A 57,671-nucleotide genomic window follows, 5' to 3' on the forward strand; every position below is an offset into this window, starting at 1 on the left:
CCCCTTGCCGCTGTCGATCCCCGCCCATATCCGGCTCATCGTGCTCCTGACGTGCGTGTTCGTTCAGTTCGTACCACGGACGACTTCGCCGGCATTGCTCTACTCAGCGACTTGTTCGCACTTCCTAATCGGCGGCCGAGTCGTCGTGGGGCACCGGGCGGCGAAGCGACGTAAGCCACAAAGCGGCAGCAGCCTGATAGCCACACCCGATACCCCTGGGCGTCCCCACCCTACGAATGGGAGGACCAACCCGTCCAAAAAGGTAGAGCAGCCGGAGTCGGCGGCCACCTCGACGGTGAGCGTCACCGTCCTGGTGGCGCCCGGCGCGATCGGGACGGCGTAGCCGACATTGAGGCTGGTGGTGCCGGTCCCCGTGCACGTCACCCCCTCCGACACGCAGGAGGCGAACGCGTACTTCAGGTCCTCGCGCCGGCTCGTCGGCCAGGTCGGCTGCACCGACTGGTAGACGAACCGGACGTCCGACTCCTGGTTGTTCGTGAACGTCATCGTCAGCTCGACGGTGGAACCCGGGGTCACGGACTGCCGGTCGGCGGTGAAGGCCAGGTCCGCCGCGGCGGGCTCCGCCGCACCGGCCGGCCCGCTCATGCCCAGGACGACGGCGAGGGCGAGCACCGCGGTCGGGATCACTCTTCTGAGGTGTGTGATGCGCATGGCGGGTGAGGCTAGGTCACGCCCGGCGCGGCCGTCTGCCCCTCCCGCGCGGCGCGCGTCCGACCCGGCCAGAACGCCACCCGCGCCGCGGGGGACCGCCGGGGCCCGACGCGGCGACCCGACCGATGACGTCCGGCCCCGGTGGGGGCCGTCCGGGCGCCGGGCGGCCGGTGTTGACCGTACGAGAACAAGCGGTTGCCCGGTGTGGCGAAGGAATGGCGCATTCCGCCACGACGCACCCCCGCGGCGGCCTACTCGCGGAAGGCCGGGACGCGGGGCCCGGTCGCATCGGAGCCGTACCAGTCCAGGCACAGCACGGTGGCGTCGTCCGGCATGCGGTCCCGGCAGGCCGTGCGCACCGAGCCCACCAGAGCGGTGACCGTCTCGCGCGGGTGCAGGCGCCGGGTGTCGCGGATGAGGGCGGGCAGGTCCACCCCGGCCGCCGCGCGGTCCTGCATGCCGTCGGTCAGCATGATCAGCCGGTCACCGGGCCGCAGGTCCAGCTCCTGCACCCGGTACGGTCTCGGGGAGGGCACCCCGAAGGGCAGATTGGCCGCCAGCGCGAGCTCCTCCACCCGTCCGTCCCGCAGGCGGAACGGACGGGGATGGCCGGCGTTCACCAACCGGACGGTGCCGTCGTCGAGGCCGACGCGGAGCAACTGCCCGGTGGCGATGCCGCAGTCGTGGTCCACCAGCGCCTGGTGCGCCCGGCGGGCCTGCTCCGCGACGTCGCAGCCGGCGCGCCGGGCCCCCCTCAGCGCCCCGACCAGAAGGGTGGCGAGCAGGGCCGACCTGGTGTCGTGGCCCATGGCGTCGGTGATGGCCAGGTGCAGCGTCTCGCGGTCCAGCGCGTAGTCGTAGGTGTCCCCGCCGATGTCGTCGGCCGGCACCAGTCCGCCGGCCACGGAGAACTGCGCCGCCTCGCAACACGACGCGGACGGCAGCAGGTTGTGCTGGATCTCCGCGGCCAGGCTGGTGGGCGTCGTCCGGCGCCCGCAGTGGTAAAGGTCGGTGAACCGCCGGTCGGTGACGATGATGTACGCCAGCGCCCGCGCCGCCTCGCGCACCTGCCGCAGCACGGTCTCGTCCGTGTCGGGCAGCGTCATCTCCAACACGCCGATGCAGTCACCCCTGTTGGTCACGGGAGCGATGACCCGCCGGGCGCCCTCGTCGCCGGGCTCCACGTGCAGGCGCTGGGTCAGCAGGACCTTCTCGTACACGCTGCCCCGCAGACCGATGGTGGTGACGCCCTCCTCCTCGGCCTCCACACCGTCGGCGATGGCCAGCCGCACCAGCGTCTCCCCGATCAGGTCCGCGAACAGGAAGGAGACGCACACCGCGTGGAAGCGCTTCTGCAGGTGACGGGCGACCACGTCGACGGAGTCCACCGGCGAGGCGCTCGCCGCCTCGGCCAGCACGTCCCCGAGTCTCAGAGTTTCACCGTCCACAGCAGCCTCCTTCGCTGCCGCTACTTCTTCCCTGCGGTGTCCCGTTCTCACCTGCGAGCCGACGGCCGCGACGGGCACTCGGCCATGGGGCCGAGGGGCGTCACCACCCCGTACGCCGCGGGCCGGGGCCGCCGCGGCCGGCACCCGCCCCACGGCCGGACGTGCTTCCCTCAGGCCTCCGGCAGGCGTACGCACTCGATCAGATAGTCACCGGTCCCGGGGTCGACCGTGACCCCGTGGGCCTCGCTGTGGAAGCCGGGGAAGGCCCGGTCGAACGCCTCCAGCGCGCCCAGGTAACGCAGCAGCGGCCCCTCCGGCGCCCCGGTGGACTCCCCGGGCATCAGGACCGGGATGCCCGGCGGGGTGACCGTGACCATCGCGGCGGCGACCCGCCCGGACGCCTCGCTCAGCCGCAGCCGTTCCGTACCGCCCCGGATCAGCTGCTGGTAGCAGCGCTGGGGCGGCGCGACCGGCTCGGGCAGCTGCTGGAAGGCGGTGTCCAGCGCGGTGATCAGCTGGGCGCCGGTGAGGTGTTCGTGCATGTCCTGGCACAGGGCGCGCAGCGTGGTGCCGGCGTACCGGCGGGGATGCTGCTCGACCAGACCGGGCAGCACCCGGTCCAGCGGGGCGTCCGTGTCGTAGAGGGCCTTGAAGTCCATCAGGGCGTCCATCAGGGTGCCCCACTTGCCCTTGGTGATGCCCATGGAGAACAGCACGAGCGTGGTGTAGCTGTCCGTCTTCTCCACGACGATGCCCCGGGTGGCCAGGTACGCCGTCAGGACGCGTGCCGGGATGCCCCACGGCGAGGTCTCACCGGTCGCGGTCACGCCGGGACAGGTCAGCGTCACCTTGATCGGGTCGAGCATGCAGTAGCCGTCGTCGAGGTCGCGGAAGCCGTGCCACGGCGCACCGGGCTCCAGGTGCCAGCAGCGCGGTTCGTCGCGCAGCAGCGCCGCTGGGGCGTCGGCGAAGGGGACGCGCTCGCCGGTGGCCGGATCGGTCACCGTCTCGGGCTGCCAGACTCCGAAGAACCACCCGGGCCGGTCCCCGGCGCCGGCGATGCGCCGCGCCGTGCGCACGACCGCCTGCCGGAAGCGGATGGCCTCGGTCACCGCCTCGTCGACCAGCCACTGTCCCTGCGGGCCGTCCATCATGGCGGTCGCCACGTCGAGCGAGGCGATCGCCGGGTAGAGGGGGGAGGTCGTGCCGTGCATCATGAACGTCTCGTTGAACCGCTCGTGCGCGACGGGGGCCCGGGGCGACGACTTGACGTGCACCATCGCCGTCTGCGAGAGCGCGGCCAGCAGCTTGTGGGTGGACTGGGTGGAGAAGACGGTGGGCCGCTCGGGCCCGGAGAAGGTGTCCGGGCCGACGGCCATCCCGTAGCGCCCCGCGTACAGGGGGTGGAAGCGGGCGTACGCGAACCACGCCTCGTCGAAGTGCAGGCGGGGCGTGCTCGGGGCGAGGGCGCGGGCGGTGGCGACGGTGTCGTAACACAGCCCGTCGTACGTCGAGTTGGTCAGCACCGCGTACTGCGCCTCGCGGGAGACCGCCCCGGCGGCCAGGGGGTTGGCGTCGATCCGGGCGGCGACCGCCCCGGCGTCGGTCTCCGTCGGCGGCAGCGGACCGGCCAGGCCGTAGCCGTTGCGGGTGGGCACCAGGTACACCGGACGCGCCCCGGAGATCACCAGGCCGTGCAGGACGGACTTGTGGCAGTTGCGGTCCACCAGGGCGATCTCGTCGGCGGTGACGCTGTAGTGTCCCACCATCCGGTCGGCGGTGGAGTCGCCGTGCAGGACGAAATAGGTGCGGTCGGCGCCGAAGACACGGGCCGCGTTGCGTTCGGCCTCGCCGATCGGACCGTTGTGTTCGAAGAGCGAACCCAGTTCCCCCACCGAGATCGACAGGTCGCTGCGGAACAGCCGCTCGCCGAAGTAGTCGAAGAAGGCCCGCCCCGTGGCCGACTTCAGGAACGCGACGCCACCCGAGTGCGCGGGAGTGTGCCACGAGTACTGGTGCGCGTCGTCGAAGCGGCGCAGCGCCTTGAAGAACGGCGGCAGGATGTCCTCGTGGTAGGCGCGGGCCGCGGTGACGACCCGGCCGGCGATGAAGCCGGCGGTGTCCTCCAGGGGCCAGATGTACCCGACCACCGCCTCGGACACCCACAGCGGCAGCCGCTCCAGGTCCTGGTCGGAATCGTCCGCCATCAGCAGGAAGACCGGCAGGTTCTTGAACCGCCGCCCGATCCGGTGCAGGACCTCCGCCCCGCCGCCCTCCTGCCCGGCGGAGCCGTCACCGGACGGCAGGTCCCAGGCGACGACGGCCGCCGCGAGTCCCGACTCGGTACGGAGGGTCGCACAGGCCTCCCGCGCGCTCGCGGCCCACCGGAGGTCCAGCCCCCGGTTCTCCAGCTCCTTGCCGATGCGGCGGAGCTGCTCGGTGCCCACACCACCCCCCAGGGGGTTCTCCCGCAGTGCCAGCAGCACTGTGTCGTTCGCCATGTTCCGTCCGCCTTCCGCGCCGGAGGCCCAGCGGCCCCGCGGGACAGTCTCGTGGCCAGGGACACGGGAACGCGGATCTTCGCCGGGAGCTTCACCCGTTGGAGGCATCACACCCCGGCCCGGCCGCCCGGGGATCGGCCGGGCCTTCAGCCCCCGGAGCCGGCCGCGGGCGGGAAGCGGACCACCAGCAGGGCCCGGTCGTCGGGCATGTCCGAGTCGGGCTGCTGGTGCAGCAGCACGTCGCACGTGCCACGGGCGTCCAGGCCGACGGTCCCGGCGGCCGTCCCGGCGAGGCGCTCAAGCCCGACGTCGAGACTCTCGCCCCGGCGTTCGATGAGGCCGTCGGTGTAGAAGACGAGCGTGGAGCCGGCCGGGACGGTCATCTCCTCCAGCGGGTAGCGGGTGAACGGCACCGGGCCGAGCGGGGGAGCGAGCGCCGCATCGAGGTACTCGGTGGTGCCGTCGCCGCGCACCAGCAGGGGCGGCGGGTGACCCGCCCGGGTGTAGCGCAGGGTCCGGGTGCTCCGGTGGAAGGTGGCGTAGCAGGCGGTGGCCATCAGCCCTTCGTGGTACGTCCCGAGAAAGTCGTTGAGCTCCGCCATCACCGTCGGCAGGTGGTCGCTGTGCCGACGGGAGATGCTGCGGAGCACGGTGTTGATCTGCGCCATGGCGGTGGCCTGGGCGACGCCGTGGCCGGCGACGTCACCGATGGTGAAGCCGACGGTGTCCTCGTCCAGCGGATGGACGTCGTACCAGTCGCCGCCCACGTCCACCATGTGCGTGCCGGGGGCGTAGCCGCCGACGATGTCCAGGCCGGACACCTCCGGCAGGCGCGGCAGCAGGCTCCGCTGGAGCCGTACGGCCAGGCCGTGCTCGTGCTCGAACAGACCGGCGCGGCGCACGGCCTGGGCGATCTGCTGGGCGATGGCGGTGGTGTGGTCCGGGTCCGGCTCGGTACCGGGCGCGTAGCGCACCACCAGGCTGCCCAGGACGACGCCCTCCGCCTCCAGCGGCACACGGCGGGCGGTCTCCGGCAGCGGGTCGGCGGGGGAGGCGCCGTGCGACTGGTCCAGATCGGTCCAGGACGCGGTGGTGACGGGGAGCGTGTCGGTGGGGGAGAGCGACGGCACGATGCGGCGCGGGTGCAGTTCCAGGGTCACGCCCACCGCGTCGAGGGCCTGCGGCGCGCACCTGTGCACCGCCTCGCACACGTCGGTGAGGTCGGCGCTCGCCGCGAGCGCCGCCGTCAGCCGGTACAGGCGCTGCATCCTGGCGCGGGCCTCGGTCTCGGCACGCAGCAGCTTGTCCCGCTGCTCGGCGATCGCCCGGCGGTAGGCCATCTGCTGGTGCATGAGGCTGACCCGCTGGCTGAGCGCCACGAAGCGGTCGCTCACGTCCAGACGGCTCAGGTGGAGCTGGACGGCCGGTTCGGGCCCCCGCCACCACGAGGCCCGTGCACCGTGGCACCGCAGGCGCACCGGCCGGCCCTCCCCGTCACGTACGGTCATCACGCCGGGGAGCGGCGATCCGCTGCGCAGCCACTGCTTCAGCCGCCCCGCCACCTCGTCGGCGTCGACCACCAGGTCGAGCAGGTCCGCACCCGGGACGAGGGTGTCCACCGTACGGCGCGTCGCCGGGTTGATGGCCAGGAGCCGGCCGGACGCGGTGCACACCACGACCGCGTGGGGCAGGAGCTTCGCCATGGCGCGGAACGCCGCCAGGTCCATCTCAGTCCCCGGCCGGGTTCGCCGGGGCACTGCCGGTACCGGTGTCGGCGGTGTCGCCCGGGGTGTGCTCGTCCCCGAAGTACTCGCGGCCCGGTTCGTCCTCCACGTCGAGGTCGGGGGTGAGGTGCACCACGACCCGGCAGCCGGAGCTGCCGCGGGCGATGGTCTCCTCCAGCTCGACGCGGGCGTAGCCGAGGTTCTGGGCGGCGATGGTGCCGAAGACGTTCGACGTCATCATGCACATCGAGTCGCGGCCCAGGACCTTCTCGGCGAACGGGCAGCTCCGGCTGCCCAGGACGATCCTCTCGTCGTCCTGGGAGATCAGGTAGAAGTCGCCGTTGATGCGCTGCTTCAGGTCGACCAGGACGTCCGCGACCTGCTCCCGGGTGAGGCGCGGCAGCCCGAGGGCCGCCGTGTACGACTCGTTGAGCTGAGAGCCCACCGACTGGCCGACCAGGCTGATGTAGCCGGACGCCTCCTCCAGTCCGACCACGGACTCCAGGGAGGTCGCCAGTTCCCGGATGAGGCCACGCATGAACACGTCGCGGTCCAGGCCCACGGCCGCTTCTCTCGCCGGCTTCACGGCCGCTCCCTTCCACGTGGTGGAGCACCGTGCGGTCTGCCGGCGCCTGCGGCGAAGCGCGACGCCCCACCGGTCCTCCCCGAGGATACGGCTCTCCATACCGGCTGCTGAACCCTTGATTCAGCAGCCCTCGCACGGGGAAGGGTCGAGCGTTACGGCCACCGTCCGGCCGCGCGTCAGCCGCGTGCGCCGAACACCTGGGTCCACCACGGTCCGCCGGACCCCTCGTGGGCCCCGACACCGATCTCCTTGAACGAGCAGTTGAGGATGTTGGCGCGGTGGCCCGGGCTGTTCATCCAGGAATCCATCACCGCGGCGGCGCTCCGCTGACCCCGGGCTATGTTCTCGCCGTACGTCGACCACTGGTACCCGGCGGCGGTGATCCGGTCGCCCGGGCCCTTGCCGTCGGGGCTGGTGTGGTCGAAGTAGTCCCGGGCGGCCATGTCCTCGGAGTGACGCAGCGCCGCAGTGTCCAGCGTGCCGTTCCGGCTCACCGGACCGCACCCGTTGCGCGCCCGTTCGTCGTTGACCAGCGCGGTCACCTGCTGGGCGAACGAGCCGGAGGGCGCCTCGGGCCGCTCGGGACTGGGGGCGGAACGTTCCTGCGTGGGGGACGGCTCGGGCGGCGGCTTCGGCTTCGTGCGGCTGGGCGCCGGCGCGGGGGACGCCTTCTTCGTCGCCGGCGCCGACGCCGAGGGCGTGGGGCTCGCGGAAGCGGACGGTGAGGCGGAGGCGGACGGGGTCGCCGTCGGCCGGGCGTGGGTGGCGGAGGGTGCGAGCGGTGCGCGGGAGGGTTCGGCGGCGGTGTCGGTACGCACCGTCCCGCCGCCCTCGTCCGGCTTCAGCAGCTGGAGGGTGGCCACCCCGCCGCCGGCCACCAGCAGCGCCGCCGCGACGGCCGCCCCCCGGCGGTGCCTGCGGCGCCGGGCGTGCCGGTCCCGCCGCCGGCCACCCGCCGCGCGCCCACCGGGTGCGGACCCGGCCGCCCCGGACCGCCCCGCCGCGTGCCCACCCGCCGTCGACCCGTCCGTCGCCGGCCCGTCCGTGCTCGCGGCTCCGGCGAGGACGAACGCGTCCCCGGCGGCGGGCGCCGCCCCGGCACCCGCGCCGAGGAGCGCGGCTCCCACCGGCACCAGACCCAGGCCCACCAGGAGTCCCTCGGCCGGAACCAGCCCGGCACCGTGACCCGAGCAGACCGTGCACTCGCGCGCGTGCCGGGCGATCCGCTTGCGCCACAACGCCGACGGCAGTCCGTCCCAGCCGGCCAGCACATCGTCCAGCAGCACACAGCGGGGGACCGCCGACAGCGCCCGGACGACGATCCGCGCGGTCTCCAGCTGCGCCTTCACCCGCTGCACGCGCACGGCGGTGTGCTGGGGCGTGAGCTGGAGGGCCTCGGCCACCTCCGCCCGGCTGAGTTCGCCGGCGGCCTCCAGCCACCACAGGGACAACAGGTCCCGGTCGCCGTCGTCCAGCCACCGGGTGGCCTCGGCGACCTCGCGCCGCTGCCCGGAGAGGCTCAGCCGCAGGATCGTGAGGTCCACGAAGTCGGCCCCCGGATCGGCCAGGTCGGCCCCTTCGGACGGGGCGCCCGCGAGCGCCGGGTCGAACCGGTGGTCGCGTATCCGGTTCATGGTGATCGCCACGAGCCACGACCGGAACCGCTGCGGGTCCCGCAGCGAACCGAGGCCGGCGAGGGCCCGGATCATCGTCTCCTGGACGACGTCGTCCACGTCCGCGTGCCCGCTCAGGGCGCGCCCGGCGATGTTGTAGACCAGCGGCAGGTAGGCGGAGACGAGCTCGTCCTGCGCCCGCTGGTCACCGGCCCGCGCCGCCTCGACCAGCCGTACCTCGTCTGTCTGGCTCACCTGTCGGCTCCTTTCTCCCCCGGGCGGCGATCCGCCCGACACCTGGGAGACCGGCCGGCGGGCCGGCGATAACGAAAACATCGAACATCGAACCTCGAACAACGAGAACATCGAAGAACGGGGAGAACTCCGGCACCCGGTGCCCCGCCGGCCCCGCCGCGGGCCGCCCCCTTGTTTCCCGCACTCCTCCCGGGGCAACGGGGGGAGGGGAGGTGCCGAGGTGAGCGTACGCGGCAAGGCAGAGAGCAAGAACGGCAGAACGGTGGTCGAGGTCGCGGGCCGGTGGGGATTCGCCGCGCGGGGTGTGATCTTCCTGCTGGTGGGTTTCCTCGCCCTGCGGATCGCCTTCGGTGGCAAGGGCGAGCAGGCGGACAAGGGCGGAGCCCTCACAGAGGTCGCCGCGCGGCCGATGGGCTCGGTGCTGCTGTGGCTGCTGGGCATCGGGCTCGTGGGAATGGCGCTGTGGCAGCTCACCGAGGCCCTGTGGGGGGACAAGACGACGAAGCGGCTGCTGTCGGCCGGCCGGACCGTCTTCTACGCCTTCATGGCCTGGTCGGTGCTGGTCTTCGCCGCCGGTGACCACAGTGGCGGCGGCGGGGAGAGCGACCGGCAGTCGCACGACATGACGGCACGGGCGTTGGAACTGCCCGCCGGGCAGTGGCTGGTGGCGGCGGCAGGCGTCGCCATAGCGGTCACGGGCGTCGTCGGTGCCGTGCAGGCGGTCCGCCGCAGCTACCGCAAGCATCTGCGGCTGGGCGAGATGCGCCCCCGGGTCCGCACCGCCGTGGACGTGGCGGGCGTGGCCGGGGGAGTGGCCCGTGGGCTGGTCTTCATGGTCGCGGGCGGGTTCGCGCTGCGTGCGGCGATCACCTACCGGCCGAGTGAGGCGAAGGGCCTCGACGACACGATTCGCTCCTTCGCCGACACCCCGGCCGGTCCGTGGCTGCTCGTCGTGGTTGCGCTGGGGCTCGCCCTGTACGGGCTGTTCTCCTTCGCCATGGCGGTGTGGCGCCGGGTGTGAGCCCGGGGCCGGAACGCCGCCGGCCGTCGCGCGTCCCACCCCTGGAGGGACGCGCGACGGCCTGGCTGCGGGCCGGTGGTATCCGGGTCGTGTCCGCGGAGTCCCCGCCCGGCCCGCGGCGTATCGCGCGCGGACGCCGCTCCTGTCCGGACACTTCCTAGAAGGTCAGGTTCCAGGCGTTGATCCGGCCGGTGTCCTGGGTCGCGATGTCACGGACCCGGAGCTTCCAGGTCCCGTTGGCGAGCTCGGCGGAGGCGTCGACCGTATAGGTCTTGCCGACGTTGTCCGTACCGTCGTTGTCGGCGAAGTCCTCCAGCGGGTACACCGTGCCGTCGGGTGCGACCAGGGAGACCACCAGGTCACCGCGGTAGGTGTGCACGATGTCGACGCCCACCTTCAGCGTCGCCGGCGCGTTGCCGGTGACGCCCGAGACGGTGAGGGCGCTCTCGACGGTCGCGTTGTCCGCGATCGCGACATCCGTGGTGTTCTCGAAGTACGAGCCCGGGGGAGGCGTCGTGGCGCCGACGGCCTTGAGGGCGTCGGTCTGGCCCTCACCGAAGAAGCCGTTGTTGGTGCTGGTACCCGTGCAGCGGCTGTCCGATGGGCAGGCCACGTCCACGGCCTGGACGCCGAGCCGGGAGCGGAGGTCGGCCGGGGTGGCGGCCGGGTCGGCGCTCGCCAGCAGCGCGGCGACACCGGCGACGTGCGGCGACGCCATCGACGTGCCGTTCATGTTGCCGTACTTGCCGCCCGGCAGGGTGGAGTAGACACCGGACGTGCCGTCACCGCCCGGCGCGGCGATGTCGATGACGCCGTTGCCGTAGTTGGAGTACGACGCCTTGACGTTGCCCTTGCCCATCGCGGCGACGGTCACCACGCCGGGCAGCTCGGTCGGGATGTCCAGGCACGCGTTGGTGATGGTGCGCCGGACGGGCGTGGAGTCGTTGGGGCTCTCGGTGTCGACCGTCTTGTTCGCGAGGTCGAGGTTGGAGTTGCCGGCCGCGGCTATCTGGAGCGAGCCCCGCTTCTCGGCGTACTCCTGGGCCCGCCGGACGCCCTCGATGATGGCGGCCTGGTCGGCGTTGTCCGGGCAGTTGAACTGCCAGGGGTCCGTGTAGTAGCTGTTGTTGGTGACCTTGAAGCCGTGGTCACCGGCCCACATGAACCCGCAGACGGTGTTCTCCGCGAAGAACAGGCTGGTGCCCGGTTCGGCGATGCGGACCGAGGAGATCTTGACCCCGGGCGCCACGCCGACGACACCCTTGCCGTTCTTGGCGGCGGCGATCGTGCCCGCGACGTGCGTGCCGTGCGTGCCGACGTCGCGCCACGCGCCGGCGCGGGTGTCCGCCTTGCCGTAGGCACAGGAGACGGAGTCCGCCGCGTTGAAGTTCGGGGCGATGTCCTGGTGCTTGTCGTCCACGCCGGTGTCGAGGACGCCGACCTTGACCGCCGCCGAGCCGGTGTTCACGGCCCATGCCTGGTCGGCCTTGATCTGGGTCATGTCCCAGCGCGTCAGGCTCTCCGCCGGTGTGGTCGTCGACTGGGCCGGGTTCGCCGGGAGCGCCGGGTTGTACGCGTCGGCCGGGACGTCCGAGGTCCGCGTCGCCCCCACCTGCTGGACGCCGGGGACCCCCCGCATGGCGGTGGCGAAGCCCGCCGAGGCGGAGTGGGCGACGATCACACCGATGGCGTCGTAGGACGCGAACACCGAGCCGCCGTTGTTCGCCACGGCGGTCCGTACGGCGGAGGTGTCACCGGGTGTGGTGATCACCAGGTGGGCGCGGGTGCCGGCGGTCCACGCGGCGGCGGACGCGGGGGCGGCGGCGGGCGCTGCGACCGGGGCGGCGGCGGGGACCGCGGCCGGGGTCCGCGGCGCCGGGCCGACGGCGGTGGCCGGGGCTCCGAGGGCGAGCGTGGTACCGATGACGGCCGCGGCGACCGTGATCGACTTCGCCGGGAGCCGGCTGGCTATGTGACGTATCAAGGCGTCCTCCGAGTCCCGGCACGCTGGTCGGGGCGCCGGGCCGAATGAGTAGGGGGTGAACGCAAGATGTCAGACGCCCGAAACGCTGAGAAGGAGGGGAAACCCTTGCTGCCCCCGCCACCGGGTACGAGGGTTCGCGCGACGAGCCGCAAGGGTCCGGATCACCCCGGTTCGCCCCGCTCGCGGGCCGGTCTCCCCATCGTCGGCGGGACGGCATCGCCCGGCGCCCGCGCGGGTCCCACTACGCGTCCCGCCCGGCGGCGCATGCCCGGTTCGGGGTGCGGGAGTCGACGCGCGGGGTGCGGAGTCGGGGCGACCGGCGGCGTCCGCGCGGGTCCGGCCGCCGGGGAACCGCCGCCACGCCGGGCGCGCGCACCGTACAGTGCCCGGTGGGCGCGGCACGAGCATCGGGAGAGCATGTGACTGCGGTGAGCCTTGAGCACAGGACCGTGCCCGCCGACACCGGCGAGGTGACCCTGCTGATCGCCCGGCAGGTCGAGCCGGGGCACGAGGCCGCGTTCGAGCGGTGGGCGCGGGGCATACTCGCCAGCGCGGCGCGGTTCCCCGGGCACCTGGGCCACGGCCTGTTCCGGCCGTCCGCCGAGGGCGCGCCCTGGTTCCTGGTCCACCGCTTCCAGGACGCGGCGGCGTGCCGCGAGTGGCAGGAGTCCCCGGAGCGGGCGGCCTGGTTCGCCCGCTGCGAGGGTCACCACCACACCGAGGTGGCTCGGCGGGAGCTCACCGGCATGGAGACCTGGTTCGCCAAGCCGGGCGCGGTGACGCCCGCGCCCCCGCGGTGGAAGATGGCGATCAGCGCCACCCTCGCCATCTACCCGATCTCCCTGCTCGGCAGCTATTTCCTGGTCCCGCACCTGGCGGGGCTGCATCCGGTCGTCGGCAGTGCGGTGATCGCCTGCGTGTTCAACGTCCTCATGACGTACGCGGCGATGCCGGCCGTGAGCCGTCTGCTGCGCGGGTGGCTCCGCCGGTAGGGCGGCGCTCCTGGCGTTGCGGCGGGGCGTCCATCCGCGAGGATGGGCGAGCACAGAAAGGGGTAAACCGTGGCATCTCGCCTTAACCCGTACATCAGCTTCGACGGTGACGCGCGCCAGGCTCTCGAGTTCTACCAGCAGGTCTTCGGCGGCGAACTCAGTCTCAACACCTACGGCGACTTCGGTACCGACGACCACGGCCAGGCCGGGAAGATCATGCACGGCATGCTGGAGACGGACCGTGGCTTCACTCTGATGGGGGCCGACCAGCCGCCCGGCTCCGAACACCGGCCCGGCGGCAACATCGCCGTCAGCCTGAGCGGTGACAGCGGGGACGCGGAGACGCTGCGCGGCTACTGGGAGAAGCTGTCCGGCGGCGGCACCGTGTCCGTACCCCTGGAGACCCAGGTGTGGGGGGACGAGTTCGGGATGTGCGCGGACCGGTTCGGCATCGCGTGGATGGTGAACATCGGACAGTCGCAGGGCTGAGCGGCCCCGGGCCGCACGGGCGCCACCCGTGCGGCCCGCCGGCCCACGGGTACCGCACGGCCGGGCCCATGGGTGCCGCCCGGTCGGCGGTGTGCTCCGGCGCGCACCGGGTACGAGCGCGACATGAAGCAGTCGGTCGAGGACGTTCACACCATGGTCCGGGAGGACACCACGGTCCGCGAGGACATCGACACCGCGCGGGACGAGGCGGCCCTCGGCCTGTCGGAGGCGCGCCACGGCGTCGTGGCGCTGGCGGCCGGCGGGGCGTGCGGGCTGCTGGCCCTGTTGTCGGCGCACTCGACCCTGGTGCGCGGGCTGGAACGGGTGTGGACGCCCGAGAAGGTCACGGGCGCGCTCACCGTCGTCTACGCGTCGGGCGCTTCCGTCCTCGTCCACTACGGCTCGAAGCGGATGCGGGTGGCCCGCGCGGCGTCCCGGGAGGCGCTGCACTCCTCCGTGGACGTGGTGCGGCAGGTGGTGGACGAGCTGAAGGACGCCTGACCCGCCCGGCCCCTCCGAGCCGGGACGGCGCGGCGGTGACCGCCGCCCCTCCGCCCCCGCTCCACCGCACCGGCCCGGCCGTGTCGGCACGGCGTGTCGCGCTCCGGCGGCGAGGATCGGCGGATGGGCGTCCTCCTCCCCACCCTCTTCGCGCTGTGCGCGGCGACCGCCAACGCGCTCGCCACCGTCCTCCAGCGCCGTGCCGCGCTGACCGTTCCCCAGGCGCGGGGCTTCCGCCCGGGCCTGCTGATCGACCTGCTGCGCCGGCCCCTCTGGCTGGCGGGCATCCTGGCCGTGATCGTCGCGGGCGTGGGCCAGGCCGCCGCCCTGGCGACCGGGCCACTCGCCCTCGTACAGCCGCTGTTCGTCCTGGAACTGCCGCTGGCCCTGCTGTTCGGCTCCCTGGCGGACCGCCGTCGCCTGCCTCCGCGCCTGTGGCGGGCGGTGGCCGCCGTGGTCACCGGGCTGGTCGTCGCCCTGCTCGCGGCCGCGCCGGAGGGCAACCGCACCCGGGTGCCGCTGGACCGGTGGGTGCCCACCCTGGCGGTGTGCGCCCTGGTCGTCGTGGCGCTGACGGCCACCGCGCTGCGCAGGCCCCCGGGGGCGGTACGCGCCGGATGCCTCGGCGCGGCCACCGCGGTCTGCTACGCCCTGACGGCCTGCCTGATGAAGACGTCCATGCACATCCTGGACGACGAGGGCGTCACCGGCTTCCTCACCACGTGGCACACCTACGCGTTCGCGGTGAGCGGTGTGTGCGCGCTGCTCCTGCTGGAACACGCCCTGCAGGGCGGGCCGCTCGTGGCGTCGCAGCCGGCACTCACCCTCGGGGACGCGGCCGTGAGCCTCACTCTGGGCGTGGTGCTCTACGAGGAGCACCTGCGCGGTCACTGGTGGCTGCTGCCGGAGCTGTTCGGCGTCGGCCTCGTGGTCGTCGGGGTGCTCGCGCTGGCACGTGCCGAGACGGCCGCCCCCTGAAGAAGGGGCGAGGGCCGCCCGCGTCCAGCTCCGCCGGCAGGGCCCGGACCCCGGTGTGCGCCCGGCCCACGTCGACGTCGTCGCGGACCGCCTCCAGGCCGAGGGCGGTCATGTGCGGTGTTCCGGGACGTCGACGTACGACCGGTGGGCGAAGTGGGGACACGTTCCGTCGCCGGGGTCGCGTCCGGCACGGAGTGTGGCGCGTCGTCGAAGGCCGACAGTTCACTGAGGACGGGCAGCCCGGCGAGAAGCAGCCGGCGCCGGGGCCCGCCCCCCTCCGGCGGCTCGTACGCGACCGACAGCACCGACGAGCCCTTCTCCGCCGACCGGTGCGGCCACGCGTACGTGAAGACCTGCCATGCCCCGACCTCCCCCGGATCGGCCCGTACGAGCCATTCGTCGTGAAGCCCGGGCGGTCTCACTGACAATCGTCTCGACACGGTCCCCGGGAGGCGTGAAGCGGTGCGTGCCGACGCGTCAGCCCCGTCGCCCGGGGTACGCGCGGGGCATGACACGACAACGACCCGACACCGACCACGACATGACCCGGAGGCACCGGTGAACCCCCTCGTGACCGCTTCGCAGGACGCCTCGACCGCGCCCACATGGCTTCATGTGACGGTGATGGCCGTGGCGGTGCTGATTCTCGTCTACAGCCTGGCCAGGCACAGCAACTGACCCCCGCCGCCGTCACGGGGCGTGCGGAGCGAGCCTTCCCTCCTCCTGGCGCAGCGCCTCCCGGGCCGCGCCCAGCGCCGCCTCCCGGTCGTGCGGCACCACGCCGATCCGGGTGCGCCGGTCGAGCAGGTCGCCCTCGTCGAGGGCGCCCTCGTGGCGTACCGCCCAGACGAGTTCGGCCATCGTGACGGGGTGGCCCGGTACGACGGGGGCCGCCAGCGCCGGGTCCGCGAGCCCCAGGGCGTGCACGGCCGGGGCCTCGGTGCCGTAGCGGCGGACCAGCCGGAGGGGGGCGTCCAGGGCGGCGAGCCCGCCCGGGGAAGCGGCCCCCACCAGTGGCAGGCGGGCCGTGCGGCAGGGCCCCGCCGCGAGACCGCGCGCCGAGACGGCCGCGTCCAGCGCGTCCTGCGCCATGCGCCGGTACGTCGTGAGCTTGCCGCCCACCACGGTCACGACGCCCTCCCGGGACGTCAGCACCGCGTGCTTGCGGGAGATGTCGGCCGTGCGGGACGAGCCCGGGGCGGCGGCCGGCGTGTCCAGCAGCGGCCGCAGTCCGGCGAAGGCCCCGATCACGTCGTCACGGCCCAGCGACACGTCCAGGGCCGAGCCGAGCACGTCGAGCAGGAACCCGATGTCCGTCTCCGGCACCTCGGGCACGTCCGGGACGTCGCCGTCCACGGGTTCGTCCGTCAGTCCCACGTACACCCGGCCGTCGCCCTGCGGCAGCACCAGGACGAAGCGGTTCGCCTCGCCGGGGATGGGGATGTGCAGGCCCGAGGTGAGCGAACCGAGGTCCTCGGAGCGCAGCACCAGGTGGGTGCCGCGGGAGGGCCGCAGCCGTATGTCCTCGATCAGCCCGCCGGCCCAGACACCGGTGGCGTTGACGACCGCGCGGGCCCTGATCCGGGTCTCCTCGCCGGTGAGTTCGTCCCGCACCCGCGCGCCGCCGCCGTCCAGGGCCAGCGCGCGCGTGCGGGTCAGGATCCGCGCGCCGTGCGCCGCGGCGGTACGGGCGAGGGCCGTCACCAGCCGGGCGTCGTCGCTCAGCCGGCCGTCCCAGGAGAGCAGCCCCCCGCGCAGCCCGGCGGACCGCAGCACGGGTGCCATGTGCCGGGTCTCCACGGGCGACAGGGAGCGGGGCGCCGGCAGGGTGGCGCGCGAGGTGCCGGCCGAGGCGCGCAGCAGGTCGCCGGCGCGCAGCCCGGCCCGGGTCAGCGCCGCCTGCGACCGGGACACCAAAGGCGTGAGCGGCAGGACGAACGGCTGGGCTCCGACCAGGTGCGGCGCGGTCCGCTCCATCAGGACGCCCCGCTCCACGGCGCTCTCGTGGGCGACGTCCAACTGCCCCGACGCCAGGTAACGCAGGCCGCCGTGGATGAGCTTGGAGCTCCACCGCGAGGTGCCGAAGGCCAGGTCGTGGGCATCGATCGCCGCGACGGTCAGGCCCCGGGAGGCGGCGTCGAGGGCGACGCCCGCGCCGGTGGCCCCGAGGCCGACGACCAGGACGTCCACCTGGGTGCCCTCGGCGAGTCCGGCCAGTTCGCGGCGCCGGCGTTCCGCGGTCAGCGACGCGTCCCGGGGGCGGCCGTGAGGCGTGGTGCTCGGGTGGCTCATGGGACGAGGGTCCTTTCCAGGAGGGTCCGCAGCTCGCCGAGGAAGGCCGCCTCGTCGAGCCGGGGGTCCGAGTCGTCGGTCATGGTGCGCAGCGAGAGCGTGAAGGACTGGACGATCAGCAGTACGGACCGGGCCTGGAGGTCGGGGTGCGCGGATCGGACGGAACCGTCGGCGTGCCCCTCCTCCAGCGCCCCGGTGATGAGCCCCAGCAACGCGTCCTGACTGGCCCCGCGCCGGTCCAGCACGTAGGGCAGCAGCAGTTCGGGGTCCACGTCGAGGATCTTGTGGAAGAGCGGGTGCGCCCGGAACGCCTCGACGCCGGCCACCAGCCCGTCGACGAGCCGTTGCCGGGCCGGGGCGCCGGGCTCGCGCTCCGGCATGGCCGACACGGCCAGGGCGACCCACTCGCGGGTCATCACGTCCCCGACCAGGGTCCGCACGTCCGGCCACCGGCGGTAGAGCGTCATGCGGGACACCCCGGCGCGGCGGGCCACGTCGGTCAGCGTCGTACGGCGTACTCCGACGGCGAGGACGCAGTCGCGCGCCGCGTCGAGGACGGTGTCCCCGTCCGAATGGTTGTGACGAATGGGCGTCATCTGTCACAGTGTACCGCCAGTGCGGGCCGCAGAGCACGCCAGATCCCGAACCGACGGTGAGGAACACGACCCCGTGGACATGTTGTGGAGCGGCTGGGGCGACCCGGCCAAGGCGGCACCCCTGCCCGGCACCGTGACCGGCTTGCTGCGAGACCTGCTCGGCGTCACCCCCCGGGAGCACGGCCCCGCCGCCCTGGAGGACATCGCCGTACCCGCCTCCCCGCTCGCGGACGGGGCGCGCCGCGCCCTCGCCGCCTGCCTCGGCGACCCCGCCCATCTGCGCACCGACGCCGAGACCCGCGTCCGCCACACCCGCGGCAAGTCCACCCCCGACCTGCTGCGCATCCGCGCCGGCGAGGTCGACGACGTACCCGCCGCCGTCCTGCTGCCCGGCACCCACGACGAGGTCCTCGCCGTCCTGCGGGTGTGCGCCGAACACCAGGTGACCGCCGTGCCGTTCGGCGGCGGCACCTCCGTCGTCGGCGGCCTCGCCCCCGAACGCACCACCTTCGTCGCCCTGGACCTGCGCCGCATGGACGCCCTGCTCGACCTGGACGAGGTCTCGCGCACCGCGACCTTCCAGCCGGGACTGCGGGCGCCGCACGCCGAGGCCCTGCTCAACGAACGCGGCTTCACACTGGGCCACTTCCCCCAGTCGTACGAATGGGCCACCATCGGCGGCTTCGCCGCGGCCCGCTCCAGCGGCCAGGCCTCCGCGGGCTACGGCCGGTTCGACGAGATGGTCCTCGGCCTCACCGTGGCCACCCCCGAGGGCACCTGGGAGGCCGGACGCGCACCCCGCTCCGCGGCCGGACCCGACCTGCGTCAGCTCGTGCTCGGCTCCGAGGGCGCACTCGGGGTGATCACCTCGGTGACCGTGCGGATCCGCCCCCTGCCGGAGAAGCGGCTCTACGAGGGCTGGCGCTTCGCCTCCTTCGAGGCCGGCGCCGCAGCGCTGCGCAAGGTCGCCCAGGACGGCCCGCGCCCGACCGTACTGCGCCTGTCCGACGAGACGGAGACCCTCATCGGCCTGGCCCACCCCGACCGCATCGGCGACGGTGCCACCGAGTCCGCCGGCTGCATGGCGATTGTCGGGTACGAGGGCACCGCGGCCGACACCGAGCGCCGCCGGGAAGGCGTCCACCAGGTGCTCCTGGCCGAAGGCGGCGAATGCGCCGGTACCGAACCGGGGGACCGCTGGGCCCACGGCCGCTACGACGCCCCCTACCTGCGCGACGCCCTCCTCGACGCCGGCGCCTTCGCCGAGACCCTGGAGACCGCCGCCTTCTGGTCCGCCCTCCCGGAGCTCTACCGGGGCGTCCGGCAGGCCCTCACCGCCGCCCTCACCGACGCGGGCACGCCCCCGCTCGTCATGTGCCACATCTCGCACGTGTACGAGAACGGCGCCTCGCTGTACTTCACGGTGGTGTCCGCCCAGGGCGAGGACCCCGTCGCGCACTGGGCGCCGGCCAAACGCGCCGCGAACGAGGCGATCCTCGCCGCCGGCGGCACCATCAGCCACCACCACGGCGTGGGCACCGACCACCGGGACTGGTACGTACGGGAAGCGGGACCCCTCGGAATCCGCGTCCTCCAGGCGGCCAAGGCCGAACTCGATCCGGCCGGGGTGCTCAGTCCGGGCGTCCTCGTCCCCGTCCGCCACCCCTGACCCCACCCACCGCCCTGCCCACGGAGGCGCGCACATGCGACAGTTCACCGCCGTCGTCAACCCGGCCGCCGGCAGCTCCAGCGGCACGGCGGCCCTGCTGCCCGTCGCCCGGCTCCTGCGGGAGGCCGGAGCCGGGCTGGAGACCCGCTACAGCCGCAGCCTCGACCACGCCCGAGAGCTGGCCAGCCAGGCGGCGGCCCGGGGGCACACCGTGCTCGCGGTCGGCGGCGACGGCATGGCCGGCGCGGTCGGCGGCGTGCTCAGCGGCACCGACGCCGTCCTCGGCCTCGTCCCGTCCGGACGCGGCAACGACTTCGCCAGGGCCCTGGGACTCCCCACCGACCCGGCGGCCCTGGCCGAGGTCCTGCTGCGCGGCACCCCGCGCGCCGTCGACACCCTCCGGGTCGACTCGGCCGTCCACGCGGGTGTGCCGGTGCTCGGCAGCGTGTACGCGGGCGTCGACGCGGTCGCCAACCGGTACGCCAACCGGTCCCGGTTGCTGCGCGGTTCCGCCTCCTACTACGTGGGCGGGGCCCGCGCGGTGGTCGGCTGGCGACCGGCGACGTACCGCATCACCGTCGACGGCACGGCCATCCACGAACGGCGCGGCTACACGGTCGTCGCCGCCAACTCCGGCTTCTACGGCTTCGGCCGCCGCATCGCGCCGGACGCGCGCGTGGACGACGGCCTGCTCGACGTCGTCGTCGTCCGGCACGCCCCGAAACGGCTGTTCTTCACGATGATGAACGAGCTCAGGACCGGCGCGCACATACGGCGCCCGCAGATCGAGGTGCTGAGCGGCAAGGAGGTCCGCATCGAGGCCGACCGCGATCTGCCCTACGGCGCCGACGGCGAGGTCGACGCGGCCCTGCCGGTCACCGTGCGGGTGCTGCCTGGCGCGCTGCGCGTGCTGTCCTGAACGGGCGCCGTGCCGTACGCCTCGCGGGACACGTCCGGCTCCGGCGACCACCCGGGGGCCGGACCGCGCCCGCCCCCGGGTGGTCCCGTCGTCAGCCCCGGGCGCCCGGGACCAGGTTGACGCGCTCGCGGACCACCGGATACCCCGCCCTGGCGAAGTTGGCGGCCATCGGCGCGTTGCCCTGATCCGTGGCACCGGCGACGAACCGGGCGCCCCGCTCGACCAGGAAGTGCGTGCACTCCGCCAGCAGGTCGAACGCGTACCCGCGCCCGCGCTGCTCGGGCACGACCCCGATGAAGCCGACGCACGGGCCGGAGGGGTTGTGCGCGGGGATGTGGATCCCGGCCAGGTCACCCTCCGGGGCGTACGCCACCTGCCACCACTCGCGCGGTGACGGGCACCAGTGGAAGAACTCCAGCTCCTCCCGCGCCGCCTGGTCCAGGCCGCCCTCGGCGACGGCGCGCAGAGCGTGCGCGTCCAGCGTCGCCGAGTGGATGCGGCGCAGCGCGTCGAAGAACACGGCGTCGTCCGGCTCCGCCGCGAACGTCAGCCGTCCCGGCCGCTCGGGCAGGCCGCACTCCGGTGTCCAGCGGTACATGTACCGCTCGACCAGCACCTCGTAGCCGGCCGCCCGCGCGGCCCGCAGCCGGGTCTCCCACGCGGCGCGCGCGACGGGGTCGTCCCGCCAGCCGGCGGGCAGATTGATCTCCAGCTCGACCTGGAAGGGGGCGGTGCGCAGCAGTTCGGCGCCCGCCTCCTCCTCGCCCTCGGCGACGTCGAACCAGTTGACGTTGACGGGGGTTTCGTCGTCGGCACCGCCCCACCAGGCACCGCGCGCGACGACTTCGCCGTCGCGCAGTGCCACCCGCTTCCACTCGGGCCGGTGCGTGTTGCGGGCGTGCGCCGCCCGCGCGCCGAGGGGGTCGGGCAGGGTGTCGAAGAGATGGGCGTCGCTCGGGTCGAGCGCGTGGATGACCGTGTCGGTCATGGGAGGGGTCCTCCGGGAAGCTGTGCGGTGAAGCGCTCCCGGTCAGGCCAAGGACGCCGGGGAAAGGCAACGGGAGCGCGGGGAACGTGAGTTGTGCACGGCGCTCGCCTCCCTTCCGCTGTCGTGGGCGTCGGTGCACAACGTTAGGCGGCCCCCGGCGACGGTGTCCAGCGGTTTCCGTGTGAGGCTGGCCCCCGGCACACCGATCTCAGGGGGACCACCAACGTGCACGCGCCGAGCCTTCCCGAAGACCTCGACCACCCCGCCCGCCTCTGGGCACGGGCCGTCACCTTCGCGCTGGTGGAGGGGGCGTGCCGCGACGGCCGGCCCGAACACGACCTCGACGAGCACGGGTTGTGGTGCCACAGCACCGGCGCGGGCGGCTGGTGGCGGCTGACCCGGGTCGACGGCGGGCATGCCGTCCTCGCCGGTCAGGACCCGGACGGCAGCCACACCCATGTCGACGGGCAGCGGATCGACTTCCTCGCCGGGGGCCCCGACTGGCTGCCGTGGGAGCTGTTGCGCGACGACGCCGACGGCAACCTGCTGGGCTTCGTCCTCTGGTGGGAGGACGGCGCCTGGCACCGCGTCCCCTACCCGGAGCAGCTCACCGAGGACGGCCTCGAAGGCGCGGCGCCCTGGGTGGACTCGGAAGCGGAGTTCCAGGCCCTCACGGCAGCGCTCGCCGGCGCCGACCGGCTGACGCGGGACCGGCGGCGTGCCCTGGACGAGGCCGTCACCCGGTTCCGTGCGCGCGCGGAGGACCGCGCCGTGGACCGCGCCGCCGTGGCGGCGCTCCTCGCCGCCGCCCTGCCGGACGGCGTGCCGCCCGAGCGGCTGGAGGCGGCGGTGGACCTGGCGCGCCGCGCCGGGGTGTGCGGCGTGTGGACATGGGGTGACGCCCGTTGATCGTTCCTGAGCGGTCCGCGGGCGAGGACGCACCGGGCGGCCGCCGGCTGCGCCGGACGGGCGACCGTTTCCGTGACCGGGTCCGCCGGGGCGTCGTTGGCCGGGCATGCCACGTACCGCCAAGCGAGCACTCGCGCTGCTCGCCCTCACCGGGGCCACCCTGGCCGCCTCCGCGACCGCCCACGCCGAGTCGCTCAACGGAGGACTGATCGACAAGGTCCACGTCGGACTCGACGGCAGGCTCGGCCGGCACGTGCTGGACGAGGCCGTGCACACGGTCGACACCGTGCAGTCCCAGGCATCGATCCGGCCGGGCGGCGACGGCCGCTGAGTCAGCAGAGGACCACGCACGCGGCGGCCGGGACCTCCACCGCGCCGCCGCGCCGCGGCTCACCGCTGTCCGGGTCCACGTCGAACCAGGTCACGTCGCCGGACCACTCGTTGGCGACGTACAGCGTCCGGCCCGACGGACCGGCCACCAGGTCGCGCGGCCAGACGCCGCCGCAGTCCACGGCATTCGTGAGCCGCGGCTTCTCCGCCCCGTCCGCGAGGGAGAACGTCAGGACGGTGTCGGCGCCCCGCACCGCGGCCCGGACGAACCGGCCGTCGCCCGCGACGGAGACCACCGAGGGGTACGGCCGCTCACCGGCGGGGGCGCCCTCGGGGTCGATCGCCACCTCCGCCAGTGGCTCCAGACGCCCGGCCGCCGGATCCCACCGGCACACGGTCATCTGCGGCTCCAGCTCGTGCAGGACGTACACCACCTCACCGCCCGGGTGGAAGGCGAGGTGCCGCGGCCCCGAGCCGGGCCGCAGCGCGGTCTCCGCGTGCACCCGGAGCCCCCCGGTGGCCGGGTCGGCCGCGCAGACCCGCACCCTGTCGGTGCCCAGGTCCACGCCGAGCACCCACCGTCCGCCCGGGGCGGGCAGCACCTGGTGGGCGTGCGGCCCCCGTTGCCGCTCGGCGTCGGGGCCGGAGCCGTGGTGGATCAGCACCTCGGGCGGCCCCGCGAGGCTGCCGTCGGAGCGCACCGCGAGGCTGCTGACGCTGCCCGAGCCGTAGTTGGCGGTGAACAGCCGCCCGCCCGTCACGGAGAGGTGCGTGGGGCCGGAGCCGGCGACGCCGACCGCCGGGCCGAGCGGGGCGAGGCTGCCGTCCGTCCCGGTACGGAACGCCGCGACCGTACCGGGGTCGGTGTCGCCGGCCGCGTACAGGATCCCGGTAGCGGGGTCGAGGGCGAGGCAGGAGGGGTTGGTGACGGTGTCGACGCTGGTACGGGGGGTCAGCGCCCCGGTGTCCGGGTCGACGGCCGCGACCGTGATGCCGCGGCCGCCTCCCGAGGTGAACGAGCCGATGTACGCCCAGTGCACGCGATACCCTTCCTGCCGTTCCACGACTGGCTGGGCACTGTAGGCACGGGCCGCCCCGTCAGGCGCCGTACACGCCGACCTCCCGAAGCGAGTAGCCCCGTTCGGTCCCGCGTTCGAGGCCCGTGACGCGGACGAAGCGGGCCGGCACGGCGGTGAACCGCGCGGTGTCGAGGCCGCCGTCACCGGCGGTGGTGGACCAGACGGTCCGCCACTCGTTCCCGTCCGTGGACACCTCGACGCGGTACGCCTTGCCGTACGCCCGCTCCCAGTCGAGCGTGACCCGCGCGACGGTGCGCGCGGCGCCCAGGTCGACGCCGAGCCACTGCGGGTCCCGCCAGTCGCTCGCCCAGCGGGTGCCGGGGTCGCCGTCCACGGCGCGGCCGGGCGCGTAGCTGGTGAACGGGTTCCACTCCGACGAACTTGCCGACGCCGTCGAGCCGGCGGCCAGGTTCTCGGCGCGGTGCCGCTCGGAGCCGCCCCAGGTGGTGAGGTAGGACTCGGCGCCCCGGAAGAGGTCGTCGATGACGTCCTGGCCGCCGGTGACCCGGATGTCCTCCAGCCAGTCCGGCACCAGGCCGTAGTGGGCGGCGCCGTCGGTGTTGACGTCCCAGGTGCGTTCACCGGTGGTCTGCCGGTCGACGAGCGAGCCGCCGTCGGCGCTGCGGAACGGGTACCGCACGGGGTTCGGGGTGTCGGCGCCCCGCGGCCCCGGCCAGCCGCCGACGCCGTTCATGTCGGTGCCGTAGCCGTACCCGGCGCCGTACTTCTCGCGCAGGGCGTCGGTGCGCCGCGCCTCGGCGGTGAACGTCTCGGCGCCGTGCATGTACTGGGCGACGAACCCCCCGAGGCGGTACACCCGCTCCGTCCAGTCGATGTCCATCCAGCTGTGCGAGGACAGGACGCCGGGGTACGACGCGGACTCCAGCACGTCCAGGACGCGGCCGGTCGCCTTCACGCTCATGTGATCGATCTCGATCATCATCTTCCGCTGCATCATCCCGCGCAGGGCGTACTCGCCCAGCGCGGTCAGGCCGCGGGTGTTGCAGCGCGCGTCGGCGGCGTACGCCGGCACCGAGACGCCCGGCGGGAGCTTCTTCTCCGCCTCGGCGGCCGGCGCGCCGCCGATGGGGTTGTCGGCCTGCGGCCCGGCGCATTTCTCGGTCTTCCAGAACGTCCCCGTCGACAGGAACTGGCCCACGTTGATGGCCGTGCCGAGGCTGCCGGAGTCGAACCGGACGCCGCACAGGGCGTTGTCGAACTTGTGGCACAGGAACATGCTGCGGACACCGAGCGCGTACAGCTCGTCGAGGCCCCGGTCGATGTCGGCCCGGTCGCACTGCGGGACGTCGAGGATCTGCTTGCAGCCGAACGGCTCGGAGGTCTCCACGCCCAGGACGACGGCCAGTTTGCCCTGCTCGATCACCTCGCGGGCCTGGGCCGAGTCGGTGACGACCCGGAACCAGCCCTTGCCCGGGCCGCCGTACATCCGGTCGACGAAGGTCTGCATCTCGTACGTCCTGCGCGCCTGGAGGCGGATCGAGGTCATCTCGTCACAGCTCCGGTCCTTGAAGAAGTAGACCGAGCAGATCACCCCGTTCGTGACGAGGTCGTTGACCAGCACGCGCTGGCCGCCGCGCCAGGCCCGTTCTACCCAGGCGTAGTAGTTCTGCTGGTGAGTCAGCGAGTCGTGGGCGGGCCAGTCCTCGAACGTGGGCCAGCCGTCGGGGTCGTGCCTGCCGTCGCCGCCCTTGGTGATGAAGTCGAAGACCGCGAGGGAGCCGTCGGGGTAGTGCTCGGGGCAGTCCTCGAGCGCGTCGGCGACGCCCAGTTCGGAGAAGGGCTTGCCGCAGATCAGCCGGCCGCCGAAGGCCTCGTTGGACATCAGGTGGTCGTGCGCGTCGACGAAGCCCCTGACCCGTCCCTGGGCGTCGGTGCCCTTGAACGGTTCGCCGGTGACGCCGATTCGGGAGTCGGGGGCGGGCCGCGCGACCGGATCCCACCAGCCTGACCCGTCCCCGGCGCCCGTGGCCCCCGGGGCGGGGCCGAGCGTCAGCAGGGTGAGGGCCAGGGACAGTACCGCGAGAACCGTGAGCCTGCCGTGCGAGCGCAATGACATGGTCGTCACCCGTGTTCCAGCCGGAAGCGGCACCGTCGGGGAGCCGGGCGCCCGACGGCCGACCGACCCCACGCGGTGATTGTCATGTCCGTATAAATCACGCGCGCGACGAGGATCGCGGCCGGCGGGTGAGCAGTCAAGAGCGGCGACGGTCGTGCCTCGGAACGTTTTCGCGCTGAACCGGGCCGTCCGCGGGGGATGCCCGTGATCCGGCCGCCACGTGGACCCGCGCCGCGGACCGCTGACCCGCGCCCGTGCGTCGAGTACGGCCGGCGTCGCGCCGGTCACCGCTCTCCCGTCCACGAGCGCCGTCGCCGGCGGCCCCGGCCGGAAACCCGCCGTGGCACCGCCACCGCCGCTGCCACGGCCATCCCGCCACGCGACCGCACCGGCGAGGTGATCCCACCCCCTCGGCCCGCCCCGTCGACGTAGGGTCTCGGTATGGTGCACGTACTGAGCAGCAGGGTTCTGCTGCGCCCCCGTGATCCGCACGCCTCCCGCGTCTTCTACGGCGAGACCCTGGGCCTCGCCGTCTACCGGGAGTTCGGTACCGGCCCGGAGCGCGGGACCGTCTACTTCCTCGGCGGCGGGTTCCTCGAGGTGTCCGGCCGCTCGGACGAGCCGCCGACCGGGACGCTGCGGCTGTGGATGCAGGTCGCCGACTGCGCGGCTGCCCACGACGAGCTGGCCGGCCGGGGCGTGGAGGTGCTGCGGGCGCCGGTGCGGGAGCCCTGGGGCCTGATCGAGATGTGGATCGCCGATCCGGACGGCCATCGCATCGTGCTGACCGAGGTGCCCGAGGACCACCCGCTGCGCTACCGCCCCTGACGCGAGCCGGCCGGCGCGTATCCACGGTGGCGTCAGAACGTGCAGGTGGGCACCCCGTCCAGCCACGCCGACCCCTGGATGTAGACGTTGGTGACCCACGCCCGGTAATCGGGCAGGTAGGACCAGGCGTCATTGGTGTAGCCGTCCGAGGTGACCGTCTCCGCGTGCTTCTGGCACTGCACGCGGATCGTCGTCGGGCCGGGGAAGGCGTACACGCGCGTGGCCTTGGCGGACGGCTGCGCCTTGGTCCACACGCCGGCGCCCCAGGTCCGGAAGATGTGACCGGTCGCCGGTCCGGGGTCCACCCGGACGGCGCCGAAGTACCCGCCGTCCAGGCGGACGTCGCTGACCATCAGCTTGGTGCCGGACTGCCGGGCCTCCACCATCCTGCCGTCGCCGAGGTACAGGGCGATGTGGTGCGGCTTCTGCGACGTGCCCCAGACCAGCAGGTCCCCGGGGACCAGCGGGGCGAGGCCCTGGGCCGCGGTGAAGCGCTGCGCGGCGCGGTGCGTGTAGAACTGGGCGCCGGCCACCCCGTTCAGCAGGTCCTCGCCGGTCGCCTCGGCGTACGCGTGGCGTACCAGTCCGGAACAGTCGAAGCCGAGCCGCTCCGGGTCGTGCTCGCTGGCGGGGTCGGTCGGGTCGACCCGCCCGTACGTCGGGCCGGGCTTCGCGCCGTGCCCGCCGCCCCACGTGTACCAGACACCCGCCGCCACCTGCGCGCACGCGGCGGCCACGGCGCGCTCGGCCGCCGCGGAGGCTCCGGGCGCCCGGACGGCGCACGGGCCTGCGGCGGCCGGCACGGGCGACGGCGCCCAGAGGAGGACAGCGACCAGACCGAAGAGACTCGCGATGAGAGTGGAGCGGCGAAGCATCCTTGACCTCGTTCCGTGGAGACGTACCTGCCTGGTGAGCAGCCTGCGGGCGGTGACCCGCGGCCGTCGAGGTCCCGGCGGCGCCCCACCCGGACGGGCAACGGGAAACACCCGGGAAACCCCGGCGGCGAGGGCGGTCTCAGCGGCCGGCACAGACCTCGTCCACGCCGACGGCCGGATCCGGCAGCAACCGCTCCCGCTCCTTCGGCCCGATGCGCTGCCGCACCCGGCAGATCTCCGTCAGCCGGGTCCCGACGTCCAGGTCCCACAGCCGCACGGTGCCGTCGTTGCTGCTGCTGGCCACCGTCCGCCCGTCACGGGAGAACGCGATGCCCCACACCGCGTTCGTATGACCCGTCAGAGCCGCCCACAGCCGGCGCCCCGCCACGTCCCACAGCCGGACCGTGCGGTCGTTGCCGCTGCTCGCCAGGGTCCGCCCGTCCGGGGAGAAGGCGATGCCCCGCGCGGAACCGGTGTGGCCGGTCAGCGTCCCCACACAGCGGCGCGACCGGGCGTCCCACAGCCGGACCGTGCCGTCGTTGCCGCTGCTGGCGAGCATCCCGCCGTCCGGACCGAACGTCACGCCCCGGACCGCGCCCGTGTGACCGGTGAGCGCCGCCAGCGGCCTGCGGGAGGCCACGTCCCACAGCCGTACGGTCAGATCGTCACCGGCGCTCGCCAGCGTCCGCCCGTCCGGGCTGAACGCGACGTCGTTGACGAAGTCGGTGTGGCCCGTCAGGGCGGCCGAGGACCGGCGCGACGCCACGTCCCACAGGCGGACCGTGCCGTCGGACCCGGCCGACGCCAGCGTCCGCCCGTCCGGGGCGAAGACCACCGAGAACACGTCCCCCCGCGTGCCGGTGAGCGTGGCGGGCGGCCGGCGCGACGCCACGTCCCACAGGCGGACCGTGCCGTCGGACCCGGCCGACGCCAGCGTCCGCCCGTCGGGCGCGAAGGCCACCGAGAACACCGTCTCGCGGTGGCCCGTGAAGGTCGCCACCACCCGGCGCCCCGCCACGTCCCACAGCCGCACCGTGTGGTCGGCGTCGGCGGTGGCCAGCAGCGTCCCGTCCGGGCTGTACGCCGCCTGCCAGATCTCGGTGAGCGGATGCGACGTCAGGACCGAACCCCGCAGGTCCCACAGCGCCACCGACCGGTCGAACCCGGCCGTGGCCAGCACCGCGCCGCCCGGATCCACGGCGACCCCGAGCACGTAGTCGGTGTGGCCGGTCAGCGTCACGGCCGGCCGCCCGCTGCGCACGTCCCACAGCCGCGTCGTCCCGTCACCGCCCGCGCCGACCGCCATCGTGCCGTCCGGCGTGAAGGCGACGCCGTTGACGTCGTCGTCATGCCCCGCCAGCACCCGCACGGGACGGCGCCGCGCCACGTCCCACAGCCGCACCGTCCGGTCCACGCCCCCGCTGGCGACCGTCCGCCCGTCCGGGGCGAACGCGGCGCCGAGCACCTCGTCGGTGTGCCCCCGCAGCACGGCCGGCGGCCGGCCGCCCGTGACGTCCCACAGCCGTACGGTCCGGTCGGAGCCCGCCGACACCAGCGTCCGCCCGTCCGGGGCGTACGCCAGGGCGTTGACCCGCCCCACATGGCCGGTGAGGAACGCCACGGCCCGCGCTCCGGCCGCGTCCCACAACTGGACCGTGCCGTCGGCCCCCGCGACCGCCAGGGTCCGCCCGCTCGGCGCGAAGGCCACGGCCCGCGCCCCGGTGGTGCGCGCCGGCAGAACCGTCGCCCCCGCCCGCCGCCCGGCCGTGTCCCAGAGGCGTACGGGCCCGTCCGTGGACGTGACCGCGAGCGTCCGCCCGTCCGGGGCCAGGGCGACCCCGCGCACCCGCCCGCGGACGGCGTAGCTCGCGATCGTCCGGCGGTCGGCCATCCGCCACAGCCGTACCGTGCCGTCCGAACTCGCCGACGCCAGCAGCCCGCCGCCCGGCGCGAAGGCCACCGCGTTGACCGGCCCGCGATGGCCGCGGAGGCGGGCGGTGAACGCCAGCGACTGGGTGCTCAGCAGCGCCCCGCGCGCCTCGGTCGTGGCCTCCGTGCGGTAGGCCTCCTCGGCCAGCAGCATGGACGCCTCCGGCTGACCGGAGGCCAGGGAGGTGGACCGCACGGCGAGCGCCTGGGATCGCGCCACGCGCTCCTGGCCGAGGGCGCCCGCCCGCTGCTGGTAGGCCACGCCCCCGGCGGTCAGGGCGAGGGCCAGCAGCACGACGAGGGTGGCGAGCATCCGCTGCTGCCACCTGACCTGGCGCCTCGCCTGCTCCGCCCGGCCCTCCTCCTCCGCCCGGCTCGCCAGCAGGAACGCCGCTTCGCGGTGGCCGAGCCTGCTCGCGCCGTCGAGCTCGTCGGCCCGCGCGCGTACGGTGTCCAGCCGGGTCCCGCGGTAGAGGACGGACGGGTCGTGTCCCTCGCGCTCCCACTCCTCGGCGGCGTGCGCCAGTTGCTGGTGGATCAGCAGCCCGGCCCGGTCGGCTTGGATCCAGCCGTGCAGCCGGGGCCAGGCGTGGAGCAGGGCCTCGTGGGTGATCTCGACGGTGTCGCTGTCCATCGTGATCAGCCGGGCCCGTACGAAGGCGTCGAGGGCGGCCCCCGCGCCCTCCGCGTCCGCCAGCTGCTCCAGCAGCGCCGTCCGGCTCATCCGCCGCCGGGTGGCCCCGGCCCCGTCGGCGACGTGGACCAGCCGCACCAGGATCCGGCGGAGGGTCCGCTGCTCGGCCGGGTACAGGCGGGCGAACACGTCATCGGCCGTGCGGGCGACCGCCCCCTGGATGCCGCCGGTGTCCTCGTACCCGGCGACGGTCAGGGTGGCGCCCTCGCGCCGCAGCCAGGTGGCCATCAGCGCGTGGGAGACCAGCGGCAGGGCGCCGGACGGGGCGCGCTCCGGCGAACCCGCCGGGTCCGTCGAGCCCGCGTCGTCGCGCAGGCCCGCGTCCCGCAGCAGCAGGGGGACCAGCCCCGGTTCGAGCGTGACGCCCGCGAGCCGCGCCGGGCGCGTGATGGACTCGCACAGTTCGGCCACCGACATCGGGGGCAGTACGAAGAGCCCCTCGGTGAAGAGCGACGCCGGTTCGGGCAGGTCCAGGCACCTGCCGGTGAAATCGGCCCGTACGCCGATCACCACGAGGGCCGCGTCGTACCCGGTGGTCTCCGGCCGGGAGGTGGCGAGGGTGGTGAGCACGCGGACGAACGCGCGCCGCTCGTCCTCGTCGCAGCAGAGCGTGAACAGCTCCTCGAACTGGTCGACGACGAGCACCGGCCGGACGGGCGGTGGGCGGCGCCCTCCGCCCCCCGGCCCGTCCTCCCGCCCCCCGGCCGCCGCCTCCGGCCGGCCGTCCGGCCGCTCGCCGCCCGGCCCGCGGGCGTCCCCCGGAGCCCGCTCGTCCCTTGGTGTCCGCTCGTCGCGCGGTTCGCGGGCGCCCGGCACCGTCCGGCGGTCCGGTGACGGGGAGCCAGTCAGCCGGCGGACGGCTTCGAGCAGTACCTCCGGCCGGTCGCGCAGTTGGCGCGTACTGACGCCGAGATCGCTTCCCAAAGCCTTGGCGGTGCGGTCCAGCAGCTCCTGGAGCGGCTGATGGGTGGGTGTGCACATCACCAGCGGCCACCCGTCGGCGCCCGCCGTCGGGAAGCCGCCCGGGCGCCGGAGAGCCGGTACGAGACCGGCGTTCAGCAGCGACGACTTGCCCGCGCCGGACGGCGCGACGACCAACAGCGGTCCGGCGCCGAGCCGTTCGAAGACCCGCTCGATCAACGAGGCCGTCACCCGCTCCCGGCCGAAGAACCACCCCGCGTCCTGCGGGCCGAACGCCGAAAGGCCGCGGTAGGGGCAGTTGTCGTCCGGCCGGTGCTCCGGAGGGCGGGGCGCCGGCGCCTCCCGCACCAGGCGCAGCAACTCGCCCTCCGCGCGCAGGACCTGGTCGCATCGGCGTGCCACGTCGATGGTGACCCGTTTGGCACCGGTCTCGATCTTGCTCAGATAGCCCTTGCTGTAGTGCGTCTGACGCGCTATGTCGGCCAGAGACAGCCCGCGTTGCAGTCGCAGGTGTCTCAGCCGCGCGGAGAAGGACATCGCCGTGCCGTCGGGCAACTCGTGCGGGCGGTCGGTCATCCGTCCGCGATCCGGATCCCCCAAAGCATCCCCCATGGCCAGGTGCGCCCAGATTGTGAGATGACAGCAGCCCAGGCTACAGCGGGGGTCCGACAGCGGACCGGACCATTCGTCCGGTGTGGCGTAAACAGGACTTCCGGAGTCGCCGGGTCGGCGGCTCCGGAAGCTGTCCACGATGCCGGGAGGCTCGGGGTTACGGCTGGAGGGTGATCGAGTTGATCGGCGTCATGTCCTTGTCGATGTACTGGTTGGCCGGGAGGTAGCCCTGGCAGCCGGTGCCGTTGTACCCGGTGCAGGTCCGGACGGTGGCCCCGCCGGTCTGGTTGTTCAGGATGCGGTACGTCCCGTACATGTTGCTGAGGTTGTGGGCCCCGTACGTGTAGTACCGGTGCGTCGGGCGGTCGTTGTTCCAGCCCGCACCCGGGTACAGACAGACGTACCCCGACGCGCACCCGTGGCTGGCGGCGGCCTCCGCCGCCTGGGCCTGGGTGGCGGTGACCGTGGTCATCGTCCCGATGGCGAGCGCGAGTGCCGCGGCGGTCCTCATCATCTTCACCTTGCGCACGTTTCCCCCTTGGCGGGTCCTGCGGTGTGCTGACGACATCAGACTGTCCGCGGCCCCCGCCGAGGTGAACGGGTTTCCCGTTGCCCTTCGCGCCGCTCCCCGGGAAACCACCGGTGACCAGCCGTCCGGGAGCGGCAAGTCAACGGCCTCGGAGGCCCGCCACCGGGACGACGGGGCACCGGCGTCCGACGAGCCGCGCGCGGCCGGGGCAGCCGGCCGTGCCGGGCCATCCGCTGCCGCGGCCGGGGCGTACCGGAACTGGTGGACGGGGCCGAACCGTGTGGTGCGGCCACGAGGAGGCGGCCACGGCCGGCACCGGACCGCCGCAGCACGACGGTGGGCGACGGCGTCGGCGGGGAGGGCGGAGACACCGCACGGCGAGCGGCGGGCGGCGGGTCGGCCGTGGAGGTGCGGTCGCGGCCGGGGCGATCCCGGCGTGAGCGGGTCCGTCCCGGCGGGGTCAGCACCAAGGGGCGGGGAAGGTGGGGCAGGAGTGCTGTTCCTGGGCCGAGTTGCACCGGATGCCGTGGGCCGGCTCCCGGAACTGGGCGGGATCACGGGGCTCCCGTTCCCTTCTCACGGAGCGGCAGGCCGGTAACCCGAGTAAGACGGTCAGCCCCGCGTCCGTCTCACGGTCCGTCCAGTGGTCGCTGCCCGACTCTTCGATCACGCGACTGCCCTCCGATGCACGAGTACGTGCTCAGCACCGTAGAAGCCGGGCGGGCACAGCACATCCTCCGCTGTGCGTATCCCTGCCGGGTACGTCAGGCCGCCGCGTCCGCGAGCAGGCGTGCCAGGGGCCCGGGGACGCACGCCGGTTCCAGCCGCCGGACGAGCGCCCGCGCGTACTGCGCCTTGCGGCCGCTGTGCGTGCCCATGAACCGGTGCAACTGCTGTTCGACGGCCCGCTCCCGCTGCGCGGGCTGGTTCCGGAAGGTACGGAACGCCCGCCACTCGCCCTCGTCGACGATGACCTGCCGGACCGTCCCGGCGCCCACCGCCCGTATCAGCTCGTCCTCCAGGTCGGCCACGCACACGTGGAAACCGCGCCGCTCCAAGTCGGCGCGGCCGTGGGCGTCGCCGAGCCCGGCCCGCTCCAGCCCGCGCCGGAACCAGTGCTCCTCCGCGGCGTCGCACAACCCCGCCACGTCCAGGCCGAGCCCCCGCGGACCGAGGACCTCCAGGAACCGCCCGATGCTCGTCACACCGCCGAGCGGTACGACGGGGAACCCCTCGGCGTCCAGATCGCGGCCCAGGCACGCGGCCAGCGTCTCGACCGCCACGCGGTCGCTGGGGCCCTCGACGAGGAGGACCCTCCTGGGGCGGACGCGGGCGGCCAGTTCCCGGGCGCTCTCGGCGGCCGAACGCGCGCCCTGACCGCCCGCCGCCCAGGCGATCGCGGCCGACCGGAAACCCTCGACATCGTCCATCCCCGCCAGTCTCGCAAAGACGCGCGAACGGCGTGGCCGAATTTCCGCCCCGCCGAGGCCGGTGATTACACCGATGCCGCACCGTCCGGCCCGCCGTGACAGTGGCACCCCCACCCGCCACGGCGCGGCGGACCGGCCGCACCGGTACGTACGCGCCACGACAGAGAGGACGACTCCGTCGTGCACCGGAACAGCATCAACACATCCCCCGCACCCACCCCCGCCCCCGCCGAGGGCAGGCGCCGCCGGCGGCCGGTCGTCGCGGCCCTGGTGGCGTTCCTGGCCGTCGCCGGACTGAACACCGCCATGTCCCCGGGCGCCCAGGCGGCGGACAACCCCTACGAGCGGGGCCCCGCCCCGACCACGGCGAGCATCGAGGCCGTGCGCGGCCCGTACGCGGTCTCGCAGACCACCGTCTCCTCGCTCAGCGTCACCGGCTTCGGCGGCGGCACCATCTACTACCCGACCACCACCAGCGACGGTACGTTCGGGGCGGTGGCGATCTCGCCGGGCTTCACCGGCACCCAGTCGTCCATCGCCTGGCTCGGGCCGCGCCTGGCCTCCCAGGGCTTCGTCGTCTTCACCATCGACACGAACACCACCGTCGACCAGCCCGACAGCCGGGGCCGCCAGCTGCTCGCCGCGCTCGACCACCTGACGCAGCGCAGCACGGTCAGAAGCCGGATCGACAGCACCCGTCTCGGTGTCATGGGGCACTCCATGGGCGGCGGCGGCACCCTGGAGGCGGCCAAGACCCGGCCCTCCCTCCAGGCGGCCATCCCGCTCACCGGCTGGAACACCGACAAGACGTGGCCCGAACTCCGGACGCCCACGCTGCTCATCGGGGCCGACGGTGACACGATCGCCCCGGTGGCCACGCACTCCGAGCCGTTCTACGAGTCGCTGCCGGCCACGCTCGACAAGGCGTACCTGGAGCTGAACAACGCCACCCACTTCACCCCGAACACCTCCGACACCACGATCGCGAAGTACAGCGTCTCGTGGCTCAAGCGGTTCATCGACAACGACACCCGCTACGAGCAGTTCCTGTGCCCGATACCGCGCCCCAGCCTGTCCATCGAGGAGTACCGCGGCAACTGCCCGCACACCTCCTGACCGCCGCCCCGGTGGCGACCGCGACCCCCTGGGCGCGGTCGCCACCGGGCCGCGTTGTGCTCATGCACAGAGTTGCCCCGCCACCCTTGGGAACATGCCCAGCGATACGGCCTCCCGCGAGTGGTCTTCCCAGCTCGCAGCGGCTGGAGAAGCCGTACGGCCCAGGTGGACGCAAGGCTTCCGGCACTCCTTACGCGCAAGTAACGTGAGGGGCGTGACCACGAACACGACCACCGGGACCTCGCCGCGCCTGCACGGCCGCGACACCGAACTGGACGTTGTGGCCGCCCTGTCGGAACGCCTGTCGGCCGGCCGGTCGGGCGTGCTGCTCGTCGCCGGCGAGCCGGGACGCGGCCGGTCCGCCCTCCTGGACCGGGCGGTACGCGACGTCACCGCCGGAACCGTCCTGCACACCCGCGCCGCGCCCGCCGAGCGCCACCTCGCCCACAGCGGGCTGCACGCGCTGCTGAGCAGCGCCCCCGCCTTCGCCGCCCGAGCCCTTCGCCCCGCGACCGGCACCGGCACCGGCATCGTCACCGGCGACGACACCGGTACCGCGCCCGGCGGCCTCCTGGGCGCCGGCCTGCCGCCGACCGGCCTCCTGGACCTGCTGCGGCGCACCTGCCCCCACCGGCCCCTTCTCCTCTGCGTCGACGACGCGCACCTGTGGGACCCCCTGTCGCGCGCCGCCCTGGGCTTCGCCGCGCGGCGCGTCGACTCGGTGCCCGGCGTCGGACTGCTGCTGTCGGTGGCCGCCCACCGGGCCGGGGCCCCCGACTTCGCCGGACTGCCCGCCGTCCACCTCGGCCCGCTCACCGAGCACGCGGCGGGCGCGCTGCTGGACGACCTGACCCTCGGCGCCGCCGACCCCCTCGTACGTGGCGAACTGCTCCGCGAGGCCGAGGGCAACCCCGCGCTCCTCACCGCCCTGGCCGGCCGGTTGTCGCCGGCGCAGCTCGCCGGGCACGCCCCGCTGCCCCGGCCGCTCGCGGACGGGCCGGCCCTGACGCGCGTCGTGGGCGGCCGGCTGGCCGAACTGCCCCTCACCACGCGCGACCTGCTGTTACTGGTGGCCGCCGCCCACGAGTACCACCCGGACGGCTGCGGCGCCGACGCGGCCCCGGTGCTGCGGGCCGCCCGCGCCGCCGGTCTCGGCCCGGCCGTGCTGGACGCCGCCGAGCGCGCCGGGGTGGCGCGGGGAGCGGGCGACCGCGTCCGGTTCGACGACCCGTTGGTGCGCCGTGCCGTGTACCGGGGCGCCCCGCCGGCCCGGCGGCGCGCGGCACACGCGCGGCTCGCCGCCGTCCTCGACGGTGACCGCGACCGGCTGGCCCACCTGACGCACCGAGCCCTGGCCGCCGACGGCACAGACGCGGAACTCGCCGCCGACCTGGCGGCCGCCGCGACCGCCCCCACCGTCCGGGCGGAACCCCTGCAGCGGTCCCTGGCGCTGGCCCGGGCGGCCGACCTCACCGCCGCGCCACACCTCCGCGCCGCCCGGCTGACGGCCGCCGCCGAGTACGCCCGGCTGGGCGGCCGCCCCCGCCGGGCCGGGGAACTGCTGGCGGCGGCCCGGGAGGCGGCGGCCGGCCACGACGCGGCGCGGGGCGGCGCGGAACTCGTGCGCGGGGCCCTCGCCCTGCGGGACGGACCCGTGGCCGACGCGCACGAGGCGCTGCTGCTGGCCGCCGCGCTGCTCGACCCGTACGACCCGGAGGGCGCCCGGGGTGCCAGGTTCGGCGCCATGGAAGCGGCGTGGGCCGCGGGAGACATCGCCTCCTGCCTGGCCGACCTCGACCGCGAGCCCGCCGGCCCCGCCCCGGGCGACGACGACTTCCGGGCCGGGATGCTGGCCGCGCTGAGGGGCCGGTTCGGGGACGCGCGCGGACCGCTGGGGCGGGTGCTCGACCGGGCCGCGGGCGACGACGACCCGGTGCGGCTGCTGCGCGCCGGGGTGGCGGCCCTGGTCGTCGGGGACATCGCCGGCGCGTGCCGCGTCAACGCGCGGGCGCTGGCGGCGGCCCGGGCGCGCGACATCGCCACCCTGGTCCCGCAGGCCCTCGAACACCTCGCCTACGCCGAGCTGCGCGCCGGGCGGCACGCCCGCGCCCGCGCCCACGCCGAGGAGGGCCTGCGCACCGCCCACCGGTCGGGCCAGCGCAACATCGTGGCCCACCACCACGCCGTCCTGGCCCTGGTGGCCTCGATCGAGGGCGATCGAGCCGCGCTCACCGCCCACGCCGACGCGGCCCTCGGGATCGCCGGTCCGCACGGCCTCGTCCAGGCCGCGTCCCTCGCCGAATGGGCCCGCGCCCGTGCGGACCTGGGCCGCGGCATGGCCCTGGACGCGGCCGCCCGGCTGGGCCCGCTGGTGCGGCCGGGACACCGGCACGGTCACTTCGCCGTACGGATGCTCATGGCGCCCTGCTTCGTGGAGGCCGCCGTGCTCGCGGGGGAGGGCGGCGCCGACGCCGGCACCGCCGTGCAGGAGTTCGCCGGCTGGGTGGCCCAGGGCGCCGATCCGCAGGCCCCCGCGCAACTGGCCCGCTGCCGCGCGCTGCTGGCCCCGCCGTCCGAGGCGGAGGCGCTGTACGCGTATGCGCTCACCGGGCACGAAAGGGCGGGCGGCGACTTCGAGCGGGCCCGCACGCTGCTGCTCTACGGCAAGTGGTTGCGGCGCCGGCGAAGGCCCCGCGAGGCGCGGGGCCGGCTGAAGGACGCGCTGTACGCCTTCGAGCGTTCCGACGCCACCGAGTGGGCCGAGCAGACCCGGGCCGAACTGCGGGCGACGGGCGGGGCGGCGGCACGGGAGACGGCCGCTCCGCTGGCCGGCCTCACTCCGCAGCAGCTGCGCATCGCCCGGTGCGTCGCCGAGGGGGCGACCAACCGCGAGGTGGCCCTGCGGCTCTCCATCAGCCCCCGTACCGTCGACCACCACCTGCGCAACGTCTTCGCGCTCCTGGGGGTCCGTTCCCGCGTCGAACTGTCCCGGCTGGTGGCCCGGGAGGAGGCCGTCACCGCCGGATGACCGCCCCGGCCGGTGCACCGGCGCCGCCGTGCGGCGGCTCCTGCGGGACATCGACGCCACCGGCCACCCGCTGCGCGGCGTGGTGCACTGCGCCACGCACCTGGCCCGGACACCGCCGGGAGGTGAACCGGGGGAACGGCCGGGCCCGGGTCGTAGCCGCCGTCGTGGCGGGCGGTGGCGCCGGCCGTGGACGGCGAGGCCGGCCCCGGGTCTCAGCCCGGCACCGGCGTGAGGACCACGAAGTCCGCGCCGGCCGGGTCGACGCAGACGGCGAGGCGGCCGACGTCCGGCGCGTCCTCGGGGCCCATCTGGACGGTGCCGCCCTTCTCCCTGACCTTGGCGACCGTCGCGTCGCAGTCGGTGGAGCCGAACACGGGGTGCCAGTAGGGGCGGCCGCCGGTGAGGGTGAGCGCGTCGGCCGGGAGCTGCATGAGACCGCCGTGCATCCGCTCGGGCGGCAGGCCGGACGGCGTGATCAGGGAGTACGTCCCACCGCCGCCCGGCAGGTCCAGGTCCTGCGTCTGCCAGCCGAACAGGCTGCCGTAGAAGTCCTTGGCTGCGGCCAGGTCCGTCGTGTAGAGCTCGGTCCAGCCCAGGCTGCCCGGGCCGTCCACCGCCTCCACGCCCTTCATCGACCCGGGCTGCCAGACGGCGAACTGGCCGCCCTGCGGGTCGGTGTACTGAGCCATCCGGCCCTCGCCGCCGGCGTCCATCGGGGCGACCCGCACCGTGCCGCCCGACCGCCGCACGGCCTCGGTGGTGGCGTCGGCGTCGGGTGTGCTGAAGTAGATCATCCACGCTGAACGGGCGCCCTCCTCGGTGAGTTTCCCGAGGCCCGCGACCACCCTGCCGTCCAGCTTGAAGGTGCCGTAGTCCCCCTCCTCCGGGGTGACCGGCTCGAACTCCCAACCGAACACCGAGCCGTAGAAGTCGGCCGTCGCCGGGACGTCGGGCGCGCCGAGGTCGAGCCAGCAGGGGGAGCCGGGGGCGAAGTCAGTGGTGATCACGGCGCGTGCCTCGTTTCGCGGACGTCACGGAAAGCGCGTACGGCAGAAGCGTGACACCCACCACCGACATCCGCCCTCCGGGAGCGACGAACCGGTGAAACGACGCGCCGGTGCCCGGCCGTCAGGGGCCGGGCCGGCTCATCAGGGGCCGGCTCAGAAGCCGTGCGGGTGGCGGAACAGCCGCCCCGGGTCGTACGCCGCCTTCACCTTCACCAGGCGGTCGATGTTCGCGCCGTAGTAGGCGCGACGCCAGTCCCGCAGCGCGGGGTCCGCGTAGTTCTGGTACGCCCGGCCGCTCGCCCACGGACGCATCACGTCGTACGTCGAGTCCAGCCACGCCCGGTGCCGGGCCACCGTCGCCGCCGGGGCGCGGTCGGGCCAGGACACGATGTACTGGGCCAGGAAGAGCGCGTCGCGGTGGACGAACGCCGTGTCGGCCGCCCGTACCCGGTTCACCGCGCCGCCCATCGCGTCCAGCGCGATGCTGCCCGTCCCGCCTCCGCCGAGCCGGGCCAGCTGTTCGACCCGGGCGATCAGCGCCTTGACGCCGGCGGCCGGAACGGGACGCGTGTAGAAGTCGGAACGCGCGGCGTACGACTCGCGGGCCACCCGGCCCTGCGGGGTACGGCCCGGGAGTGAACCCTTCTGGTGGGCCTGCGCGATGCTCCAGCCGGACACCCCGCCCATCACCTTCATCGCGTCCATGAACGGGCGGGTGCGGATCGACTCCGACGCGGGGGCCGCGCCGATCGCGCCGGCCAGCCGGTCGAGCCGGTTCTCCAGGTCCCCCCGGCCGGTGAGCGCCAGCCCGCCGACCCGGACCGACCCGGGACGTCCGCCCACCGGGGCCGCCAGGTGCAGGTTCGCCCAGATGCCGTCCGGCGCGGTGGGGGCCCAGCGCTGCCACTCCCGTACCACGGCGGCGGCGCGCGCCCAGGGCCAGCGGAGGAAGAACGTGGTGCACTCGGGCGCGGCGTGGGTGCGCATCCGTACCTCGGTGACCACCCCGAACTGGGCGTTGCCACCGCCGCGCAGCGCCCAGAACAGGTCGGGGTCGCGCTTGGCGTCCACGTCCCGGATCCGGCCGTCGGCGGTGACGATCCTGGCGCCCGTCAGGCTGTCGCTGGACACGCCGTAGGCGCGGCTGACCACGCCGATCCCGCCGCCCAGCACCAGCCCGGAGACGCCCACGGTCGGGCAGGACCCGGCCGGCACCGTCCGGCCGCGGGCGGTGAGCCGGTCGTAGACGTCGATGAGTTTGGCGCCGGCGCCGATCGTCGCGGTGCCGCCCGTCAGGGAGACGGACGCCATCCGCTGCACGTCGACGATCAGACCGGGACCCGACGACCAGCCCGTGTACGCGTGCCCGCCGCTGCGCACCGCCACGGGCACCCCGGTCCGGCGGGCGAACGCCAGGCACCCGCGGACGTCCTCGGGCCGGGCGCAGTAGGCGATCCCGGCCGGACGCACGGCGTCGAACCGGGGGTTGAACAGCGTGCGGGCGGCGTCGTAGTCCCGGTCGCCCGGCCGCACCAGCGTCCCGTCGAGCTCCTTGGCCAGTGCCGCCCAGTCCGCCGCGCCCGGCGCCTTGGCGGCGGCGGTGGCCGAGCCGGCCGCGCCGCTCGTCGTTCCCGTGAGGAACACCCCGGACACCGCGGCCGCGGCACCGGCGCCCAGGATGCGGCGACGGCTCGGCCCGCCGTCCGGTTCCGCTCGCGTACCACTGCCCTGTGCCGTCGTCCGCTCCATCGTCCGTCCCCCCACTGCCGTGTCGGTCTCTCGCGGAGGGGAAGATGGGAGGAAACCGTTCGAGGTTGCGCCCAACATCCGTGCTCACGAGGGGGATTTACATGACAGGTGGCACCGAACGCCCGGCGGCACCACCCCGGGACCGGCTGCTGCGGCTGGGTACCCTGCCCGTCGCGGCGGCCGTTCTGACGGGGACGGTCGCGCTGTCCATGGTCCTGGTGGCCTTCGGCAACATCACCGACTTCGGCACCAACCAGCAGTTCGTCCAGCACGTGCTGGCCATGGACACCACGTTCAAGGACCCGCAGCTGATGTGGCGGGCGATCACCTCACCCGCCCTCCAGAACGCGGCGTACGTCGCCATCATCGTCTGGGAGGTCCTCACCGCCGCCGTCCTCGTGCTCGCCACCTGGCTGTGGGCGACGGGGCTGCGCCGGAACACCGTCGACCGTGCGCGCCGGGCGAGCAGCGTCGGCCTGGTGATGGTCCTGCTGCTGTTCGGCGCGGGCTTCTTCGGGATCGGGGGCGAGTGGTTCGCGATGTGGCAGTCGTCGGACTGGAACGGCCTGGACTCGGCGCTGCGTTACGTCGTGCTGTCGGCGTTCGCCCTGGTCGTGGTGCACCTGCCGGCCGGGGCCCGGCAGGCGGACTGACGCGGGAACCCGGGCGGGGCGGTGCCTCGGCGACTCGACCCGCCCGGGGACGCGATCGTGACCCGGCGCCCGGCGCCCGGCGCCCGGCATCCGGCATCCGGCACGGTGCCGTCACCCGTCCGGCCGGGACCGGTGGCCCGGCGGTACCGGCGGCGGCAAGCTGGCGTTTCCGCGTACGGAGCGGCAGCAGGTCCTGCTGGTATCGCCGGTGTCGGGAGAGTCACGTGCGGGTCGCCATCGTTGGTCAGGGCTACGTCGGATTGACCGGGGCGGTGGCCCTCGCCCGGCAGGGACACCACGTGACGGGCGTCGAGCGCGAACCGGCCCGGCTGGCCGCGCTGGAGGCGGGCCGTGCCCCGGTGGCGGAACCGGGGCTCCAGGAGGAACTGACGCTGGCCCGGAGGACCGGGCGGCTGGCCTTCACGTCCGACCTCGCGCACACGCACCTCAAGCAGCCCTTCGACGTCGTCCTGATCACGGTGGGCACACCGCCGGGCGAGGCGGGGGAGGCCGACCTGTCGCAGGTGAGGGCGGCCCTCACGGAGGTGGCGGCCCTGCTGCCGCCGCCGGCCGTAGTGCTGAAGTCCACCGTGCCGCCCGGCAGCAGTGCCCGGCTCCTCCAGGCCCACCCGCAACTGCGGGACCGCTACGCGTACAACCCCGAGTTCCTCAACCAGGGCAGCGCCCTGGACGACTGGACATCTCCGTCCCGGACGGTCGTGGGACTGTGGTCGCCGGGCGCGCTGCCGGTGCTGCGCCGGCTGTACGGGGAGATGACGTGCCCCTGGGTGGTGACCACGCCCGACACCGCGGAGATGATCAAGTACGCCGGTAACACCTTCCTCGCCATGAAGATCAGCTTCGCCAACGAGTTCGCGCGGCTGTGCGCCGCCCCGGACCTCGACGTCGACACGGTGATGCGGGGCGTGGGGCTCGACCCGCGGATCGGCCACGCCTTCCTCCAGCCCGGCCTCGGCTTCGGGGACTCGTGCCTTCCCAAGGACACCGCCGCCCTGGCGCACTGGGCGGCCGGCCGGGGCGTGGAGACGCCCCTGCTCGACGCCACCATCGCCGTCAACCGCGCGCAGCCGGGGCTGGTGAGCGACGTACTGCGCGAGGAGCTGGGCGAGCAGCTGGCCGGCTGCGAGATCGCCGTGCTCGGCGCCCGCTACGAGCCCTGGAGCGACGACATGCGGGCCGCGCCCAGCCGCGTCCTCGTCCCGCGGCTGGTCGCCGAGGCGGGCGGCGTCCGCGTCTGGGACCCGGCCGTGGAACCGGAGCACCTGCGGCAGCTCTTCCCCGGCGCCCGTCCCTGCGCCGACCTGTGTTCGGCCGTTCGGGGCGCCCGGGCGGCCGTCGTCCTCACGGAGTGGCCCGAGGTCGTCGAGGCCGACTGGTCGCTGCTGGCCGCCACGATGGCGCCGCCCGCGGTGGTCGTGGACGGGAAGAACTGCCTGCTGCCCGAGCGGCTGGCGGGCCTGCCGCTCACGTACCGCGGCATCGGCAACCGGCTGCCGGGCCGCGCCGACGCCTCCGCCGGGACGCCGCGCCCCGCGCCGAGCACGTAGGCCCGGCGCCCCGTCGACCGCGGCCGGTCCGGGCGGCCCCTGCCCGCGGGGCGGCACGCGACGCACCGCACCGGGACCGGGCCGCACCGGCACCGGGCCGGCCCCGACCCGCAGCGGCCCGGACGGGGCCGCGCCCGCACCGACGCGGAAGGACCGGCGCCGGGTCCGGATCAGCGCCCGGACCCGAACCCGGACCCAGGGGGGTCAGCCGGCGGGGGGCGGGGTCCGCACGGTGATGGCGTTGACGCGGATCGCGTACGGGGCGGTGTCCTCGACCGTCAGGGTCCGGACCCCGTCCGGACCCAGTGCGACGGTCACGTCGGCGCAGAAGGCGACGGCGTGCACGCAGTCGCCGGTCTCCTCGTCCTGGAGGGCGAACAGCAGGTTGTAGTAGTAGCTCGTGCTGTCCGGTTCCTCCCGGTAGAAGGAGAGGTGCGTGCCGGTCTGGCCGTACAGTCCCACGAAGGCGTCGGTGAGCGCCCGTTCGGCCTTGCCCCAGAAGGCGGGGTTCGCGAACGGCTGCGGAAGGGCCTGGCGTACGGCCTCCCGGAGGGAGAGGACCATCACGCTGACGGGTGCGGTCTCCTGGAGACCCCAGCCGCGAATGATCTTCACGGTCGAGCTGTCCGGGATGGCGCTCGCCGCCCGGCCGATCTCACCGAAGTCGAAGTCCACCGTCGCCGGGGCGATCGCGTGCTGGAACCGGGCCTCGATGCCCCGCGCCTGTTCCATGAAGGACGACCCCACCTCGAAGACCGGCCTGAAGGTCGTCTTCTCCGCGGCGATCCGGTCAACCATGGCTGCTCCTAGCGTGTCGGAAGTGATCGCCGCCCGGTCGGTCAGTATGGCGTCCCCCCGGGCGGCCTTCGCGCGGGCGTCCACGCCGGGGCGGCCCCCGCGGCCCGAGGTGTCAGGCCGTCAGCCGGCGCGGCAGCCAGCGCAGCTGCGCCGCCTGCTGGAACGACTCGCCGCCCTCGTGGTCGTTGAAGTCGTAGACCTCGATCGCCTTGTCCTCGTGCGCGTACGCGTTGAACGCCGCGAACACCGTCGAGGGCGGGCAGGTCAGGTCCTCCAGGGCGGTGGAGAACAGCGCGGGCGCCGAACCGCGCGCCGCGAAGTGCACGCCGTCGAAGTACGCGAGGGTCCGCGCGACCTGCTCCGAGCGGCCCCGGTGCGTCTTGAGGTAGGAGGCGATCTCCCGGTACGGGGCGCGGTCCGTGAGGGTCGTCGCCCGGGGGAAGTCGCACAGGAACGGGACGTCCGGCGCGACGGCGACCAGGTCCGGCACGAGCCCGCCGACGGCCAGGGTTATCCCGCCGCCCTGGCTGACGCCCACGGCCGCCGTCCGCGAGGCGTCGGTCAGGGGGTGCGATCGGGCGGCCTCCACGGCGCGTACGGCGTCGGTGAACAGCCGCCGGTAGTAGTACCCGTGCGGGTCCTCCACTCCGCGCGTCATGAAGCCCGGGTAGGCGGGCCCGCTGCCCACCGGGTCGGGAGTGTCACCGCCGGCCCACCCGCTGCCCTGGCCGCGGGTGTCCATCACGAAGTGCGCGAACCCGGCCGACGCCCAGAGCAGATGCGTGTGCGGGAGGCCGCGCCCGCCTCCGTACCCCACGAACTCGACGACGACCGGCAGCGGCTCCCGGGTGCCGGCGGGCAGGACGAACCAGCCCTTGACGGGGTGGCCGCCGAAGCCGGCGAAGGTGACGTCGTACACGTCGACCGTCGTGAGCGCGGTGTCCACCCGCTCGAAGCGCGCGCCGAGTTCGTACGAGCGGGCTTCGTCGAGCGTCCTGGCCCAGAAGGTGTCGAAGTCCTCCGGTTCCCGCGACGCGCTGCGGTACGTACGGAGCTGTTCGAGGGGCAGGTCGAAGTGCGGCATGGGGCACCACCGTGATCGTCGGAATGGGTGATCACACGCTAACCGCCGCCGTGGGGCCGCCCCAAGGCCGCCAGGAGGCGCCGGGGTGAGCGGCCGTCACCGTTCTTGTCATGAACCTTGCAAGTTTCGGACCGTGGCTGCTATTCATCGAGGAGGAAAGTTAGGAAAGTTTCCTTCCAGTCTCGACTCCCGTCAACGCTTCACGCATCGGAGCCCCCACATGAGACCGGCACGGATCCCCGCACGTCCCCGCCGCACCGTCGGCGCCCTCCTCCTCGCGTTCCTCGTCACCCTCTGCGCCCTCACCGCGCCGACCCTCCCCGCCGCCGCCACCCCCGGCCCGGATCATGGAAGGGTGAACACCCCACCCGCCCACACCGCCACACCGGTCGCCCTCCACGGCAGGCTCAAGGTCTGCGGCACCAGGCTGTGCGACCAGCACGGCACGCCGGTCCAACTGCGCGGCATGTCCACGCACGGCCTGCAGTGGTACCGCCAGTGCGTCACCGACGGCTCGCTGGACGCCCTGGCCACCGACTGGGACGCGGACGTCCTGCGCATCTCGATGTACGTCCAGGAGGGCGGCTACGAGACCGACCCGCGCGGCTACACCGACCTGGTGCACTCCGTGATCGAACGGGCCACCGCGCGCGGCATGTACGCCATCGTCGACTGGCACATGCTCAGCCCCGGCGACCCCCACCACAATCTGAGCCGCGCCAGGACCTTCTTCTCCGAGATCGCCCAGCGGCACGGCGACAAGAAGAACCTGCTGTACGAGATCGCCAACGAACCCAGCGGCGTCGGCTGGTCCCGCGTCAGGAGCTACGCCGAGGAACTGATCCCCGTCATCCGCGCCAGGGACCCGCGCACCCCGATCCTCGTCGGCACGCGCGCGTGGTCGTCGTTCGGGGTCTCGGAGGGCTCCGACGAGACCGAGGTGGTGAACGCTCCGGTGCGCGCGTCCAACATCATGTACACCTTCCACTTCTACGCCGCCTCGCACCGCGAGGAGTACCTCGCCACGCTCTCCCGGGCGGCGGACCGGCTCCCGGTCTTCGTGACCGAGTTCGGCACCCAGGACTACGCGGGCGAGGGCGCGAACGACTTCGCCATGGCGCAGCGCTACCTCGACCTCATGGCGCGCAAGGGGATCAGCTGGGTCAACTGGAACTTCTCCGACGACCACCGCTCCGGCGCCGTGTTCAAGCCCGGCACCTGCGCGAACGACGGCCCCTGGACCGGCACAGGCTCCCTGAAGCCGGCCGGCGTGTGGATCCGTGACCGGATCAGGTCGGGCTCCGGCCGCTCCGCCCCCTGATCCCCGCCCACACCCCGGCCCCCGCCCGCCGCGTCCGCCGGCGGGCGGGCGCCCACCGCTCCGCGTCCCGCTCAGCGGGCCGCCGCCGACCGGGCGCCGCGGTACCCGCCCGTGCGGTGACCACCGCCGTATTCTGCCGACGTGACCGATCACGTGAACGAGCAGCTCCGGCCGATGCCCGACGACTGGCGGCGCGCGCTCGCCGTGGTGGCCCATCCCGACGACCTCGAGTACGGGTGCTCCGCCGCCGTGGCCTCGTGGACCGACGGCGGCCGCGAGGTGGTCTACGTCCTCGCCACCCGGGGCGAGGCCGGCATCAACACCATCGACCCGGCCACCTGCGGGCCGTTGCGCGAGCGGGAACAGCGGGCCAGTGCGGCGGTGGTCGGCGTGTCGGAGGTGGAGTTCCTCGACCACCGCGACGGTGTGGTGGAGTACGGCGTGGGGCTGCGCCGTGACATCGCCGCCGCCATCCGGCGCCACCGGCCGGAGCTCGTCATCACGCTGAACCACCGGGACACCTGGGGCGGGGTGGCCTGGAACACCCCCGACCACGTCGCCGTCGGCCGGGCCACCCTCGACGCGGCCGGTGACGCCGGGAACCGCTGGATCTTCCCCGAGCTGATCGAGCAGGGCCTCGAACCGTGGGACGGGGTGCGCTGGGTGGCCGTCGCGGGGTCGTCCTCGCCGACGCACGCCGTCGACGCGACGCCCGGCATGGAGCGCGCCGTCAGGTCGTTGCTGGAGCACCGCGCCTACATCGAGGTGCTCACCGACCAGGACCCGGAGGAGTACTGCCGTACCTTCCTCGCCGCCAACGCCCAGGCGGCGGCGCCGCGCTTCGGTGGGCGTCCGGCCGTGGCGTTCGAGGTGTTCAGCCGCTGACCAGCCGGTCGGCGGCGGGAGCACGGGCCGCCGACGCATCCGGACGGGCGCACGGCGGTGTTCGACCGGGGGCGCACCGCCCGCCCGGGGCGCTTCCGGCCCGGTGGATGTCCCGGACCTGTTCCCCTCCGGGCAAGCGACCGCTTAGTATGCGGCGGGTACGACCCAGCGCGGTACTGCCCGACACCTTGTGGAGGCCCTCGATGCAGGCATGGCGTGTACACCGGAACGGCGAGCCGGGCGAGGTGATGCGGCGCGAAGAGGTGGACCGGCCCGTGCCCGGCGACGGGCAGGTCCTGCTGAAGGTCCGGGCGGCGAACATCAACTTCCCCGACGCGCTGCTCTGCCGGGGCCACTACCAGGTGCGGCCGCCGCTGCCGTTCACGCCCGGAGTGGAGATCTGCGGCGAGACCGAGGACGGCCGGCGCGTGATCGCCACGCCGTCCCTGCCGCACGGCGGGCTCGCCGAGTACGTCGTCGCCGACGAGGCCGCGCTCCTCCCCGCGCCCGACGCGCTCGACGACGCCGAGGCCGCCGCCCTGCACATCGGCTACCAGACCGGCTGGTTCGGGCTGCACCGCCGGGCGGCCCTCCAGGAGGGCGAGACGCTCCTCGTCCACGCGGCGGCGGGCGGCGTCGGCAGCGCGGCCGTCCAGCTCGGCAAGGCCGCCGGGGCGAGGGTCGTCGGGGTCGTCGGCGGCGCCGAGAAGGCCGCCGTCGCGCGCGCCCTCGGCTGCGACGCCGTCATCGACCGGCACGGGGACGACATCGTCGCGGCCGTCAAGGAGTTCACCGGCGGCCGGGGGGCCGACGTGATCTACGACCCGGTCGGCGGCGACGCGTACGCCAAGTCCGCCAAGTGCGTGGCCTTCGAAGGCCGGATCCTGGTCGTCGGATTCGCGAGCGGCGACATCCCGTCCCCCGCACTCAACCACGCGCTGGTCAAGAACTACTCGATCATGGGGCTGCACTGGGGCCTGTACAACCAGCAGGACCCCGCAGCGATCCGCCGCTGCCACGACACCCTCACCGCGTACGCGGCCAAGGGCCTGATCAAGCCGCTGATCAGCGACCGGGTCGCCTTCGAGGACGCGGCGGCCGCCGTCCAGCGGGTCGCCGACGGCACGACGACGGGCCGGCTCGTCGTCCTCCCGGCCGCCACGGAAGGAACCGCACGATGACCGACGCCACCGAACTGCTCCGTCGCACGCGGGAGCTGCTGGCCGCGCACCCGCCCGCCGCCACCGACCGCGCCGACTTCCTCAAGGCCCGCTTCGACGCCGGCCTCGCCTGGGTCCACTACCCCGTGGGCCTCGGCGGCCTCGACGCGCCCCGCTCCCTCCAGGGCGTCGTGGACGCCGAACTCGCCGCGGCCGGCGCTCCCGACAACGACCCCCGCCGCATCGGCATCGGCCTGGGCATGGCGGCCCCGACGATCCTCGCGTACGGCACCGAGGAGCAGAAGCGGCGCTTCCTGCGGCCCCTGTGGGTGGGGGAGGAGGTGTGGTGCCAGCTGTTCAGCGAGCCCGGCGCCGGCTCCGACCTCGCCGCGCTCGGCACCCGCGCCGTCCGGGACGGGGACACCTGGGTCGTCAACGGCCAGAAGGTCTGGACGTCCAGCGCCCACGTCGCCCGCTGGGCCATCCTCATCGCCCGCACCGACCCCGACCTGCCCAAGCACCGGGGCATCACGTACTTCCTGTGCGACATGACCGACCCGGGCGTCGAGGTGCGGCCGCTGCGCCAGATCACCGGCGAGGCCGAGTTCAACGAGGTCTTCCTCACCGACGTGCGGATCCCCGACGCGCACCGCCTCGGCGGGGTCGGCGACGGCTGGAAGGTCGCCCAGACCACGCTGAACAACGAGCGTGTCGCCATCGGCGGCGCCCGCATCCCGCGCGAGGGCGGCATGATCGGGCCGGTCTCCCGGACCTGGCGCGAACGCCCCGAGCTGCGCACCCACGACCTGCACCAGCGGCTGTTGGACCTGTGGGTGGACGCCGAGGTCGCCCGGCTGACCGGTGAACGGCTGCGCCAGCAGCTCGTGGCGGGCCAGCCCGGCCCCGAGGGCAGCGGCATGAAGCTCGCCTTCGCCCGGCTCAACCAGGAGATCAGCGGCCTGGAGGTGGAACTCCTCGGCGCGGAGGGCCTGCTGTACGGGGACTGGACGATGCGCCGCCCCGAGCTCGTCGACTTCACCGGCCGCGACGCCGGCTACCGCTACCTGCGCTCCAAGGGCAACTCCATCGAGGGCGGTACGAGCGAAGTGCTGCTGAACATCGTCGCGGAACGCGTCCTCGGGCTGCCCTCCGAGCCGCGCAACGACAAGGACGTCGCATGGAAGGACCTGGCGCGATGACGGACCTGCTCTACTCCGAGGCCGAGGACGACCTGCGCGCCGCCGTGCGCTCGCTGCTCGCCGACCGCGCCGCCCCGGCCGCCCTGACCGGCCGCGTCGAGGACGCCGGCGGCCACGACCCCGCCCTCTGGAAGGCGCTCGCCGCCGACATGGGCGCGGCCGGTCTCCTCGTCCCCGAGAAGCTCGGCGGCCAGGGGGCGTCCCACCGCGAGGCCGCCGTCGTACTGGAGGAGCTCGGCCGCGCGGTGACGCCGGTCCCGTACCTCACCAGCTCCGTCATCGCGACCGAGACGCTGCTGGCGGCCGGGGCCGGCGACCTGGCCGGTGAGCTGGCCGGCGGCCGCAGGGTCGCGGTCCTCGCCGTCCCGCTGTCCGCCGGGCCGGGCGACGAGCCCGGGGGCACCGGGACGGTCACCGGTGTCGCCGACGCCGCCCGCGCCGACGTCCTGCTCGTGGTGCGGCCCGACGGGCTGTACGCGGTCGACGCCGCCGACGCCGCGATCGTGCCGCAGACCCCGCTGGACCTGACCCGCCCGCTCGCCGCCGTGACCGCCGACGGCGGCGGTACCCGGCTCGCCGACGCCGGCACCGCCTGCGCGGCGGTGCGCCGGGGCCTGCTCGCCGGTGCCGGACTGCTCGCCTCCGAGCAGCTGGGAGTGGCCGAGTGGTGCCTGGAGGAGACGGTCCGGCACACCCGGGAGCGCCACCAGTTCAACCGGCCGGTCGGCTCGTTCCAGTCGCTCAAGCACCGGATGGCCCAGCTCTGGCTGGAGGTGGTGAACGCCCGCGCCGCCGCGCGGAACGCGGCCGACGCGCTCGCCACCGGCAGTCCGGAGGCGCCGCTGGCGGTGGCCGTCGCACAGGTGTACTGCTCGCGGGTCGCGGTGCACGCGGCCGAGGAGTGCGTCCAGCTGCACGGCGGGATCGGCATGACCTGGGAACACCCGGCCCACCTCTATCTGAAGCGGGCGAAGTCCGGCCGGATCGCCCTGGGCTCGGCGGGACACCACAAGCGCACCCTCGCCGACCTGGTCGATCTCCCCGCCCCGGCGTGACCGGGTAAGGACCACAAGAGGCGCCCACCCCTCTACATGCTGTTTAATTGCGAATCGTTCGCAACAGCAGCTGATCACCAGCCTGACCGAGGGGTGTGGAACCATGTCCGCCCGATCCATACGCGGCATGGCCGCCGCCACGCTGGCCGGAACCCTGGCCATCACCGCGGCGGCCTGCTCGAACCCCGGAGCCCCCGAGACCGGCTCCGCCGGGGACAGCGCGGTCGTCGGCATCGCGTACGAGCCCGAGTCGCTCAGCCCCCTCCTCGGGTACGGCAAGGACGGCAACTCCAAGATCTTCGACGGGCTGCTCGCCTTCGACGGCGACATGCGGCTGAAGCCCGCCCTCGCCGTCGAGCTGCCGCGGGTGAGCGCGGACGGCCTGACATACACGTACCGGCTCCGCAAGGGCGTGAAGTTCAGCGACGGGACGCCCTTCTCCGCCAAGGACGTCGTCTTCACCTACCGCACCATCCTCGACAAGCGGACGAACAACGCCTCCAAGACGGAGCTGGACGCCCTCAAGGACGTCAGGGCCGCCGGCGACGACACCGTCGTCTTCACCCTCAAGTACCCCTACGCGCCCTTCGCCGAGCGCACCGTCCTCGGCATAGCGCCCGAGCACATCGCGGCGAAACAGGACGTCAACAGCGGCCCCTTCACCACCCGGCCCATCGGCACCGGCCCGTACGTCCTCACCGACTGGTCCAGGGGCGAGAAGATCAGCTTCAAGGCCAACCCCGGCTACTGGGGCGGCGCGCCCCGGGTGAAGAAGTTCACCATGGCGATCATCAAGGACGACGACGTCCGCGCCACCCGCCTGCGCTCCGGCGACCTCGACGGCGCGATCCTGCCCCCCAACCTCGCCAAGGGCTTCAAGGGCGACCGCGGGAAGAGGACCTTCGAGGCCACGACCTACGACTACCGCCTGGTGACCCTCCCCACCCACAACCAGGTCACCGGCGACACCGCGGTCCGCCGCGCCCTCGACGTCGCCGTCGACCGCCGGGCCATGGTCGACCGGATCCTCGAAGGGGCCGGAAAGCCCGCCTACGGCCCCGTACCCACCGACAGCGAGTGGTTCACCAAGGGCACCGAGCGCGCCCACGACCTCGCCGCGGCCAAGAAGATCCTCGACGACGCCGGCTGGAAGCCCGGCCCCGACGGCATCCGTGTGAAGAACGGCGTCCGCGCCGGCTTCCCCCTCTGGTACCTCTCCGGCGACAAGCTCCGCCAGGACCACGCCCTCGCCTACGCCTCCGACGCCAAGAAGGCCGGCATCGACATCAAGACCCAGGCGGGCACCTGGGAGGTCATCGAGCCCCGCATGAAGCACGACGCCGTCCTCGCCGGCGGCGGCTCGCCCGGCGACCCCGACTTCGACCAGTACCTGCTGCTCACGTCCTCCCTCGGCGGCGACGGCTTCAACAACATGGCCTGGTACGACAACCCCGCCGTCGACAAGGCCCTCGACGAGGGCCGCAGGACCGACGACAAGGCCGCCCGCAAGGCCGCCTACGACACCGTCCAGCGCGAACTCGTGAAGAACCCCGGCTACACCTTCCTGACCCACATCGACCACCTGTACGTGGTGAACGACACCTGGGACGGCCTGTCCACCCAGGTCGAGCCGCACGACCACGGCCTCGCCTCCGGCCCCTGGTGGAACGTCGAGAACTGGATCCCCAAGGGCGCGAAGAAGTGACCGTCGAGCACACCCGCCGCCGCCTCCCCTGGGCGGCGATGGCGAGGATGGCGGGACGGCGCGCCCTGTTCGCCGTCCCCGTCCTCCTCCTGGTGACCTTCGCGGTCTTCGCCGTCGCCGCCGCCTCCCCGTTCGACCCCGTCAAGGCGTACGCCGGCACCGCCGGACTCACCGCCTCGCAGGAGAACCTCGACCAGCTGCGCGCCAACCTCGGCGTCGACCAGCCGCTCGTCCCGCGCTGGTGGGACTGGCTCACCTCGGCCCTCACCGGCGACCTCGGCGACTCCGGCGTCATGCGCCAGCCCGTCGCCGACGTCATCGGCGAACGCATCGGCTGGTCGGCGCTGCTCGCCGCCGCCGCCTTCGCCGTCGCCATCCTGCTCGGCACCGCCCTGGGCGTTCTCGCCGCCCGCCGCCGGGGCGGCTGGCTCGACCGGTGCGTCAGCTCCGCCGCGTACACCCTGGAAGCCGCCCCCGCCTTCTGGCTCGGGCTCCTCGCCATCTGGTTCTTCGCCCTGGAGCTGGACGTGCTCCCGGCCGGCGGGCTCACCGACACCGCCAGCGAGACGGTCACCTTCGGCCAAGTGGCCTCCCACCTGGTCCTGCCGGCGCTCGTGCTGGGAGTGTCCCAGCTGCCCTGGTTCTTCCTGTACGTCCGCCAGGGCGTCGCCGACGCCCTCGACGAGGACCCCGTACGCGGCGCACGCGCGCGTGGCCTGAACGAACGCACCGTGCTCCTCGGACACGCCCTGCGCTCCGGCATGCTGCCCATGCTCACGCTCATCGGCTCGCGGGTACCCGAGCTCATCACGGGCGCCCTGCTCGTCGAGTCCGTCTTCAGCTGGCCCGGCATCGCGGCCGCGACCGTGCAGGCCGCCACCTCCGTCGACTTCCCCCTGCTCGCCGCGCTCACCGTGCTCGCCACGGTGGCGGTGCTGCTCGGCAACCTCCTCTCCGACCTGCTGTACGGACTCGCCGACCCGAGGGTGGGCTTCGATGGCTGACCTCGTGTGGCGCTCCCACGGGCGCACCCGCCGCTCCACCCGCACCGTCCGGGTGGCCGTCTCCGCCGCCGTCACCGGGGCCGTCGTCCTGGCCGTGCTGCTCGTACCGCCGGTGGTCCGGCTCGACCAGCAGGCCGTCGACCTGGCGCTGAAGCTGCGGCCCCCGTCCTTCGAGCACCCCTTCGGCACCGACGACGTCGGCCGCGACCTGCTGCTGCGCTGCGTCTACGGGCTGCGCGTCTCGCTCCTCGTCGGCCTGGTCGCGGCCCTCGTCGCCACCGTGATCGGCACGGCCGTGGGCGCGGCCGCCGCGGCCTTCGGCGGCTGGACCGACCGGCTCGTCATGCGGCTCGTCGACACCTTCTCGTCCGTACCGCACCTGCTGCTCGGCATCTTCGTCGTGGCGATGTTCCGCCCCGGCGTGGGGCCGGTCATCGTGTCCGTCGCGCTCACGCACTGGCTGTCCACCGCCCGGATCGTCCGCTCCGAGGTGCTGTCGCTGCGCTCCCGCCCCTACGTCGACGCCGCGATCTCCGGCGGCGCGTCCCGGTGGCGGGTGACGGTCCGCCACCTGCTGCCGGCGGTCCTGCCGCAGGCCGGGCTGGCGGCGGTCCTCATGGTGCCGCACGCCATGTGGCACGAGTCGGCGCTGTCCTTCCTCGGTCTCGGGCTCCCCGCCCACCAGGCCAGCCTCGGCAACCTGGTGCAGACGGCACGCGGCTCGCTGCTCGCCGGCGACTGGTGGCCGACGCTCTTCCCCGGCCTGTTCCTCATCGTCCCGACGCTCGCCATCGCGGGCCTCGCCGGCGCCTGGCGGGAACGGATCAACCCGCGCCGCCGATCGGAGCTGATGCTGTGACACCCGTGCTGTCCGTGAAGGACCTGTCCGTACGCTTCCGGATGCGCGGCGGCCGCCACGTCGCCGCCGTCGACGGAGCGAGCTTCGACCTCGCGGCGGGGGAGTGCCTCGCGCTCGTCGGTGAGAGCGGCTGCGGCAAGTCCGTCCTCGCCTCCGCGCTGCTCGGCCTCCTGCCCGGCAACGCCCGGACCACCGGCACGGCGGTGATCGACGGCATCGACCTCCTCGCCGCCGACGAGCGCACCCTCGCCCGGACGGTGCGCGGCCGTCGCGTCGGGCTCGTCCCGCAGTCCCCGGCCGCCCACCTCACCCCGGTACGCACCGTGCGCGCCCACCTGGAGGAGACGCTGCGGGCACTCGCCGGCACCCCCCGGCGGGAGCTGCGCGCGGCGGTGCTCGCCGCCGCCGAACGCGCCGCCTTCCCACCCGGCCTGCTCGACCACCACCCGCACGAGCTGTCCGGCGGCCAGGCCCAGCGCGCCGCCACCGCCCTCGCGCTCATCGGCGACGCCCCGCTCCTGCTCGCCGACGAACCGACCACCGGCCTCGACCGCGACCTCGTCGACCGCACCGTCGACGAACTGCGCCGCCACGCCGACGACGGCCGGGCCCTCCTGCTGATCACCCACGACCTCGCCGCCGCCCGGCGGATCGCCGACCGGGTGGCCGTGATGTACGCGGGGCGGATCGTCGAGCTCTCCGACGCCGACCGCTTCTTCGGCGGCCCGGGCCCCCGGCACCCCTACGCCCGCGGTCTGCTCGCCGCCCTCCCGGAGCGCGACTTCACCCCCATCCCGGGCATGCCCCCGGAGCTGGGCGCCCTGCCCGACGGCTGCGCCTTCGCCGCGCGCTGCGACCGGGCCGACGACGCCTGCCGGGCGGTGCCGCGCTTCAGCGGCGGCGTCGCGTGCCACCACAGCGGCGAGGAGCACCACAGCGAGGAGCCGGTCCGTGCTTGAACTCCACGCCATCACCGCCGGGTACGACCCCCGCGCCCCCGTCTTCCACGGCGCCTCGCTCACCATCGCCCCCGGCGAGGCCGTCGGGCTGCTCGGCCCCAGCGGCTGCGGCAAGTCGACCCTCGCCCGGGTCGCCGCCCTGCTGCACCGGCCCGACGCCGGCCGGGTCGTCGTGGACGGTGCGGAGGTACGCGGCTGGCGCCACCGCGCCCCGCGCGAGCTGCGCACCGCCATCGGCGTCGTGTTCCAGCAGCCGCGCATGTCCGCCGACCCGCGGCTGCGGCTGCGCGACCTGATCGCCGAACCCCTGCGGGCGACCGGCCGCCGCGACCTGGCCGCCGGCCGGGTCGCCGAACTGGCCGAGGCGGTCGGCCTCACCGGTGACCTCCTGGGGCGGCGCCCGCACGAGGTCAGCGACGGCCAGCTGCAACGCGCCTGCCTGGCCCGCGCCCTGGTGCTGCGCCCGCGCTGGCTGGTCTGCGACGAGATGACCGCGATGCTCGACGCGTCGACGACCGCCGCCCTGGTCGCCGTGGTGGAGGCGTACCGCCGCGAGCGGGGCGCCGGCCTCCTCGCCGTCGGCCACGACCGCGTCCTGCTGGAGCGCTGGTGCGACCGGACGGAGGAGTGGGCCGACCGGGTACGCGCACCCTGACGGCCCCCGGCCCCAGGGCCACGCCCGCCCCCCGGCCCGCACGGGCTCCGGTGGCTCCCTACCGGGGCCGTACCACCGGGGAGTGACGCCGCGTGTGGCCCGCACGGCCGGGGGCAGGCGCGACCATATGACCGAGACGTTCAAGCCCGGCGCCTGGGACACGCAAAGCCCACGCGACGAGCCGGCGCGGCTGCGAGAGCAGATTCGTCACCTCCGCGCCCAGGCCCGCAACCGCCCCCTGATCGCGGAGGCACAGGGCATCCTCAGGGAGCGGTACCGGCTGCCCGACGCCGAAGCGGCCTTCGCGCTGCTCCAGCTCGCCTCCCAGCGCCACAACGTGCGGCTGCGCACCCTCGCCCACGCGGTCGTCCGGCTGGAACGGCCCGACGAGGGGGCCGACGTCTGGTTCCCCGGCCGGGTGCGGCACCCGGCCCCCGCGCTGGAGTCCCTGGCCATCGCCGACGCCTCCCACGCCCACCGGGGCGCCGTACTGGGCGCGGCCCTGTCGCACACCCTGGCGGTCACCGCCACCCACATGGGCAATGTGCAGATCGCGGACCAGACCACCGACGGGCTGTGGATCGAGAAGCACGCCGGGCTCAGCGACGACTTCGTGGACTTCTTCGGCTTCGTCGGCAAGGAGGGAACCTCCTGCGCGCGGGCGGCCCAGGACGTGGCGCAGGTGACCGTGCACGACGTGGCGGCCGACCCGGTGTTCACGGAGGACGCGCGCCGGGCGATCCTGGAGGCGGGCAGCCGTTCCTGCCACAGCGTGCCCCTGGTCGCCGGGGGCCGCTGCGTGGGCATGGTCTCCGCCCACTTCGAACGGCCCATCCGCGACCTGAGCGGCGCCCAGCTCAAGGCCCTGGAGCAGACCGGCCGCGAGGTGGGCCGCTGGCTGGCCTGGTACGACCGCACGGTCGTCCTCGACGCGCTGGAACACCTCCACGCCGCCGGCCGCCACCCCGAGGCGAGGCCGTCCCGCCGGCGCTGACGCCCCATCACCCCGCACCTCCGCACGCCGCCCCGCCGACCGGGCCCGGCGCGCCGGGGAAGGGCCCATGACACGAACCGGGGATGACACGCAGGCCACGTACCGGCCAACTCTCCCGCGCGGTACGGCGGGCGGACGGACCGGACCGCATACTCGGTCCCGTCCCGCTGTCCCCTCCCGTCCCGGAGGCCACCATGGCGCCGCTGTCCCGCCGTTCCGCCGCCCTCACCCTCGCCACCGCCGCGGTCGCCCTCACCCTGCCCGCGCAGCGGGCGGCGGCGGCACCGGGCCACCGTGTGCGCCCCCTCCGCCGGGCGCACGCCCACAACGACTACCTGCACCGGCGACCCCTGCACGACGCCCTCACCCACGGCTTCACCAGCGTCGAGGCGGATGTCTTCCTCGTCGACGGCGAGCTGCTCGTCGCCCACGAACCCGCACAGCTCGACCCGGCCAGGACCCTGCGCTCGCTCTATCTCGACCCGCTCGCGGCCCGCGTGCGCGCCCACCACGGCACCGTGTACACCGGCCACCACCGGCCCGTTCAACTGCTGGTCGACATCAAGGCCGACGGCGACGCCGCCTACCTCGCCCTCCACCGCCTCCTCGCCCCGTACCGGCGCATGCTGAGCACCTGCGCCGACGGGCGCGTCCGGCCCGGCGCCGTCACGGTCGTCGTCTCCGGCGACCGCGCGGCCCGCGCCCCCATGGAGGCCCAGCGTGTCCGGTACGCCTTCTACGACGGCCGTCCCGAGGACCTGGGCGCGCCCGCCCCCGCCTCGTTCGTCCCGCTGGTCAGCTCCAGCTGGACCCACGCCTTCCGCTGGCAGGGCGACGGCCCCTTCCCGGCCGCCGAACGGACCGCGCTGCACACCCTGGTGGGCACCGCCCACCGCGAGGGCCGCCGCGTCCGGTTCTGGGCCACCCCCGACGCGCCCGGCCCCGCCAGGGAAGCCGTCTGGGCCGAGCTGCTCGCCGCCCGCGTCGACCACCTCAACACCGACGACCTGGCCGGACTCGCCCACTTCCTCCGCACCCACGACGGGTAACGGGCCACCGTCAGGTCGTACCCGTTCGGCCGACGCGCCGTTCGTCCGGACGGCGCCCCCACTCCGCCAGACTGGCCGCCGAACGCCGCGCACCGGGCGCGGCGACCGGCCGAGGAGGGTGACACATGGCCGTATCCATCTCCGTGGTGCTGCTTCTGCTGATCCTGGCGGTGATCTTTCTGCGCAACGGTGGCCTCAAGATCTCGCACGCGCTGGTGTGCGGCCTGCTCGGGTTCTTCCTCGCGAGCACCAGCCTGGCGCCCACCATCTACAACGGCGTCTCCGCCACCGCCGACGTCGTCAGCGGTCTCAAGCCCTAGGTGTCCTGCCCGGCGAGGTCGGGGACGCGGCCGGCCGCCCCCGCGGGCGGGACGACGACCTC

48 protein-coding genes (1 of these 48 running past the window's edge) are annotated in these 57,671 nt (G+C 74.3%); 27 read left to right on the top strand and 21 right to left on the bottom strand.

Features of this window, described 5'->3' with window-relative positions; all coding sequences use genetic code 11:
* Positions 1 to 99: 99 nt before the first annotated feature.
* The 6 genes from AC07DW_RS05960 to AC07DW_RS05985 all read right to left on the bottom strand — a co-directional run bounded on the left by AC07DW_RS05960 (position 100) and on the right by AC07DW_RS05985 (position 8,799).
* Positions 100 to 672, bottom strand: a complete 573-nt coding sequence (locus AC07DW_RS05960) for a hypothetical protein (protein ID WP_478856391.1) — start codon at positions 670 to 672, stop codon at positions 100 to 102.
* A gap of 251 nt (positions 673 to 923) precedes the next feature.
* Complete coding sequence (locus AC07DW_RS05965; protein ID WP_478856392.1) at positions 924 to 2,120, bottom strand: PP2C family protein-serine/threonine phosphatase; 1,197 nt, start codon at positions 2,118 to 2,120, stop codon at positions 924 to 926.
* Positions 2,121 to 2,290: 170 nt separating this feature from the next.
* The gene (locus AC07DW_RS05970) at positions 2,291 to 4,621 is read right to left on the bottom strand and encodes an Orn/Lys/Arg family decarboxylase (RefSeq protein WP_478856393.1); all 2,331 of its coding nucleotides are present in this window, start codon (positions 4,619 to 4,621) and stop codon (positions 2,291 to 2,293) included.
* Positions 4,622 to 4,767: 146 nt separating this feature from the next.
* On the bottom strand, positions 4,768 to 6,348 hold the full coding sequence (locus AC07DW_RS05975) for a SpoIIE family protein phosphatase (RefSeq protein ID WP_478856394.1): 1,581 nt from the start codon (positions 6,346 to 6,348) through the stop codon (positions 4,768 to 4,770).
* Position 6,349: 1 nt separating this feature from the next.
* Positions 6,350 to 6,931 (bottom strand): methanogen output domain 1-containing protein, encoded by a 582-nt coding sequence (locus AC07DW_RS05980; protein ID WP_478856395.1) that lies wholly within the window; start codon positions 6,929 to 6,931, stop codon positions 6,350 to 6,352.
* 176 nt (positions 6,932 to 7,107) lie between these two features.
* Positions 7,108 to 8,799 (bottom strand): sigma-70 family RNA polymerase sigma factor, encoded by a 1,692-nt coding sequence (locus AC07DW_RS05985; RefSeq protein WP_478856396.1) that lies wholly within the window; start codon positions 8,797 to 8,799, stop codon positions 7,108 to 7,110.
* Between the two features lie 220 nt (positions 8,800 to 9,019).
* Here AC07DW_RS05985 and AC07DW_RS05990 point away from each other — a divergent pair, with 220 nt between their 5' ends.
* On the top strand, positions 9,020 to 9,820 hold the full coding sequence (locus tag AC07DW_RS05990) for a DUF1206 domain-containing protein (protein ID WP_478856397.1): 801 nt from the start codon (positions 9,020 to 9,022) through the stop codon (positions 9,818 to 9,820).
* A gap of 157 nt (positions 9,821 to 9,977) precedes the next feature.
* On the opposite strand, the gene AC07DW_RS05995 is transcribed toward AC07DW_RS05990, so the two are convergent.
* On the bottom strand, positions 9,978 to 11,804 hold the full coding sequence (locus AC07DW_RS05995; protein WP_478856398.1) for a S8 family peptidase: 1,827 nt from the start codon (positions 11,802 to 11,804) through the stop codon (positions 9,978 to 9,980).
* A gap of 428 nt (positions 11,805 to 12,232) precedes the next feature.
* Between AC07DW_RS05995 and AC07DW_RS06000 the strand changes: the two genes are divergently transcribed.
* The 4 genes from AC07DW_RS06000 to AC07DW_RS06015 all read left to right on the top strand — a co-directional run bounded on the left by AC07DW_RS06000 (position 12,233) and on the right by AC07DW_RS06015 (position 14,764).
* Positions 12,233 to 12,796: an antibiotic biosynthesis monooxygenase gene (locus AC07DW_RS06000; protein ID WP_478856399.1), complete on the top strand. Its 564-nt coding sequence runs from the start codon at positions 12,233 to 12,235 to the stop codon at positions 12,794 to 12,796.
* A 69-nt stretch (positions 12,797 to 12,865) separates the two neighbouring features.
* Positions 12,866 to 13,285 (top strand): VOC family protein, encoded by a 420-nt coding sequence (locus AC07DW_RS06005; protein WP_478856400.1) that lies wholly within the window; start codon positions 12,866 to 12,868, stop codon positions 13,283 to 13,285.
* A 123-nt stretch (positions 13,286 to 13,408) separates the two neighbouring features.
* Entirely contained in the window at positions 13,409 to 13,786 is a 378-nt protein-coding gene (locus AC07DW_RS06010; protein ID WP_478856401.1) for a phage holin family protein, read from the top strand.
* Between the two features lie 123 nt (positions 13,787 to 13,909).
* Positions 13,910 to 14,764, top strand: coding sequence for a DMT family transporter (locus AC07DW_RS06015; protein WP_478856402.1), 855 nt, complete (start codon positions 13,910 to 13,912; stop codon positions 14,762 to 14,764).
* A gap of 690 nt (positions 14,765 to 15,454) precedes the next feature.
* On the opposite strand, the gene AC07DW_RS06020 is transcribed toward AC07DW_RS06015, so the two are convergent.
* Together AC07DW_RS06020 and AC07DW_RS06025 are read right to left on the bottom strand one after the other, a co-directional pair.
* A complete protein-coding gene (locus AC07DW_RS06020; protein WP_478856403.1) occupies positions 15,455 to 17,056 on the bottom strand; it encodes a glycerol-3-phosphate dehydrogenase/oxidase in 1,602 nt (533 codons plus the stop codon).
* Positions 17,053 to 17,652 carry a TetR/AcrR family transcriptional regulator gene (locus tag AC07DW_RS06025; protein ID WP_478856404.1) on the bottom strand — a complete coding sequence of 200 codons (600 nt, stop codon included), beginning with the start codon at positions 17,650 to 17,652 and terminating at the stop codon, positions 17,053 to 17,055. Before AC07DW_RS06025 ends, AC07DW_RS06020 begins: the two co-directional genes overlap by 4 nt.
* Positions 17,653 to 17,725: 73 nt before the next feature.
* Here AC07DW_RS06025 and AC07DW_RS06030 point away from each other — a divergent pair, with 73 nt between their 5' ends.
* Together AC07DW_RS06030 and AC07DW_RS06035 are read left to right on the top strand one after the other, a co-directional pair.
* Entirely contained in the window at positions 17,726 to 19,321 is a 1,596-nt protein-coding gene (locus tag AC07DW_RS06030) for an FAD-binding oxidoreductase (protein WP_478856405.1), read from the top strand.
* 34 nt (positions 19,322 to 19,355) lie between these two features.
* The gene (locus AC07DW_RS06035; protein ID WP_478856406.1) at positions 19,356 to 20,240 is read left to right on the top strand and encodes a diacylglycerol/lipid kinase family protein; all 885 of its coding nucleotides are present in this window, start codon (positions 19,356 to 19,358) and stop codon (positions 20,238 to 20,240) included.
* Positions 20,241 to 20,331: 91 nt separating this feature from the next.
* On the opposite strand, the gene AC07DW_RS06040 is transcribed toward AC07DW_RS06035, so the two are convergent.
* On the bottom strand, positions 20,332 to 21,228 hold the full coding sequence (locus tag AC07DW_RS06040) for a GNAT family N-acetyltransferase (protein ID WP_478856407.1): 897 nt from the start codon (positions 21,226 to 21,228) through the stop codon (positions 20,332 to 20,334).
* Between the two features lie 225 nt (positions 21,229 to 21,453).
* Between AC07DW_RS06040 and AC07DW_RS06045 the strand changes: the two genes are divergently transcribed.
* A complete protein-coding gene (locus AC07DW_RS06045) occupies positions 21,454 to 22,137 on the top strand; it encodes a hypothetical protein (RefSeq protein WP_478856408.1) in 684 nt (227 codons plus the stop codon).
* A gap of 106 nt (positions 22,138 to 22,243) precedes the next feature.
* Complete coding sequence (locus AC07DW_RS06050; RefSeq protein ID WP_478856409.1) at positions 22,244 to 22,468, top strand: hypothetical protein; 225 nt, start codon at positions 22,244 to 22,246, stop codon at positions 22,466 to 22,468.
* A 1-nt stretch (position 22,469) separates the two neighbouring features.
* Here AC07DW_RS06050 and AC07DW_RS06055 read toward each other — a convergent pair whose 3' ends face one another.
* A complete protein-coding gene (locus tag AC07DW_RS06055) occupies positions 22,470 to 23,531 on the bottom strand; it encodes a lactonase family protein (protein ID WP_478856410.1) in 1,062 nt (353 codons plus the stop codon).
* A gap of 34 nt (positions 23,532 to 23,565) precedes the next feature.
* Positions 23,566 to 25,623, bottom strand: coding sequence for a galactose-binding domain-containing protein (locus AC07DW_RS06060; protein WP_478856411.1), 2,058 nt, complete (start codon positions 25,621 to 25,623; stop codon positions 23,566 to 23,568).
* Positions 25,624 to 26,064: 441 nt separating this feature from the next.
* Here AC07DW_RS06060 and AC07DW_RS06065 point away from each other — a divergent pair, with 441 nt between their 5' ends.
* Positions 26,065 to 26,451 carry a VOC family protein gene (locus AC07DW_RS06065; RefSeq protein ID WP_478856412.1) on the top strand — a complete coding sequence of 129 codons (387 nt, stop codon included), beginning with the start codon at positions 26,065 to 26,067 and terminating at the stop codon, positions 26,449 to 26,451.
* 32 nt (positions 26,452 to 26,483) lie between these two features.
* On the opposite strand, the gene AC07DW_RS06070 is transcribed toward AC07DW_RS06065, so the two are convergent.
* The 4 genes from AC07DW_RS06070 to AC07DW_RS06085 all read right to left on the bottom strand — a co-directional run bounded on the left by AC07DW_RS06070 (position 26,484) and on the right by AC07DW_RS06085 (position 33,441).
* Positions 26,484 to 27,326: a C40 family peptidase gene (locus AC07DW_RS06070; protein WP_478856413.1), complete on the bottom strand. Its 843-nt coding sequence runs from the start codon at positions 27,324 to 27,326 to the stop codon at positions 26,484 to 26,486.
* Positions 27,327 to 27,465: 139 nt separating this feature from the next.
* Positions 27,466 to 31,446 carry an nSTAND1 domain-containing NTPase gene (locus AC07DW_RS06075; protein ID WP_478856414.1) on the bottom strand — a complete coding sequence of 1,327 codons (3,981 nt, stop codon included), beginning with the start codon at positions 31,444 to 31,446 and terminating at the stop codon, positions 27,466 to 27,468.
* Between the two features lie 193 nt (positions 31,447 to 31,639).
* Entirely contained in the window at positions 31,640 to 32,011 is a 372-nt protein-coding gene (locus AC07DW_RS06080) for a hypothetical protein (RefSeq protein WP_478856415.1), read from the bottom strand.
* A 764-nt stretch (positions 32,012 to 32,775) separates the two neighbouring features.
* Positions 32,776 to 33,441, bottom strand: coding sequence for a TOPRIM nucleotidyl transferase/hydrolase domain-containing protein (locus tag AC07DW_RS06085; RefSeq protein ID WP_478856416.1), 666 nt, complete (start codon positions 33,439 to 33,441; stop codon positions 32,776 to 32,778).
* 180 nt (positions 33,442 to 33,621) lie between these two features.
* Here AC07DW_RS06085 and bdeA point away from each other — a divergent pair, with 180 nt between their 5' ends.
* Positions 33,622 to 34,557 (top strand): bis(hydroxyethyl) terephthalate hydrolase, encoded by a 936-nt coding sequence (gene bdeA, locus AC07DW_RS06090; RefSeq protein WP_478856417.1) that lies wholly within the window; start codon positions 33,622 to 33,624, stop codon positions 34,555 to 34,557.
* Between the two features lie 214 nt (positions 34,558 to 34,771).
* Entirely contained in the window at positions 34,772 to 37,585 is a 2,814-nt protein-coding gene (locus tag AC07DW_RS06095; RefSeq protein WP_478856418.1) for a helix-turn-helix transcriptional regulator, read from the top strand.
* A gap of 212 nt (positions 37,586 to 37,797) precedes the next feature.
* On the opposite strand, the gene AC07DW_RS06100 is transcribed toward AC07DW_RS06095, so the two are convergent.
* Positions 37,798 to 38,592 (bottom strand): VOC family protein, encoded by a 795-nt coding sequence (locus AC07DW_RS06100; protein ID WP_478856419.1) that lies wholly within the window; start codon positions 38,590 to 38,592, stop codon positions 37,798 to 37,800.
* 153 nt (positions 38,593 to 38,745) lie between these two features.
* The gene (locus AC07DW_RS06105) at positions 38,746 to 40,341 is read right to left on the bottom strand and encodes an FAD-binding oxidoreductase (protein ID WP_478856420.1); all 1,596 of its coding nucleotides are present in this window, start codon (positions 40,339 to 40,341) and stop codon (positions 38,746 to 38,748) included.
* A 101-nt stretch (positions 40,342 to 40,442) separates the two neighbouring features.
* Between AC07DW_RS06105 and AC07DW_RS06110 the strand changes: the two genes are divergently transcribed.
* Positions 40,443 to 40,994: a DUF2165 domain-containing protein gene (locus tag AC07DW_RS06110; protein WP_478856421.1), complete on the top strand. Its 552-nt coding sequence runs from the start codon at positions 40,443 to 40,445 to the stop codon at positions 40,992 to 40,994.
* 224 nt (positions 40,995 to 41,218) lie between these two features.
* The gene (locus AC07DW_RS06115) at positions 41,219 to 42,562 is read left to right on the top strand and encodes a UDP-glucose dehydrogenase family protein (RefSeq protein WP_478856422.1); all 1,344 of its coding nucleotides are present in this window, start codon (positions 41,219 to 41,221) and stop codon (positions 42,560 to 42,562) included.
* A gap of 204 nt (positions 42,563 to 42,766) precedes the next feature.
* On the opposite strand, the gene AC07DW_RS06120 is transcribed toward AC07DW_RS06115, so the two are convergent.
* Positions 42,767 to 43,360: a Type-2Aa cytolytic delta-endotoxin gene (locus AC07DW_RS06120; protein ID WP_478856423.1), complete on the bottom strand. Its 594-nt coding sequence runs from the start codon at positions 43,358 to 43,360 to the stop codon at positions 42,767 to 42,769.
* Between the two features lie 112 nt (positions 43,361 to 43,472).
* On the bottom strand, positions 43,473 to 44,444 hold the full coding sequence (locus tag AC07DW_RS06125; RefSeq protein ID WP_478856424.1) for an acetylxylan esterase: 972 nt from the start codon (positions 44,442 to 44,444) through the stop codon (positions 43,473 to 43,475).
* A gap of 220 nt (positions 44,445 to 44,664) precedes the next feature.
* On the opposite strand from AC07DW_RS06125, the gene AC07DW_RS06130 reads away from it, so the two are divergent.
* The 13 genes from AC07DW_RS06130 (at position 44,665) to AC07DW_RS06190 (ending at position 57,609) form a co-directional block, all read left to right on the top strand.
* Complete coding sequence (locus tag AC07DW_RS06130; RefSeq protein WP_478856425.1) at positions 44,665 to 45,765, top strand: glycoside hydrolase family 5 protein; 1,101 nt, start codon at positions 44,665 to 44,667, stop codon at positions 45,763 to 45,765.
* A 174-nt stretch (positions 45,766 to 45,939) separates the two neighbouring features.
* Positions 45,940 to 46,650: a PIG-L deacetylase family protein gene (locus tag AC07DW_RS06135; protein WP_478856704.1), complete on the top strand. Its 711-nt coding sequence runs from the start codon at positions 45,940 to 45,942 to the stop codon at positions 46,648 to 46,650.
* A 203-nt stretch (positions 46,651 to 46,853) separates the two neighbouring features.
* Complete coding sequence (locus tag AC07DW_RS06140) at positions 46,854 to 47,831, top strand: NADPH:quinone oxidoreductase family protein (RefSeq protein WP_478856426.1); 978 nt, start codon at positions 46,854 to 46,856, stop codon at positions 47,829 to 47,831.
* Positions 47,828 to 49,009 (top strand): acyl-CoA dehydrogenase family protein, encoded by a 1,182-nt coding sequence (locus AC07DW_RS06145; protein ID WP_478856427.1) that lies wholly within the window; start codon positions 47,828 to 47,830, stop codon positions 49,007 to 49,009. The genes AC07DW_RS06140 and AC07DW_RS06145 overlap by 4 nt, the downstream gene beginning before the upstream one ends.
* Positions 48,988 to 50,064: an acyl-CoA dehydrogenase family protein gene (locus AC07DW_RS06150; RefSeq protein WP_478856428.1), complete on the top strand. Its 1,077-nt coding sequence runs from the start codon at positions 48,988 to 48,990 to the stop codon at positions 50,062 to 50,064. The genes AC07DW_RS06145 and AC07DW_RS06150 overlap by 22 nt, the downstream gene beginning before the upstream one ends.
* A gap of 103 nt (positions 50,065 to 50,167) precedes the next feature.
* Positions 50,168 to 51,769 (top strand): ABC transporter substrate-binding protein, encoded by a 1,602-nt coding sequence (locus tag AC07DW_RS06155; protein ID WP_478856429.1) that lies wholly within the window; start codon positions 50,168 to 50,170, stop codon positions 51,767 to 51,769.
* A gap of 38 nt (positions 51,770 to 51,807) precedes the next feature.
* Complete coding sequence (locus AC07DW_RS06160; protein WP_478856705.1) at positions 51,808 to 52,773, top strand: ABC transporter permease; 966 nt, start codon at positions 51,808 to 51,810, stop codon at positions 52,771 to 52,773.
* A complete protein-coding gene (locus AC07DW_RS06165; RefSeq protein ID WP_478856430.1) occupies positions 52,766 to 53,632 on the top strand; it encodes an ABC transporter permease in 867 nt (288 codons plus the stop codon). Before AC07DW_RS06160 ends, AC07DW_RS06165 begins: the two co-directional genes overlap by 8 nt.
* A 41-nt stretch (positions 53,633 to 53,673) precedes the next feature.
* A complete protein-coding gene (locus tag AC07DW_RS06170) occupies positions 53,674 to 54,591 on the top strand; it encodes an ABC transporter ATP-binding protein (RefSeq protein ID WP_478856706.1) in 918 nt (305 codons plus the stop codon).
* Positions 54,584 to 55,246, top strand: a complete 663-nt coding sequence (locus AC07DW_RS06175; protein ID WP_478856431.1) for an ABC transporter ATP-binding protein — start codon at positions 54,584 to 54,586, stop codon at positions 55,244 to 55,246. Before AC07DW_RS06170 ends, AC07DW_RS06175 begins: the two co-directional genes overlap by 8 nt.
* 127 nt (positions 55,247 to 55,373) lie before the next feature.
* The gene (locus AC07DW_RS06180; protein ID WP_478856432.1) at positions 55,374 to 56,240 is read left to right on the top strand and encodes a GAF and ANTAR domain-containing protein; all 867 of its coding nucleotides are present in this window, start codon (positions 55,374 to 55,376) and stop codon (positions 56,238 to 56,240) included.
* Between the two features lie 194 nt (positions 56,241 to 56,434).
* Positions 56,435 to 57,289: a phosphatidylinositol-specific phospholipase C/glycerophosphodiester phosphodiesterase family protein gene (locus tag AC07DW_RS06185; protein ID WP_478856707.1), complete on the top strand. Its 855-nt coding sequence runs from the start codon at positions 56,435 to 56,437 to the stop codon at positions 57,287 to 57,289.
* 125 nt (positions 57,290 to 57,414) lie between these two features.
* The gene (locus AC07DW_RS06190) at positions 57,415 to 57,609 is read left to right on the top strand and encodes a hypothetical protein (protein WP_064067989.1); all 195 of its coding nucleotides are present in this window, start codon (positions 57,415 to 57,417) and stop codon (positions 57,607 to 57,609) included.
* 60 nt (positions 57,610 to 57,669) lie between these two features.
* Here AC07DW_RS06190 and AC07DW_RS06195 read toward each other — a convergent pair whose 3' ends face one another.
* Positions 57,670 to 57,671: a 2-nt sliver of a phosphodiester glycosidase family protein gene (locus tag AC07DW_RS06195; protein WP_478856708.1), read on the bottom strand. 1,204 nt of this gene lie beyond the right edge of the window; just 2 of its 1,206 coding nucleotides fall inside the window; its start codon lies beyond the right edge, outside the window; its stop codon straddles the right edge of the window (only 2 of its three bases are visible, at positions 57,670 to 57,671).

It is taken from the genome of Streptomyces sp. NPDC045701 (assembly GCF_056432045.1).

Coding starts and splice junctions, on each gene's coding strand:
- AC07DW_RS05960 (WP_478856391.1), bottom strand. CDS start 672: ATGCGCATCACACACCTCAGAAGAGTGATCCCGACCGCGGTGCTCGCC.
- AC07DW_RS05970 (WP_478856393.1), bottom strand. CDS start 4,621: ATGGCGAACGACACAGTGCTGCTGGCACTGCGGGAGAACCCCCTGGGG.
- AC07DW_RS05975 (WP_478856394.1), bottom strand. CDS start 6,348: ATGGACCTGGCGGCGTTCCGCGCCATGGCGAAGCTCCTGCCCCACGCG.
- AC07DW_RS06010 (WP_478856401.1), top strand. CDS start 13,409: ATGAAGCAGTCGGTCGAGGACGTTCACACCATGGTCCGGGAGGACACC.
- AC07DW_RS06015 (WP_478856402.1), top strand. CDS start 13,910: ATGGGCGTCCTCCTCCCCACCCTCTTCGCGCTGTGCGCGGCGACCGCC.
- AC07DW_RS06020 (WP_478856403.1), bottom strand. CDS start 17,056: ATGAGCCACCCGAGCACCACGCCTCACGGCCGCCCCCGGGACGCGTCG.
- AC07DW_RS06025 (WP_478856404.1), bottom strand. CDS start 17,652: ATGACGCCCATTCGTCACAACCATTCGGACGGGGACACCGTCCTCGAC.
- AC07DW_RS06035 (WP_478856406.1), top strand. CDS start 19,356: ATGCGACAGTTCACCGCCGTCGTCAACCCGGCCGCCGGCAGCTCCAGC.
- AC07DW_RS06040 (WP_478856407.1), bottom strand. CDS start 21,228: ATGACCGACACGGTCATCCACGCGCTCGACCCGAGCGACGCCCATCTC.
- AC07DW_RS06050 (WP_478856409.1), top strand. CDS start 22,244: ATGCCACGTACCGCCAAGCGAGCACTCGCGCTGCTCGCCCTCACCGGG.
- AC07DW_RS06060 (WP_478856411.1), bottom strand. CDS start 25,623: ATGTCATTGCGCTCGCACGGCAGGCTCACGGTTCTCGCGGTACTGTCC.
- AC07DW_RS06065 (WP_478856412.1), top strand. CDS start 26,065: ATGGTGCACGTACTGAGCAGCAGGGTTCTGCTGCGCCCCCGTGATCCG.
- AC07DW_RS06070 (WP_478856413.1), bottom strand. CDS start 27,326: ATGCTTCGCCGCTCCACTCTCATCGCGAGTCTCTTCGGTCTGGTCGCT.
- AC07DW_RS06075 (WP_478856414.1), bottom strand. CDS start 31,446: ATGACCGACCGCCCGCACGAGTTGCCCGACGGCACGGCGATGTCCTTC.
- AC07DW_RS06085 (WP_478856416.1), bottom strand. CDS start 33,441: ATGGACGATGTCGAGGGTTTCCGGTCGGCCGCGATCGCCTGGGCGGCG.
- AC07DW_RS06105 (WP_478856420.1), bottom strand. CDS start 40,341: ATGGAGCGGACGACGGCACAGGGCAGTGGTACGCGAGCGGAACCGGAC.
- AC07DW_RS06110 (WP_478856421.1), top strand. CDS start 40,443: ATGACAGGTGGCACCGAACGCCCGGCGGCACCACCCCGGGACCGGCTG.
- AC07DW_RS06120 (WP_478856423.1), bottom strand. CDS start 43,360: ATGGTTGACCGGATCGCCGCGGAGAAGACGACCTTCAGGCCGGTCTTC.
- AC07DW_RS06125 (WP_478856424.1), bottom strand. CDS start 44,444: ATGCCGCACTTCGACCTGCCCCTCGAACAGCTCCGTACGTACCGCAGC.
- AC07DW_RS06130 (WP_478856425.1), top strand. CDS start 44,665: ATGAGACCGGCACGGATCCCCGCACGTCCCCGCCGCACCGTCGGCGCC.
- AC07DW_RS06135 (WP_478856704.1), top strand. CDS start 45,940: ATGCCCGACGACTGGCGGCGCGCGCTCGCCGTGGTGGCCCATCCCGAC.
- AC07DW_RS06140 (WP_478856426.1), top strand. CDS start 46,854: ATGCAGGCATGGCGTGTACACCGGAACGGCGAGCCGGGCGAGGTGATG.
- AC07DW_RS06145 (WP_478856427.1), top strand. CDS start 47,828: ATGACCGACGCCACCGAACTGCTCCGTCGCACGCGGGAGCTGCTGGCC.
- AC07DW_RS06150 (WP_478856428.1), top strand. CDS start 48,988: ATGGAAGGACCTGGCGCGATGACGGACCTGCTCTACTCCGAGGCCGAG.
- AC07DW_RS06155 (WP_478856429.1), top strand. CDS start 50,168: ATGTCCGCCCGATCCATACGCGGCATGGCCGCCGCCACGCTGGCCGGA.
- AC07DW_RS06160 (WP_478856705.1), top strand. CDS start 51,808: ATGGCGAGGATGGCGGGACGGCGCGCCCTGTTCGCCGTCCCCGTCCTC.
- AC07DW_RS06165 (WP_478856430.1), top strand. CDS start 52,766: ATGGCTGACCTCGTGTGGCGCTCCCACGGGCGCACCCGCCGCTCCACC.
- AC07DW_RS06170 (WP_478856706.1), top strand. CDS start 53,674: ATGCGCGGCGGCCGCCACGTCGCCGCCGTCGACGGAGCGAGCTTCGAC.
- AC07DW_RS06180 (WP_478856432.1), top strand. CDS start 55,374: ATGACCGAGACGTTCAAGCCCGGCGCCTGGGACACGCAAAGCCCACGC.
- AC07DW_RS06185 (WP_478856707.1), top strand. CDS start 56,435: ATGGCGCCGCTGTCCCGCCGTTCCGCCGCCCTCACCCTCGCCACCGCC.
- AC07DW_RS06190 (WP_064067989.1), top strand. CDS start 57,415: ATGGCCGTATCCATCTCCGTGGTGCTGCTTCTGCTGATCCTGGCGGTG.